Below are 46217 nucleotides of genomic sequence, written 5' to 3'. Positions count from 1 at the left end.
TACCCCGGATGACGGGGAAGGGCTGGCCAATCAGGTTAAGAACGCTGCCAGCCGCCGCCTTATCCCGCTGCACCCCAAGCTGATCGAGCTTGGATTTATCCGCTATGTGCAGGGTCTAGCCAATCAACAGGGCAGGGTGTTTCCCGAATTGAAGCCGGTAGGGGTCGGGCAAAAACTTACAGATAAGTGGGGGCAATGGTTCGGGCGGTATAAGCGCCAGATCGGTATCACCGACAGGACCAAGGTGTTTCACTCGTTCCGCCATACATGGAAAACCCATGCCGTTGACGCGGGCATTGCTGAGCGTGTCTGTCGGGAGTTCCAAGGCCATGAGGGTAAGGACGCCGCAGACAAATACGGGGCAGCGCCATCAATGGCAAAGCTCGTTGAAGCCATTGCATCCTACCGGGTGCCGGGGCTGATATTTCCACTGGCCCCGTAAGTCGATTTTCCGGCCCGTACAGAGGCGGCAGAGGTCGCCGGGTAGGCTGGTCCTATCCAGCGCCTCCGATGGTTCGCTATAGGCCTGCGGACCCGAGTAATTCCGATGGACGCTTGTCGAGTGCGGCGGCAATTTTGATGAGATTTAGGACCGACACGTTCCGCTCGCCGCGTTCGATTTTTCCCATATGGGAGCGGTCGATTTCGGCAGCGTCGGCAAGCGCCTCCTGTGAAAGTCCTACCGTCTTTCGGTGACAGCGAATAGCTTCGCCAAGTTGGGCAAGGCGACCTTCGTGATCCCGGTGTCCTGCAACGCGCTTCACCCACGATGCAATCTTGCCTTGACTATTTTAAGGCCACGGCATTTACGACCCTTTCGTCTATTGATGTGCCATCACCTTTCAACCGCGCAGCAAGGAGAGTGCAATGCTCCGATCTCCGAATAGCATCCGTGGCGTTTTGCACGGTTTCGTTCGACCTGTGGCGTCTATGGCGGTCATGGCAGCCATATGGGTTACGTCCTCCGCTTTAGCTCTGCCTGCGGATGCCGCTATGGTTCAAGAAAATGGCGACCCTGCCAGCGCGCGGGAGTTTCAAAGCGAGCCGATTGCAGAGGGGGTAGCGACTGAGCGCCTTGCACCGAAAGCGCCCATTGATCGCCGAACGTCATCGGAGCTTGTCGGGATGTCGCCTGCGGAGATTGAAGCGCAAATACCTGCATTGCCTACTAGGGAAGTTACTGCTCGGGACATTGCGCCTAAACCCACGGGGGCCAGCCTTATCATGGAAGGCCGCGTTGGGGTGGATATAACGCCCGGAAGCCAGATACCGGATGCCGATGACGCACGAGCTATGCAGGTCGAAGCTACTGAGCGGGAGGCAGTGGACGCGGCGGCTGAGGCTAAGCGGGCGGCGCAGCGGAATCACGCTGTAGAGTTGGCGCGGATCGTTTCGACTGCCGCTAGGAAGGCCGAGGCGGAATATCGTAGAGACAATCCTGGAGCTGACGAGGTCAAAGTATCAAGGGACATTTTTGCCTATGTGAAGCGCCCTCGCGGTTTCGCGAATTATGCGCAGCAGATGGTCGATATGTTCCTAGCTCAGCGCGAGACATTGACTTGGAGTAATGCACGGTTAGCTGAACAGGCGGGCGTGAATTTCCGCTTTGACGCTCCTGCAAGTCTGATGACCGAGCAATTAACGGCAAGCCAGAAAAGGAAGGTCGAGGCGACTCTCGGGCAATGGGGAATGTCGCTTGATCTTAGGAAGCATAATACGATCTCGAAGATCAAACTTGCCCTTCGCGCTCATTTCTCTGCCGAACAGAGCGAGAAGAAGTTTACCGGGACGGTCCATTTCACGGATGTTGAGGTGATCGTAAACGGCAAGCGGCGCGTCATCCAAAAAACCGACAAAGGACCGCGTATCCACGTCGGTAAGCAATGGATGAATGTTGATCGGTTGAAGTCCCTACTGTTGGAAATCTGATTTTCACTACATGTAATGTAGTAGCGCAAAGTGTACACCGGGCCAAATAGGCTGCCAAAAACGGTGCGTCAGTTGGACATGCGGGTCATCGCTTTGTGAAGGTTCGCGAGATGCCATTTTCCCCCGGCAGGGCTGGCAATTTCCCGGTCATTCAAAGCCGTCACCATCTGGCGCATGGTCATCCCTTCGCCCTTCAATTCCCGTAGCACCGGCAGGACCGGCTCTAGGCGTTCCACGGCCTCAGCCTTGTTCCGGGCAGCCTGCACCTTCCCATGCTTCCCTAGCACCTGTCCCCGGTCCTTTGCGGCGGCAAGGGCTGCCTTGGTCCGCTGTGAGATTAGCCCGGCCTCTAGCTCAGCAACGGCTGCCATCTGTGTGACAATGAAGCGGCCCATAGGCCCGGACACCTGAGGCATATCGGCAAAGGCAACATCTGCCCCGCTGTCGATCAGTGTAAGCAGGAAGCGAGTGTTACGGGCTAGCCGATCCAGCTTGGCCACGATCAACACAGCCCGCTCTTTCTTCGCCGCAGCCAGTGCAGCCACAAGCTCAGGGCGTCGGGCTAGCGCATTGCTGCCCTTGCCGGTTTCAACCTCAACATGTTCAGCGATAAGCTCAAGGCCATTGCTCGCTAGGTATCTGGCTACGGCATCCCGTTGCGCCTCAAGCCCTAGTCCGCTCTTGCCCTGTCGGTCGGTCGATACCCGTAGGTACGCGATAGCCTTGGTATGGCGATGATCGTTCATTGTCTGCCCTATCTGTTCATACGTCTACCCTCGTATACCCATGAACAGCGTAAGATGCAATACGGCAATGATCGGCCCGCGCAGCCCAGCCCCGGCCAGCCCACCCTACGGGGACAAACGCGCACAAATGGTCTGAGGTACCCCCGCGCGTGACAATATCATTTTCAGGCCGTGGCCGGGTTTGGCTTGGTTCCCCAAGTCGTTATGGCTTCGCCGAACTCGATATCTACCTTGACCTGATCGCCAGCGGTATGCGGCCCAAGAGAGCCATTGTTGAAAACTGATCCCGGATGACGGGCTATCAGCGTGAGGGAATGTACAAAATCTTTCGCGCCGTCTTCGGCAATCAATTCTGTCAAGCGCCGGTACTGATGCTCAAACATTCGGGTAGTGCAGCTTAGCTGTCTGGCGACGTCCGCTTGCGTCATAATGATGATGTCGATTTCGTCGAACAACGCTCTAAGTCGCCCTTTCAACGAGGGGTCTGTGGTCACTATCACCGGATTGAAGTCAATATTGCAGTTGTCGCCGGTACTGATAACGCCGCTGTTAGCACCACCCACTGTTACGTTCTTGGCCCTTATCTCGCCAAGTGTCGCCTGAGAGCCTTCCGAGATATCTACTAGGGACGAGTATCCATGCACGTTCTCAATATCCATACCCGACGATGTAGCGATGCCGCCTCCTGAAACCCGCAAAAGCGTCGGCTCTTGAACGACTGTACTTGTGGGCAGCCCATGAAAATGGTTCTCGACTATATTCATGGGGCCATCGCCCAGATTGTTATGGCCTTCGGTAGTCTGTGCTGTGCGTCCTTCGCTGGCGGTAACCTGCGGTGTGCGGGTTAGGTGATAGACGACAAAGGCAATAAGAATGGCGGCAATTGCCCACGGCAGGTATGGAGGCGGATCGGCCAATAGCTTGCCTAGCTTCCCTAAATCTGCCGGTAGGTCGGCTGCTGTATTCAAATGCCCATATGCGCCCCACAGGAACGCCAATAGGGAGCCTGCGCCGGAAAAGATTGTTGGCTTATTGAGCTTGGTCATGTTCGGTAAATAGCACGAGCAGGGGAAAGCGATAGTATCAATGTTCCCTCTGCGTTCTTCAATGCAAGACGCGCCGGGTTCGATGCCCAAACAGGGACCCACATCGACGGAAACCCTTGATTTGCCTAGTACAAAGGGCTAGTACAGCCGGGCTAGGCGTTTTAGGAAATCCCTTTATTTTCCAATACTTAGTGGTCCGCCCATCAAATCCTCTTCTGGGCACCATTTGTTCTTCCGGGGGCGTCCGAGAACGTCCCGAAAACGGGAGATTTCAGCCGTTTTTTGTGCTATAGCCGTCCGGTCAAATCCGGGCGGATACGGCACCAATCGGGAACAAAGTGGGTATATCCGAGGGTGCGATTCCGTCCTTTAGCGAGGACAGTATCTCCCATGGGCACCCTTTTTGCCACGACCGTCGCCAACGCCAAACCTCGAGATCGAGATTATAAGCTGTCCGATGGTCGTGGTCTCTATCTCCTTGTTCGCCCAAATGGCTCGAAGCTTTGGCGCTTCAATTATCGCTATCTCGAAAAGCACCGGACGCTTGCCTTCGGAGCATGGCCGGAGGTCGGCTTGGCCGACGCCCGATCGCGGCGGGACGAAGCGCGCCAGTTGATTGCCGCCGGTCTCGATCCGTCGCACGAGCGGAAAGTCCTGATGGCCAAGGCTCGTATCGCGGAGAACGACACCTTCAAGACCGTGGCGAAGGAATGGATCGCCAAAAACGAGCGCGAAGGCATGGCGGAGATCACGCTCAGCAAAATCCGATGGCTGCTCGACAAGGCGTATCCGAAGATCGGCGCCCGTCCGATCGCCAAGATCACCCCTCACGAAGTCCTCGTCGTCCTCCGGTCGGTCGAGGCGACCGGTCGCTATGAAAGCGCGCGCCGGATGTGCAGCGTCCTCGGGCGGGTGTTCCGCTATGCCGTTGCCACCACGCGCGCGGAACGGGATCCTACCGGCGACCTGCGCGGCGCGCTCATCGTGCCCAAGCCCAAGCATCTTGCCGCAATCACCACAGCGAACCGGGCCGGCGAACTGATGCGCGCGATCGAAGGCTATACCGGCCACGCGATTACCCTGTTCGGACTTCGGCTGTCGGCGCATTTGTTCGTTCGTCCAGGGGAACTGCGCCAGGCCGAATGGAGCGAGTTCGACTTCGACCGATCCGTCTGGAACATCCCCGCGGAGAAGATGAAGATGCGGCGCGCACACCGGGTGCCGCTCTCGAGCCAGGCGGTGGGGATATTCGAAGAGCTCTGGGACCTGACGGGTACAGGGCGCTATTGCTTCCCATCCTTCCGCACCGACCGGCGGCCGATGTCCGAAAACACGGTGAACGCCGCGTTGCGTGCGCTTGGCTTCGGGCAGGAGGAGATGACCGCCCATGGTTTCCGCGCCATGGCGGCGACGCTGCTGAACGAGAGCGGGCGGTTCCACCCGGATGCGATCGAGCGGCAATTGGCACATATGGAGAATGATGGTGTGCGGCGTGCCTATACGCGCGGCGAATATTGGGACGAACGGGTCGCAATGATGTAGTTCTGGTCGGATGAACTCGACCGCTTGCGTAGCGGCGCCAAGCTACTCAAGCCCAACTTTGGAGGGCGGCGCGCGGCTGGGGGGTGACCCAGGTCAATCGAGGCGTTTGGTATCGTAAACAACGATGTCGTTGGCCATCAGCTTGAGGTCCGAGAGACGCTCCGCGATCGCGGTTGGTGCGATCCTGGTTTCCAGCGATTGGTGATAGGCCCGCGCAAACTCGACCAGCTCCGCAAATTTGGGATCGATGTCTTCGGCTCCCTGCCAGGTGGCGATGAGGCTGGCGAGGCCATCAATCTTCCGCTTGCGCTCGATCTGGCGCTGCAGGAAGGTGATCCGGTTAGCCTTCAACGCGGGCCTGTCGTTCGCGCTCCTTCCTGAGCTTTCCCTGGTCGGCGAAGTCCTGTTTCCATTTTGCGTCCCGTTCGCGGCGCGCCTTCCGAGCCGTCGCAACGCGTTGTTGAGATTGTTTTCGCAGATCGGCTGTCGCCAATCGTGCAGGGCAGGGAAGAGATAGTGGCCGGGATTACTGAGCGTAACGAGCTCGCGAAGCAGTGCGAGGCTCTGCGACGATAGCGGCACGGCATGTGGCCGGCGCATTTTCGTCCTCGCCGCGGGAATGGTCCACACGGCATTGTCGAAGTCGATGTCACTCCATTCCGCCGCCCGCAGTTCGCCCGGGCGCAAGAAAACATGCGGGGCGAGTTGGAGTGCGATCCGCGTTTCGGGGCGCCCCGTGTAGCTTTGGATGGCGCGAAGCAGCTCGCCAACATGTCGCGGGTCGAGGATCGCGGCGCGGTGCGTTACTTTCGGAACGATCAATGCACCGCGAAGAACCTCGACATGGTTATGTTCGGCCCGGAGAGTCGCGATCGCGTATCGAAAGATGCGTCCGGCGAATCCGCGGGTGCGAACGGCGGTTTCGTGAAGGCCACGGCGTTCGATCAGCTTGAGCGCGATGAGCAGATCGTACGGCGATACACTGCCGACCGGCCTCGATCCGATGTGCGGATCGAGCAGATCCCGAAACCAGCGCAGCTTGGCAAGCGTGGCAGGCGCTTTGCCTTCGGCTTTCATCTTGTCGATATATTCATCGGCAATGGCGCGGAAGGTTGCCGCGGAGCCGACCATGGTCACGAGCTTGCTCCGTTTGGCGACAGCCGGATCAATTTCTCCCGCGATCTGGTCGCGGGCGTCGTGGCATTTCGCGCGGGCGGTGCGCAATCCGACTTGCGGAAACTTCCCGAGCGAGAGTCTTCGCTCGCGGCCGTACAGGCGGTATCTGAAGCGCCAAAGGCGCGAGCCATTGGGTTGGATCAGCAGGAAGAGCCCATTGCCGTCGTAGATCTTGTATGGTTTCGAGCGTGGGCGGAGCGACTGTATCTGCCGGAGGGTCAACATGGACGTTACCTCAAGTGTCAGTTGATGGTCGTCCGATGCTGCGCGCCTATGCGCGCGAGAGCAACAATGCTGCCGCCTGGCACCGCGAAAGCGCCGAAAAATCGTTTTATTTCAATGTGTTGGATGGTGCCGCTTACAGGACTCGAACCTGTGACCCCATCATTACGAATGATGTGCTCTACCAACTGAGCTAAAGCGGCAACGAGGGGCGCCACTAGCAGCGAGACCGGATGTTGACAAGCGCCCTCTGGCATTTGTTTTCGGCTCCCTGGGCGATGACTGTTTTGCCGGTCCGGTAAATTTCTGCGGCTGGCGGCAGGGGATTTCGGCGGGTCGGCGTCTATGATCCAATATCGCCTTGCCGCCGATCTGATTGGAGCCGGTCCCGATGACGCAATCCTTTACGCGCGAAGAATTCTACGACCTCGTCTGGTCGAAGCCGATGACGCACCTGGCGAAGGAGTTTCGGCTTTCCGACGTCGCGCTCCACAAGATCTGCAAGAAGCACGATATTCCCAAACCCCCGCTCGGCTGGTGGGCGAAAAAGCAGGCCGGAAAACCGGTGAGGCAGACGCCGTTACCACCCGCCGCCGAGGACAAGGAGACCAGGATCAGCATCACGGCTGGCGAATTGCGCGGGGAACCGGAGCTTATGGCCGTCGCGCGCGAAGAGGCCCGGATCGCGGCATCCAGCATCGACAGCGAAGCGGATGTACCGTCTCATCCGATCATCGAGCGGACGACCGCGAAGTTGCGGAAGGCGAAACCCGCTGCCGGCTCTATTCTGGTGTCGGTGGAAGGTGCCGGAGTCGTTCGCGCCCTGATCGGTCCCGAGTCCGTGGATCGCTTCGAGCAGGTGCTGAACCGTATCGTCGCCGCAGCGGCGACGCTGGGGATCAAATTCGAGCGCTGCGATAAGGGCGCGGTCTTCATGTGCGATGGGGAGGCGATCGGCTTTTCGGTTTCGGAACTCACGCGACGCGAGAAGCATGTGCTTACCGAGAAGGAGCAGGCGGAGTACGCTGCCTGGAAGAGCAAGCGGGACCGCTATTGGGCTCGGCGAAGCACGCCGCGGGGTTGGGATGACGACGATGATGTTGATCTATTTCCACCGCGCTTTCCCGAATGGGACTATCATCCTACCGGCCAGCTCTCGTTCGAGCTCGATCAACAGCATTTCTGGAATGCGAGCCCGCGCAAATCCTTCCGTGACGCCAAGGTTCAACGTCTCGAACTGATCGCGGGCGATATTGCGGTCGGGATTGCCGTCTATGGCGCGGCAATGAAAGCAGACCGCATTCGCCGGGAAGAAGATGCGCGACAATGCGAGGAGGAGAGACGGCAGCGCGAGCAGGCCGAGCGTGCAGAGCATGTCGAAAAACGCCGCTATGAAGCACTCGACAATATTCTCGATGAACTCGCTGCGCTCGAACGCCTGCGCAGCCTGGTCGGCGGCTTGCGTTCGGAACTCGCTTCGACAGCGGAAGGACGGGCCGAGGCGTTCCTTGCATTCGCGGAGAAGCGCCTGGCGATCCGCGAGGCAGCCTTCTCGGCGGATGGGCTACAGCGGCGCTTCGAAAAGAACAGGCTTTTCGGTGACGACGACGACCATGATTTTCGCCCGTCCCGATACTATTTTTGACGCGGCTGGCGCCCTGGTGGGCCGACGTCCGTGCCCGGCCGAATCAGGCGAGCTTTTGATGCAAGGCAGTCATTCGGGACTCGAACCACTGCACTGAATTTTATCTAGGCTCAGGACCTATTAAATAGCTTGCAGAGGTGGTGATTGGTTGATTCAGTGGTGGCGCGAGGAGGCGTTGTCATGAGTGATCTGATCTGGTTGTCGGAAGCGCAGATGCGCAGGATCGAGCCCTATGTTCCGCTTTCGCACGGGGTGCCTCGGGTCGATGATCGGCGGATTATCAGCGGCATCGTCTTCGTGATCCGCAATGGCTTGCGGTGGCGTGATGCGCCTGCGGCGTACGGGCCGCCAAAGACGATCTACAACCGGTTCATCCGCTGGAGCCGGATGGGCGTGTTCAACAAGATATTCGCGGCGCTGGCCGCCAAGGGCGGCAAGCCGGATCAGTTGATGATCGACGCGACCCATCTCAAGGCGCACCGGACGGCGGCCAGCCTGCTCAAAAAGGGGCTGTTCCCCGACGTATCGGTCGCACCAAGGGCGGCCTGAACTCCAAGCTCCATGCCGTCTGCGATGGCCAGGGCCGGCCACTGGTCATGCTGCTCAGCGAAGGGCAGATGAGCGACTACAAGGGCGCGGCGCTGATGATCGACGCCTTGCCCAAGGCCAAAGCGCTGTTGGCGGATCGGGGCTACGATGCCGACTGGTTCCGCGCCGCTCTGACCGAGCGCGGCATTGCTCCCTGCATCCCGTCAAAGGTCAACCGCAAGGTCCCGATCCCCCACGACACTGTGCTCTACCGCCAGCGCCACAGGATTGAGAACATGTTCGGAAAACTCAAGGACTGGCGTCGCATCCACACCCGTTACGACCGATGTGCACACACATTCATGTCAGCCATCTGCATCGCCGCAACCGTCATCTTCTGGCTCAATCAATGAGTCCTGAGCCTAGATTGCGCGACACGTTGAGATAGGCGGCGAACACCGGCTGCGACACATGCTCGCGCTCGCGGATCGCGCGGATTTCATCACCCGCCAGCGTCGGCACCGGGGCAAGGCACGCTTCGTCAAAGGTGCGCAAGGTCGCGCGCGACACCACGCCCGCGTCGTGCGCGTCGCTCATCATCTCATGGATCGCGCCCGCGGATCATTCGTCTCAAGACGGTGCTTCATCGCACCGGCCTTTCCCGCTCCACCCTCTACCGCAAGATCGCGGACGGGACATTTCCCGGGCAGGTGTCTATCAGCATCCACGGCGCCGGGTGGCATGAATCGGCCGTCATCGCTGGGTTGCTGACCCGGCGAACTACCGTGCCGATGACAGCGAAAGGGCCGCCCCATGAAGGCGCCTCGGGGGCTTCGCGGCTCGCTTCCTCACCGGCGATTGGTCGTAAGTGGCGGCCGCCCCCCGCGCTCACGAACCAAGGGAACGGTCGCGAAGGGCTTGATGTCGAAGGCCTCGTAGATCTCGCTCGGGAAATAGACGCGGCCCTGCGCAACGGTCATCCGGATGCCGTGCAGGGCGTCGAGGCTTCTCGACGGATCGCCAGTTACGAGAAAGAAGTCGGCGGACTTACCCGCCTCGATCGTTCCCCAGTTCTTCTCATGGCCGAGGTATCGCGCGCTTTCGATGGTGGCGCGTGCGAGCGCCTGCGCCGGGGTCATTCCCGCGCGCACGAACAGGTCGAGTTCGCGCCGGATGATAAACCCGTTGTTATCGTCGGCGCCCGGCAGGATCATGATCCCGCGACGGTTCATCTCGCGGGTGAGCTCGATCATCTTTTCGGCGGCGCCATCATAGGCCGCATCGTCCGCCGGGGTCTTGACCGGCATGATCGTGAAGCCGGGAAGCACCGAAATCATGCGGCCCGCCTTGAACTCCTTCGGAAAGTGGCTGAACCACCAGCCATCCTCGGGCTCGACCTCGCCCGTGCGATTGGTGAGGAGCCGGCGCATGATCGCGAGCGTCGGCTCGAACGCGATCTTGCGCGATTCCATCTGGTCCAGCGTGCGGCGCACCGCGGGGCTGCCGATGTCGAGTCCGAAGAAGCGCGACATGGCGGTGAGCCGAAGCGGCGTGCGCGTGTCTTCGCCGGGCTTCAGCACCCAGCCCAGCATCAGCTGGTTGGCGTGCGTGATCTCGTCATAGCCGCTCTCGATCATATGATCGGCGTCGGTAAAGGCCGGGATATGGCCCGCGACCCGGAGCCCGAGCCGGTGCGCCTCGTGCGCGATCGCCGGGACCCAGCTTGCGTCGAGCGAATTATAGATCTTGATCTGCCAATAGCCATGCGCGGCATACCACCGCACTGCCGCCAGCGCCTCGGCTTCGCTCTTCGCGACGATACCGCTGCCCTTCAGCGATACGGGACTGTCGCCCTCGATCATGCCGCTGAGAAGAAGGCGTGGGCCGGGCAAGCGGCCGCTCGCGATTTGCGGGAGGTAATGCGCGACATAGTCATTGTCCGAACCCATGTCGCGCGCGGTGGTGACGCCGCCAGCCAGCGAGAGCCACACCCCTTCGGGATAGGAAAGGCCCAGATGGAAATGGGTGTCGTGGAGTCCGGGGACGAGCGTTCCCCCTTCGCCCTCGATGATCGTCTCGTCCTTGCCCGAGGCATTGGCTGCGCCGATGGCTTTGATGACGCCATTCTCGAACAGGACCGAGGCAGGCGCTCCAAGATTGCCCGCGGCGGGGTCGAAAATGCGGATGTTGCGCACCCGAACCGGCCCCTTGAAATCGTGCAGGAGCTTCGCCTGGAGCGCGGCATGCGCCTCTTCCTCGCGCCGGGCCGTGGCCGCGCGGAGCGCCGCGGCGACGGGCAAGCGGTCCGCGAGAACGAGATCGCCGTCGCCGACCGCGACCAGCCTGCCGTCGGCGTCGAGACGTATCGTCTCACTCTTGCGGCCGGGCAGGCTGATTTCATAAGCGACCAGTCGGTAGCCGGCGACCGTCTCCTCGCCGATCCGCTTGAGTTCGGCGCGCCCTTCGGGCGTCGCCGGGAGCTTGTGGTCCGGCGACTTGAGGAGGAGCCGAGCATAGAGACCCAGCGCCCAGGGACTGGCTTCCTTGGGTGTGAAGAGCGTGGGGCCGGGGGCTGCGAGCGTTTTCGGGGCGTCGCTGCCTCCGATACGGATTGTCTCGCCATCGCGCTTCAGCGTCACCGTCTTGGCACTCGGCCCCGCGGACCCGATGCTGCCGAAATCCGACCTCGTGTCGATCCGCCAGTCGACAGGCCAGCCTTCCGCATCGCGTTCGAGCCTTTCGTGCGTCTCGGTGCCGCGGCCATTGTCTTTCGATTGCCAATCGATCTCAAGCACGCCGCCCGTATCGCGAACGACAAGGTCGCCGGCCTTGCCACCGCGTTCGGACAGCAGGACATAGGTCTCGGGATCGGCCGCCAGGGCAGGATCCGTCAGCACGAGCGCGGAGATAAGGGAAAGCACCGCCGTAACGCGAATCCGACGACCGTTCATGCATGGCCTCCCTTGTAGAATGCGGCGAGATCGGCGGTTGTGCGCGGCCGAAGCCCCATATCCTCGTAGACACCGTGGCCGGCGGGGTAGAGCGCGCTCGTGAAGCGATCCTTGGGTAGCGCCGCTTCGAGCCGGGCCTTGGAAGGCGCGAAAGGAACGATCAGGTCATAATAGCCGGTAACGAGGAAGACGCGCAGCGCGCGGTTCGCGCGCATCAGGTCGGCGAGGATCAGGTCGGTCCGTGGCTCGCGCACCGTGGCCTGATTCCAGCTGCGGGAAATCTCCATTGGGTCACGCGCATAGGATCCGGCGGCCGGGTAGTGGAGTTCGGTGCGGATGAGCGCCTCGATCGAGGCGGTCCGGTCGAAGCCGCTGTCGCGAGTGAGCACCGACGCGGTTTCGCCTGGCTGGGGGGCGGGACGGGTCTGGCGCCCGTCGCTGACCTCGAGCAGGAGGCCGCGGCTCGCAAGCAGGCCGGTGGCATATTGCTCGAGCGGCAGCACAAGGTTCGCTTCGGCAATGCGCGCAGCCGGGAGGCCGATATAGTCGGATATCCTTGCGGCAACCGCGTCGCGTTCCGCTCCGCCGAGCGCCTTGCCCTTGTCGAGCGCGGCCTGATAGGGGCCGTCGGCATAGCGAATGGCGTCGGCCACGACCTTGTCGGCCGTGTCCGCGCGATAAGCGCCAAGGCCGTGGTGATGAGCGACGGCGGCCATGGAAGGGATCATCGCGGCCGGGCTGTAGCTCTCGTCCCAATTATAGTCGCCGCCGAGCGGTGCCAGGGTCGGCGCGACGAGCGTGATGCCCGCGAGGCCGATCTTGCGCTCGGCGAGATTGCGCGCAACCTGTCCCGCCCGCGTCCCGCCATAGCTCTCGCCAACGATATAGACGGGCGCGTCGGGACGGCCATGCCGCGTCAGCCAGTCGATGATGAAGTCGGCGAATGCGCGGCCATCCTCCTCGACACCCCAATATTCGGGTTTGGTCGAGGTATCGCCCATCCGGCTGAATCCGGTGCCGGGCGCGTCGATGAAGACGAGGTCGCTGACATCGATAATGCTGTGCTCATTGTCGACGAACCGGTAGCCCGGCGCGGCGGGCGTCGTATCGGTGATCCGGGGCGAAAGATGCTCGCGCAGATGCCAGGTCGATCCGCCGGGGCCCCCGTTCCACAGAAAGGTAACGGGCCGCCGCTTGCTGCTCCCGCGCGCCATATAGGATACCGCGAAGATCGTGACCCTTGGGACGCCGGCCGCGTTGCGCATGATCGTCTCGCCGGTCTCCGACACCCATTCCACCCGCTTGCCGCGCACCTTAAGAGCGCCGGCTGCTCGCCCATAGGGTGGCGGCGCGGGAGGAGCCGCGAGAGCAGGGCAGGCGAGAGCGCCCACGCCCGCCATCGCGGCGCCGAGGAGCAAGCGGCGGGAGATCGCGGATTGATTGAGGTTCGTCATGGACGCGCATCCCATGGCTGTGAGGGGGCGGGCGGCGCGCTTGCCCTCGACCTGATCTGGCGTCCGAAGGGCGCCTTGATCGCGATGCCGATCGCGCCTGGGATCGCGATCGCAAACACGGCGCCGGCAAAATAGCCCGTGCCTCGGGGAGCTTCGTTCGATTCCGTCATTGTTCCCGCTTTCGCTTGTGCAATTGCTTTCCTCCTACCGGCAAATATCCGCCATTGCTTGCCGCGTGCCCGCGCCGTGCGGCATAGATTATGCGAATTGCCGCCCAGGATAGCCGCTGCCGAATAGAATATTCGGCAAAGCGGAGAGCCTTGCTCGCGAAATTCAGGATGGCCGCCCGGCTGCGGATAGAAATTGCTCGAATTGGCAGGTTGACGCGAAATCGACCCGCATTTTTCGGGCATCTTCTGCGAATGCGACTAATTTTTCCCGCGCCAATCGATAATTTCTTCCTTGCTTCCCTGTGGTTCGCCCGGGGCGGGAGTGCGAGGCGCGCGAGGACGCGAAATCCGGGAGGGTGGAATGAAGACGTTTTTGCTGGCGGCGGCAGTCTGCATGGCGGGACTGCCCGGAACCGGCTACGCCAAGGCGCAGCCGGCGCCATCCGACGCCGGCGTTTTTGCCGCTGCCACGGCGATCCAGCCCAAGGTCGTCGCCTGGCGCCGCGACATCCATCAACATCCCGAACTGTCCAATCAGGAGGTCCGCACCGCGAAGCTGGTCGCCGATCATCTCCGCCGCCTCGGCTTTGAAGTCCGCGCCGGGGTCGCGAAGAACGGCGTTATCGGCGTCCTGCGCGGCGGCAGGCCCGGCCGCACGATTGCCCTGCGCGCCGACATGGACGCGCTTCCGGTCGCCGAGAAAAATGATCTGCCCTTCGCGTCCAAGGCGACCGCACAGTGGAACGGCGAGACCGTTCCGGTCATGCACGCCTGCGGTCATGACGCCCATGTCGCGATGCTGATGGGTGCCGCCGAGGTGCTCGCATCGATGAAGGCCGGCCTCACCGGCACCGTGGTGTTCGTGTTTCAGCCTGCCGAAGAAGGCGCGCTGGGCGTTGAAACCTGGGGCGCTGCGCAGATGCTCAAGGAGAATGCCTTCGCTTCGCCGAAGCCCGACGCCTTTTTCGGCATCCATGTCGTGCCCGGAAAGGCCGGCTCGCTGAATTGGCGGTCGGGTCCATTCATGGCCGGCGCCGACAGCTGGGAACTTGCGGTGAGGGGGCATCAGACCCACGGCGGCCTCCCTTGGCTCGGGATCGATGCCGCCTCGGTCGCGGCGGATATCGTGACGAGCTTCAACCAGCTCGCCGCGCGCCAGATGGAAGTCTCGAAAGCACCGACCGTCCTGTCGGTCGGCCAGATCAAACTCGGGGTGCGCCACAACATCATCCCCGGTCAGTTCGACATGAGCGGCACGCTGCGCACCTTCGACCCCGAAATGCGCAAGTTCGTCCTCGCGCGCATGGAAGCGGCGATAAAGTCGATGGAAGTGAAATATGGGGTGCAATCGACCTTCAAGCTCATTCTGAGCCTGCCGGTGACGACAAACAGCGCGGCCCTGTCAATGCAGCTGGCGCCGACGCTCGAGCGGGCAGCGCCGGGCCTCGCGCGCGGCGACGCCGATTTCGTCATGGGCTCGGAGGATTTTGCCGAATATGAAAAAGTCGCCCCGATCTTCTTCGCCCACCTCGGTATTGGGGAGTCCGCCCCGAACCATTCGCCGGCCTTTATCCTGGATGAAACGGCGCTGGAGGTCGGGGTTCGGGCCCAAGTGTTTACCGTTCTGGATTTCCTGAACGGTCCCGCGATCAAGGTGAATTGATATGGCATTGCCGCGCAGTCCCCGTAATGCGAAGCTTCCGCTTCTCGCCTCCGTCGCTTTTACGTTCCTGTCGCCACCCGCCGCCGTCGCGCAGGAGCCGCCGCGTCCGGTCGACACATCGGCGTTCGGCAAGATCGGCGCGGCCTGCGCCGAGCTTCGCTACGCCGACTTCTCGACGATTGAGGACGCGATGACTCAGGTCACCAGTGCCCGCCCGGTTGCGGGCGCAGACGGCACCCCGGACTATTGCGAGGTCGAGGGCTATATCTGGCGCGCGACCCGGTTCCGGCTTCGTTTCCCGCTCGAAAACTGGAACCGGAAAATGGTGGTGCAGGGCGGCGGAGGCCAGACCGGCGATCTTCCCAATGATCCGCAGGCCAGGAGCGGGCGTGCGGCGCCGCTTCGCAAAGGCTATGCCGTCGTCAACCAGAATGGCGGCCATTTCTCGACCCTCACCGACACCAAATGGTCCTATTTCAACGAGCCGGCGATGATCGATTTCGGGATGCGCACGCCCTATGTCGTGAGCGTCGCGAGCAAGGCGATCCTCGCCCATGTCTTCGGCGAAAAGCCGCGGCGCGCCTATTTCGAGGGCTGTTCCAACGGCGGGCGCGAGGCGATGATGATGGCGCAGCGCTTCCCCTGGGAGTTCGACGGCGTGATCGCCGGTGCCCCGTCGATCGATGTGCGCGGGCTGACGATCAATCTGTTCCACGGCGCCGCCCTGCTGCGCGACCAGAGCCGCGCGGGCTTTGATCTCGCCGCAGCGCAGACCCTCCATAAGGGCGCGATCGGCCAGTGCGACAAGCTCGACGGCAAGCTCGATGGCCTCATCGGCGATCCGCGCGTCTGCAAGGTCGATTTCAGACCCCTCATGTGCAAAGGCGAGGCATCGACCTCCTGCCTGACCGAGCGACAGGCGGACATCGCCCGCCAGATGTACGCGGGGCCGCGCAACGCTGCCGGACAGCCTTTCACGGCACGTAGCGCCTATCCGGGGTCGGAGCTTTCCTGGATCAGCTTCATCACGCCGCGCTGGACGATCGATTATGGCAATGAACTCATGCGCGCAGCGCTCTATCCGCCGCCGCCGCCCGGGTGGATCCCGGATCCCGCCCGGCTCGAAGATTATGCGAAGCGGATGGGTGTGATCGAGGGCCTGACCGCGCCGACAAATCCCGACCTCACACAGTTCAACGCCGCGGGCGGCAAGATGATCGCCTATTATGGCTGGACCGATGCGTTCGGCGGCGCGGATGCGATCATGAACTATTATGAAGCCGCCGAGCGCGTCGGCGGCGGCGAGGAGGCCACCCAGGACTATTTTCGCCTCTTCATGATGCCCGGCATGGATCATTGCGGCGGCGGCGAAGGCGCCTTCGTCTATGACTATCTTGGCGAGCTCGATAAATGGGTGGAAAGCGGGAAGGCTCCCGCCAGTCTCACCGGCTTCCATCCGGGACCCGAGGGCAAGCCGCAGTTCAGTGCGACGGTCGTGCCCTATCGTTCGAAAAGACAATAGCAGCAGATGGCGAAGCTCTCAGGTTCAAGGACAGGCAGAATGATCTTGGTTTGGAAAGCTCACCGCGGTGCGGGCTCGGCGTTCAGGCTTGCGGCACTGGCTGTGACGATGAGCGCGCTGGCGATAACCGGCGCCGCGGCTGCCCCGACGGCAAAGGAGGCGGACGCCAGCCCCGCCCTGACCATGCCGAAGCCGGCTCCCGATGTCGTCACCCGGATTTCGGAGCGTCCGCTGCGCGTCGAGGACGTGGCCTCCGCGAAACGGTTCGTGTCGCAGCACGCGACGCATATCCGCGGCAAGGACATAAAATATCGGGCGGTCGCGGGCGAGACCTACATCACCAATCTCTACGGCGAACCGACGGCCAGCATCTTCTCCTTTTCCTATCTGGTCGATGCGCCGGCCAGCCGCGACCGGCCGGTGATGTTCGTCTTCAACGGCGGTCCCGGCTCATCCTCCTTCTGGCTTCACATGGGTGTTGTCGGGCCGCGCCGCGTCGTTCTCGACCGCGAGATAAACCCCAGCAACCTTCCGCCTTTCGGCTATCAGGACAATGATCTGAGCCCGCTCGACGTGGCGGATCTCGTGTTCGTCGACCCGGTGGGTACGGGCTTCAGTCACGCGGTCGGAAATGCCAAGGCAAGCGACTTCTACGGCGTAGAGGAAGATGCCGACGCCAATGCGCGTTTCATCGAGGCGTGGCTCACCGAACATGGCCGGTGGAATTCGAAAAAATTCCTCATGGGGGAGAGCTATGGCGGCACCCGCGCCGCGGTCATGCCCCGCGCCCTCATGGGCGGACCTTTTTTTGGCGGCACGCTGCGCGGAATCACGATCGACGGGATTGTGATGGTGTCGCCGTCGCTCTCGCCGACACTCGCGCCCGATACGAGCGCGATGGCCACCGCGCTGGACTTGCCCACCCTCGCGGTCACCGCATGGTATCACGGCCGGGTCGCGCGCGACGGGCGCTCCGCCGGGCAATTTTATGAAGATGTGAAGCGTTTCGGCGCCACCGATTATAAGGACGCGCTCGAGCGCCTCGCCAAGGGGCAGCTTTCTGCCGCCGGAAAGTCGGCGGTCGCGGCGCGGCTCGCGGCGCTCACCGGCGTGGCCGCCGATGAATGGGAGCGGCGCGATCTTCGGCTTCCGGTTGGCGAGTTTCGAAAGCTTCTGCTGGGGAAGCAGGGACTCGAAGCGGGGGCTTATGACAGCCGCTATACGATGCCGCTCGCCAACAGCGGGCGCGATCCGGTTGCGGACGATCCGGCGATGGGCAAATATTCCCCTGGCTTCGTCGCGGCCTTCCATCAGATGTTACGCAACGAGCTCGGGGTTTCGATGCCCATTCCCTACAATTTCATCACTTGGGCCGACGTGAACTTCGGATGGCGCTGGAACCGGCCCGCCGGCGGCCCCGATGCGACGCCCGTGCGCGATCTTGCAATGGCGATGCGACGCACCGAAGGAATGCGGCTGATGGTTGCGAGCGGCCTCTATGATTTCGTGACGACGCCAGCTGATGCAGAGCATGATCTCGCGGGCGGGAATCTGCCTCGCGATCGTGTTTTCCTGCGAAACTATGAATCTGGTCACATGCTCTATCTCGGCGACACCGCGGAGGCTTTCGCAAACGATGTGCGCGCCCTGATCGAGAATAAGCTGCGCTGACCGGGCAAGGCAGGGAATTTAGAGCGCCAGGCGTCCCCGAATTGGGATTGCGGTCGATTGTTTGAACTCGAGCAGGGTGACGGTCGAGACGATGTCGCGGACGCCGGGCAGCTTCAGGATCGTCTTGAAAACGAATTTTTGATATTCTTCCAGAGAGCCCGAGATGACCTTGATGAGGACGTCGCGCTCACCGAAGATCGTGTGGCACTCGAGGATTTCGGGCGTGATCTCGATCTTGCGGATGAACTCGGCACGCTGATCGTCGCCCAGCGAATCCATCTTCAGCGTCGCGAAGACGAGGACGCTGTCGCCGAATTTCTTGCGATCAAGGATTGCGACCTGGCGCTTCACATATCCTTCTTCGCGAAGCCGCTGAAGCCGCCGCCAGCAGGGCGACTGCGAAAGGCCGACCTTCTCGGCAAGTTCGGTCGTGGAGAGGCTCGCGTCCTTCTGAATCTGCTCCAGGATGCGAATGTCAAATGCGGTGAGTGCTTCGGTCATGGCCCGCCTCGAAAAATGACATTTTTATGGCCATTGCGGCTTTTTGCAACATAAATTTGACGATCTTTGGATGAGAGGAAGCGGTTTTATACCTAAATCAGCTGCTCCAACGCGGATACATTCCAGCACAGTCATCGGCGGCCAGGCAACGGGCGGCGAATAGCTTGCGCTGCGATCCGCAGATTGGCGGTGAAATTATGCGCGCGATGCGGCCATATTTGGAATTTCGCATAAAGATCGCGAAAATACCCGCTAATCTTTGCCACAATGTCCGCACTTCGACGGCGGGCCGGGTCCATGCTGGAGAGGGCGATCCCGAGATGACGGTTCCATATTATGCGGCGCATCAGGTCGAGGCGCTGCTGGATTTTCCCGGCGGCATTCAGGCCATGCGCGAGGCCATGGCATCGCTGTCGGCAGGAGGGCCGCAGCCGCTCCGGCAAATCTTTCCGCTCGGGGACGAGCGCCTGTTTGCGGTGATGCCAGGGAGCCTCGAGGCCCAATCGCTGTTCGGCGCCAAGGTCATCAGTTTCTTTCCGCAGCCCGGAGAGGCCGGCCGCTGGCGGCATCGCGGTATGGTGCTCTGTTTCGATGGCGAAACGGGTGAGCCGGTGTGCCTTGCCGATGCCGAGGCGGTCACGACGATCCGCACGGCCTGCGCCTCGGCGGCGGCGACCGACGCGCTTGCCCGCGCCGATGCCGATGTCCTTGCTGTCTTCGGCACCGGGACGCAGGCGGCATCTCACATTCGGGCGCTCGCGCATGTCCGCCCTTTCCGCAAGATGATCATCTGGGGGCGTTCGGAGGAGCGCGCCGCCGCGATGGCCGCGCGCTTCGAAGCCGAACTCGGTGTCGCTGTCACGGGTACGGCAGACGGCCAAGGCGCTGCCGGCGAAGCGCAGGTGATTTGCACCACGAGCAGCTCCGCCGAACCGATCCTCCTGCACGAATGGATTCGGCCGGGAACCCATGTCAATCTCGTGGGATCGAGCTTCCTCGGCCCGGTCGAGGTCGATTCCGCGCTGGTCGCCGCGGGCCGCTATTTCGCCGACTATCGTCCGTCCGTCCTCGCGCAGGCGGCGGAATTTGCCGTCGCGCGTGACGCAGGGCTCATTACCGACGAGCATGTCGTCGGCGAAATCGGCGATGTTTTCGCGGGTCGCGTCGCGGGCCGCGAGGACGAGGACCAGCTCACCATCTATAAATCGCTCGGGCACGTCGTGCAGGATCTGGCCGCCGCCCTCTATGTCCACCGCCGTTCCAGCATCGGGAGCTGAATTGCATGAACTCCATTTCGCTTCGTCTCGTCCTGGCCGCGCTGGCGGCCGCGGCCAGCCCGACGGCGATCGCGGCCCCGGTCGAGCAACTGACCGTCGTCTCAAATGGCGAGAAGGTCGGCTCGGTGGTCGCCACGACGGACGGCAACCATGTGACGGTCGATTTCGGAATCGACAATAATGGCCGCGGCGCCAAGCACCGGCAGGAAATCGACCTTGGCACCACGGGCGTTCCCACGCAGATCACCGTCAACGGAACCTCGCTGATGGGCGGTCCGGTTGCCGAGGAATATCGCTGGAGTGCCGGGAAGGCGACCTGGACCAGCCAGGCCGACCGGGGTAGCGCCAGGCGCCCGGATCCCGCTGTATACATCGTGAACGACGACAACCCATATATGCTCGGCATCTACGCGCGGGCCGCTCTTGCTTCGGCTGGCGGCTCGGTCGACGTGCTGCCCGCCGGCCGGGTCACGATCGCGAAGCTTCGCGATCTCAAAATATCGGGCAAGGACGGCGCGGCCGTCGACGTCTCGGTCTACCGGCTCCAGGGCGTTCAGCTCAATCCGAGCTACCTCGTGCTCGACGGCGACAAACGCCTCTTCGCAGCCTTCGGCGCGGGCGATGTCGGGACGACGATTCGCGAGGGATTCGAGAAAGACGTGCCGACGCTCGGCAAGCTCTACACCGAGCTCGAAACCGAACGGATGGGCGACCTTCAGGCGAAACTTGCCCACCGCTTCACCGATCCGGTCCGCATCACCAATGTTCGCATCTTCGATCCCCGCACGGGGCAGCTCTCGCCACTGTCCCATGTCGTCGTGATGCGCAACCGGATCACGCAGATCATGCCGGCGCAGGGCGCGCCGGCGGCGGCCGGCGAGGTGCTGATCGACGGTGAGGGGGGCACCCTCTATCCGGGCCTTCACGACATGCACGGCCATGCGACTCTCGAGTCGGGTCTCATGTATCTCGCCGCCGGGGTCACCAGTGTGCGCGACATGGGCAACGACAATCGCTTCATGCAGGCACTGCTGCCGATGATCGACACGGGCAAGGTCGCCTGGCCGCGCATCATTCCCTCGGGCTTTATCGAAGGCCGCAGTCCCTTCTCGGCGCGCTACGGCTTCATTCCGGAAACGATCGATGACGCATTGAAGGCGGTTCGCTGGTATGCCGACCGCGACTATGCCGAGATCAAGCTCTACAACAGCTTCAATCCCGACTGGGTGAAGCCGGTCGCTGCGGAGGCGCATCGCCTCGGACTTCGCGTCTCGGGGCACGTCCCCGCGTTCGATACGCCCGATCGCGTCGTCGAGGACGGCTACGACGCCATCGCCCATATCAACCAGCTGATGCTCGGCTGGATCCTCGAGCCGGGCGAGGATACCCGCACCGCCCTGCGCCTCACCGCCATGTCGCGCGCCGGAAAGCTGGATCTGGCCTCGCCGCGTGTCCAGAAGACCGTCGAGCTGATGAAGCGCCACGGCACCGCGCTCGACACGACCGCGGTTATCCTCGAACAGCTCATGCTGAGCCGCGCGGGCGAAGAGCCGGCCCTCTCCAAGGATTATCTCTCGCATCTGCCGATCGGCTATCAGCGCTTCCGCAAGCGCAGCTACGTTCAGCTCGGCGGCGCGGAGAGCGACGCGGATTACCAGGCGAGCTTCGCGAAAATCCTCGATACAGTCGCGATGATGCACAAATCGGGAATCCGCCTGCTCCCGGGAACCGACGACGGCACGGGCTTCACCGTCTTGCGCGAGCTTGAGCTTTACGTGAAGGCAGGCCTCACGCCGGCCGAAACGCTTCATCTCGCAACCTATGGCGCCGAAGAATATCTGGGACGAACCCATCAGCTTGGGACGATCGAGCGTGGCAAGCTAGCCGACTTCGTGCTCGTAGCGGGAGACCCGACGCGCGACATCACCGCGATCAAGCGGCCGCGCATGGTCGTCAAGGATGGCATGGTCTATTTCCCTTCGGAAATTTACACCGCACTTAACATCAAGCCCTTCACCGAGGCGCCGACAGTCAGAAAGCCGGTGACCCCCGTCGCGATTGAGGCCGCCGGCGATCCCGTCGGCTTTGGCTACACCCACATTCCCCATGCGGATTGATCGTGCAGCGCGAACGTGCGTCCGCATCGTCACTGACTGAAATCGGAATCTCGACATGACCGAACAAAATGGTAGCGCCCGCCTTCGAAAGGACGTCGGCCTCCTCGGCGTCGTGACCTTGGGGGCGGGGACGGCGATCGGCGTATCGATCTTCTCGATCCTGCAACCGACCGCCCAGGTCGCGGGTTCGGGCCTGCTTCTCGCGATCCTGATCGCGGCGCTGCCGATGCTGCTGTTCGCGGTGTCCTATTCCTATCTGGGTTCGGTCTACCCGGTGTCGGGCGCCTCCTATGAATGGCCGAGCCGCTTCCTCCATCCGCTGGTCGGCTATCTTATCGCCTGGATGCGCATCGTCGCCAATGTGGGCGCAACCGTGATCCTGGCGCAGGTGCTCGTCAGCTATCTCGGCATGATCTATCCATTGCCGCTCAAGCCGACGATGGCCGCGCTCATCACGATCGTCTTTGCGATCAATTACCTCGGCGTCGGGGTCGCCGCGAAGGCCCAGTCCTTCCTGATGATCATGCTCATCGTCGTGCTCGGCATTTTCGTCGTTACCGGTACTCCGCAGGTCGACATCGCCAATATCGGCGATCCTCTCGGTCATGGCATCCTGCCGATACTTGCAGTCGTGCCGCTGATGATCAGCCTGTTCCTCGGCATCGAATCCGCGGTCGAAATCGGCGAGGAAATCCGCAATCCCGAACGCAATATCCCGCTCGGCATCGCGCTCGCCTGCCTGCTGTCGGCGATCGTCTACGGTCTCGTCGCCTTCACCGCTCTCGGCCTTGCGGGTCCGGAAGCCCTCGCGGCCAGCGACGCTCCGCTGCTCACAGCCGCCAAGATCGCAATCGGGGATCTCGCAATTCCGCTAATCGTCGGTGCCGCCGCCTTTTCGATTTTCAAGTCGATCAACGCCGTCACGCTCATCTTCTCGCGCAGCCTCTTCGCGATGGGGCGCACCGGCGTCCTTCCGTCGGCACTCGCCGTGATCGATCCGAGGCGCGGCACCCCCACCCGCGCTCTTTTTGTCGCTTATTGCTTCGCGATGGCGGGACTGTTCCTGCCTTCGAGCCTCGTCTTCCTGCTGCTCGCGGTCAATGTCCCGACGATGCTGAAATATCTCGCTTGTTCGCTGTGCGCGGTAAAGGTCGCTCAGGATCCCAAGCTGCATGCCAAGTCGAATCTGCGCATTCCGGCCCGCCGCGTGATCGCCATCTCCTACGGCGGGGTCGTATGCGCGGCGGCGATCACCATCTTCGGGATCGAGGCAGACTTCCGGCCCTATCTTCTCGTCGGCGGATGGATGATCCTGGGGCTCATCTACTGGCTCATCCGTACGCGCCTCTCGCGCAGCCCCGCTCAATGATGAGCGAGGCTGCGGGAAAAATTATGCGCGATGCGCCGGAATCAGCTGCACTTCGCATAATTTGCACCGTCGCCATCCTCTAAAGCTCGGTTCCTGACAAGGATCATTGAATGACGCTGCCGGATCGCGATTGGAAACGAAATAAAAGCTACTCCCAGTGGGTGCGCGACGCACTTGCGCGCGCGCGTGGTAGCGGCGCCGCCGTGTCGACGCTGTTCGACAGCTCGGTGCCCGAGCCTCGTGACTTGCTGCGCGATCTGATCGTCGATGCCGTCGAGCCGGGCTTCAGCGATCATTTCAAAAGTGCCTTCGGTGACGGCAATCCCGACGTCCTGCGGATGCTCGGCGAAAGCTATGGCATCGCCGCCGACCGGGTTCTGTCGACGAGCGGGGCGACCAGCGGTCTCTCGCTCGTTTATCGCGCCGTGGCCCGGCCGGACGACGAGATATTGTTCGAGGCACCTGGGTTTGACCTGTTCGCGGATCTCGCGATCAGCCAAGGGCTCCGCGCTACGCCATTCGCACGCCGGGGAGAGCGGTTCGCGCCCGACCTCGAAGAGATCGAGGGGCTGATCGGCCCGAAGACGCGGCTGATCGTCATTTCGAATCTGCATAATCCCTCGGGCATGGAAATTCCCCACGCGACGATGCTCGAACTCGCGACCTTGGCCGAACGCAAGCAGATCCATGTCGTGGTTGACGAAGTCTATGGCGATTATGCCGACCCGTCGGTGCGTCCGATGGCCGCGGTGAATATTTCGCCGTGGTTCATCAGCGTTTCGAGCCTGACCAAGATATACGGTCTGGCGATCCTGCGCTGCGGCTGGATCGCTGGCAGCGCGGAGGTTGTTGGCGCCTGCCGCGCGCTGAACGCCCGCGTCGAATTCAGCGTCTCGACCCTGACCCACGCGCTCGGAGCTCATGTGCTCGCGAAGCGCAGCCGGTTCGATGCCTATTCCGCGGCCGTGATCGCCGAGACCCGCCCGGTGTTCGATCATTGGGTTGACGACCTACGGGAGGAGGGGCTGATCGCAGGCGAACTCCCCGACTATGGTTGTATCTGCTTCCCGCGTCTCCCGGCGATCGCGGACACGGAGGCGTTCAGCGAATGGCTATGCGGGCGCAGCGGCGTCCTCGTCGCCCCCGGCGAGTGCTTCGGCGCTCCTGGACATATCCGGATCGGCTTCGCGCAGCCGATGGCAACGCTTCAGCGCAGTCTCGATGCGCTCGCCGACGGAATTCGGGAATATTCGCGCTCGATGCCGAGCGGGGCAATTTTGCGGGCAACGCGCTGAAGGCAGAATTTTTATGCCGAACCGGCCGGGAATGGCCGGCATTCGCATAAATATGGCTCTTCGATGAGCCTAAACCGACAAGTGCCTCACAAACGGGGTGTTGAGCAGGAGGGCATATCTTCGACCCATAAATGGGCGGTGGCTGTGCAATTACCTTCAATGACCGGTCCTTTGGAACCGCCGGTCAGGGGCTGGGGACTAGGGAGACAGTAATGCGGAATGATTTGTACAAGCGGTTTGCGATCTCGACGGCGCTCTGCGCGCTGATGGCATCGGGCACGGCGGCGGCGCAGGAAGCGGATACCGCTGCTCCGGCGAATGACACCGAAATCGTCGTAACCGCGCAGAAGCGCTCGGAACGTCTGCTCGATGTTCCCGTCGCCATTTCGGCGGTGAGCTCGGAGACGCTGACGACGCAGGCCTTCAATCGCATCTCGGACTATTTCGACCGCGTGCCGGGCCTCCAATATTCGGGCCAGCGCGTGTCCTCGCTCTCGCTTCGCGGCGTGACCACGGGCGGCGCGAACAGCCCGACACTCGCGATCCTTGTCGACGACGTCCAGTTCGGCGGCACCACCGGCGGCGGCCAGCCGCCGATCCCGGATTTCGACGCCAGTGCGGTCAGCCGCATCGAGGTGCTTCGCGGCCCGCAGGGCACGCTCTATGGAGCGTCGAGCCTCGGCGGCCTGATCAAATATGTTCTGAAGGAACCCGACACCCGCGATTTCTCGGGGCGCATCGAACTCGCCGGCACGAGCATCGACGGCGGCAGCGAAGGCTGGGCCGCGCGCGGCTCGATCAACATCCCGATCACCGATCGGCTCGCGGTGCTCGGCAGCGGCTTCTACCGTGACGACGCCCGGTTCCTCGACAATATCAATCCCGCAGCGCTCAAGTCGAAGAATGTCAACGAGCGCGAGGCCTGGGGCTTCCGCGGTGCGGTGCTCTTCGAGCCAACGGACAATCTGAAATTCCTCTTCTCGGCGCTGAACCAGACCGTCGACGCCATCAACAGCGATCTTGCGGTTACATCCGGTGGCGTCCGCCTCACCAGCTCGACGAATTTCACGCCGCTGTTCGGCGACCTGACCCTGAATTCGCTCGACTCATACAACCATTCCAAATTTCAACTCTATTCGGCGCGCGGCGAATGGGACATGGGCGGCGCTACGCTGACCTCGGTCAGTGCGTGGAGCCGCGCCGACAACGTCATCTCGAGCGACGTTACGGGAGTGTTCCTCAACCTGTTCCGCCTGCCGTTCTCCTACGGCCCGACCGTGGCGCCGGCCGATGCGACCGTGGTCATCGACAACGCGGACTACACACATAAATTCTCGGAGGAACTTCGCCTCGCGGGCGAAGGCGACACGTTCGACTGGCTGATCGGCGGCTTCTACACGATCGAACATGTCGGCACCGACCAGACGCTGCGTCTTAACAGCGCCAGCGGCTCGCAGATCGCGGTGCCTTACGCCGGCCTTGGCCCGTCGAGCTACCGCGAAAAGTCGATTTTCGCGGACCTCACTTACCATGTCACCGACAAGTTCGACATTCAGGTGGGCGGGCGTTACGCCTCGAACAAGCAGAAGTCGTCGCTCGTCTTCAACAACGACGCGCCGGCGATCCCGCTTTTTGGCCCCAACGGGATCCAGTCGCAGGACTCGAAGGACAATGCCTTCACCTGGCTGATTTCGCCGAGCTACAAAATCGGCCCGGACATGATGATCTATGCGCGCGCCGCGACCGGTTACCGTCCGGGTGGTCCGAACATCGAACAGACGGGGCCGCAAAGCTTTGGTCCGGACCGCGTCACCAACTATGAGCTTGGTTTCAAGGGCCGGGTCGTTCCGGGTGTCCTCACGATCGATACCTCGATCTTCCAGATCGACTGGAAGAATATCCAGCTCCAGGGCACGGCCCCGTCCCAACTGACCTTCCGCACCAACGGCGGGAAGGCCCGCAGCCGCGGTATCGAATTTTCGGCTACCGTGACGCCGTGGGAGGGGATGACCATCGCCGGCAATATGGCGATCACCGACGCCGAACTCACCGAGGCGCTCCCTGCCATCGAGAACGGATTGCGTGCCGCGGACGGGGCCGCGCTGCCCTACACCAGCAAGTTCAACGCGAACCTGTCGGTGGACCAGACGTTTGAGCTCGCATCGAACCTTGAGGGTTCGGTCGGCGCGAGCTTCACGCGCGTCGGCGACCGTCCGGGCGCATTCCTGTCGGTCAACGGCACGGGTCCGCGTCTCGAACTTCCGGGCTATTCGGTGTTCGATCTGCGCGCCGGGCTGACGCTGGACGAAGTCTGGTCGGCGACCGCTTTCATCCGCAACCTCGGCGATCGGCGAGGGATCACGCTCGCGGACGATCGCAACGGTACCAACATCACGACCGCGCTCTACATTCAGCCTCGGACCTTCGGTCTGACGCTGGCGCGCAGCTTCTAATCCGCTGGAGGCGAGCGGCAGCGCTTTCCCGGGCTGCCGTTCGCTTCGGCGGTTTCACGAGGACCCGCAATGGAAGGGTTTTGGATATGAAGTTGCGTTTGCTCGCCACGACGATGATTGCCGCCGCGCTGCTGGCGCCCCAGCTTGGCCGGGCCGAGCCGGCCCCGGTGACCGAAACGGCTCGGGAAGTCCCTTTCCAGCCGGCGGTTACGCGGCACCAGGGCAAGTTCGGCGGGGTGAACATCCGGTATACCGCCACGGTCGAGGCCGTTCCGGTCCGCACCGAGCCGGAAGGCAGCAGCGCCGACGTTGTTGGATTTTCCTACACACGCGACGATGTCAAATTGCCGAACCGGCCCGTCATGTTCCTGTTCAATGGCGGCCCGATCACCCCCTCGCCCTATCTGCACATCGGAGGTCTCGGCCCCAAGCGCATTGCCTTTCCCGATGATGTGAAGGCCGATCCTTCCACGTTCAAGCTCGTCGACAACGCATATTCGCCGCTCGACAGCGTCGATCTCGTATTCGTCGATCCGGCGGGTACGGGCTTCAGCCGCGTTTCGGGAGGCACCGAGGAAGCCGCCTTTTTTTCGAACAAGACCGATGCCAGGCAATTTTCGGCCTATATTCGGGCCTGGCTGAAAAAGAACGGCCGCGAAGGTGCGCCCGTCTATATCCTCGGCGAGAGTTATGGCACGCATCGCGCGGCCGCGATCGCCGACGAATTGTCGCAGGGGGCATCGCCTCTGCCGCTTGCCGGGATATTCCTGTACGGTCAGGCGGTAAATGTGATCGAATGGCCCCAGCGCCCGGCGAATATCACCAGCTATGTCGCTTCGCTGCCGACCATCGCCGCGATCGGCTGGTATCACCGGAAGGTCGATCGCCGCGGCCTGTCGCTGGAAGCCTTCACGGCCGAAGCGGCGAAATACGCCAAGGGAGAGTATCTCACCGCGCTTTACCGCGGCAGCGACCTTCCCGACGCGGAGCGCCGCATCGTGGCGGCGCGGCTTGAGGCCTTCAGCGGAATTCCTGCCCATTGGTATCTCGAGAATGGGCTGAAAATCACCAAGGAGCGCTACCGGGTCGAGCTGTTCAAGAACGAGAAGCTCGTATTGGGGCGCTCGGATGCACGTTATGCTGCGCCGATCACCGACAAGGGCGGCGCGGTCGATCCGTCGGACGTTCTGCCTGACGCGATCGCGAAATTCTTCCAGACCTATATGCGCGACACGCTCAAGGTGACCCGCACGGAAACCTATCGCTACGATTCTCCCGTTCCGGGCATCGACGCCTGGAGCTGGGGGACTCCCAACCTCGGGCCGTTCGGCGACTTTCCCTATTATGAGGGCATCTCGAAGGTGATGCGGCTGAACCCGGGCTTCAAGCTGATGATCGGAAACGGCTATTACGACACGCAGACGACGCTTGGCGGCGCGGAGTTGCTCGCGACCCAGTCGGGCTGGGATCCCGCTCGCGTCTCGCTCCGCTTCTACGATGGCGGCCATATGGGCTATTCGGTCGATGCGACCGCGCGCAAGATCGGCGAGGATATACGCGCCTTCGTGCGATAGGAGACGGACCGCGCGCCGGCTCCTTTTCGCCAGCGCGCGATCTGCTTAATCATAATATGGCGTCGATGCGCCGGGCGAGGTGGAGGTCGCGATCCGAGACGCCGTTCGCGTCATGGGTCGTCAGCCAGATGTCGAGCCGGTTGTAGACATTACTCCACTCGGGGTGGTGATCCGCCTTCTCGGCCTCGATGCCGATGCGGACCATGAGGCCCATCGCTTCACCGAAATCCTCGAGAACAAGGCTCCGAAACAGCGCGCGGCGCTTGGCGTCGTAGCGCCAGGCGGGAAGGTTCTGCAGCGCCGCTTCGAGCGCGTTGGGCGCGAGTGCGCGGGCAGGGGAGGGCTCACCCATTGTTTGTTACCGGAACGAGCGCGCCATTGATCGCGCGCGCGCTGCTTCCGGCAAGAAAGGCGATGACGTCGGCGATTGCATCGGGGCTGGTCCAGTCGGCGGGATCGGCGTCGGGCATGTCGGCCCGGTTACGCGCTGTGTCGATGATCGCCGGTGCCACCGCGTTGACGCGAATCTTCCGGCCCTTCAGCTCCTCTGAAAGCGCCTCGACGATCCGCGCGACACCCGCCTTCGCCGCCCCGTAAGGCGCCATTCCGGCTCGCGCGGGCTGCGCCCCGGCTGCGCCCACGCACACGATCGACCCGCCGGCGCAAATATGCGGCGTTGCGGCGTGGATCGCGTTGAGCGTCGTGCCGATGTTGACGGCATGCAGCGCGGACCAGTCTTCGAGGGTCGAGTCCATGACCGGGATCCAGTTGAAGCCGCCGACGAGATGGACGAGCGCGCCGATCTTGCCATGTGTCGCCACCTGGTCGGCAATCGCAGCGCGTGCCCGATGCGGGTCGCCGAGGTCGACGCCGATCGTCCGGACGGTCGGCACGCCGTCGACGGGACCTTCCGCTTGGTCGATCGCGGTAATGCTATGGCCAAGGCGCGCGAAGGCCGCAACGACCGCACGGCCGAGCTCGCCGGCCGCGCCGGTTATGATGACATGCATGGATTTTCCTTGATCAGCGGAGCGGTGACTGCCTGCCGTGCTGGGCGGGGTTGCTCATACCGCCGGCACGACCACCGCGTTGCACAGGCCGAGGCCGATCGGCACGAAGCCGGGCGCCGAGGCGGCGGCTTTCAGGATGATCTCGTCGCCGTCTTCCACGAAGCAGCGTTCCTCGCCGTTCGGCAGGACGATCGGTGCCTTCCCGCCTTCGGATATCTCGAGGAGGCTGCCGAAGCCCGAGCGATCGGGCGCCGAGATGGTTCCTGTCCCGAGGAGATCGCCGGGCGAGAGGTTGCAGCCGTTCGATGCATGATGCGTGAGGATCTGGCCCACGGTCCAGTACATGTTCGTCGCCGGTCCGGTACTGAGCCGAAAGGGCGCATCGCCGGTTTCGCGCATCTTCGCGGTAGAGAGATAGACCTCGAGCGTGATGGCGAAGGCGCCGTGCGCCTGGTCCGCATCGTCGAGCAAATAGGGAAGCGGAGCCGGGTCGCCCGCGGGCCGCGCCGGCTGCGCGACGCGGAAGGGGGCGAGCGCTTCGGCGGTCACGATCCAGGGTGAGATCGTCGAATGGAAATTCTTGGCAAGAAAGGGACCCAGCGGCTGATATTCCCATGCCTGGAAATCGCGCGCCGACCAGTCGTTCAGCAGGCAAAGGCCGGCGAAATGTTTCGCGGCGTTGGCGATTTCGACCGTTTCGCCGAGCGCGTTGCCCGCGCCTACCCAGACGCCGAGTTCGAGTTCATAGTCGAGGCGCGCGGTTGGTTCGTAGGATGGGGTCTCCCGGTCGGGCAGCTTGCGCTGGCCCTTGGGCCGGCGAACCGCGACGCCGCTCGCACGGATCGACGAGGCGCGGCCGTGATAGCCGATGGGCACATATTTATAATTTGGCAGGAGCGGATTGTCGGGGCGGAACTGCCGGCCGACATTGTTCGCATGGTGGATGCCGACATAGAAGTCCGTGTAATCGCCGATGCGCGCGGGAACATGCAACTCGCAGTCGCGTGCGGCGAACAGCTTGTTCTCCACGACATTTCGGAAATCGGCGTCCGACAACAGCTCGCTGATCCGTCGCCGCAGGCCTCGCTTTTGCGCGGCCGGCAGGCCGAGAAGCGCATTGAGAGCCGGTTCGCGGCAGGCGTCGGCGACGATGCCGCCGAGCAGCCCCGCATGGGCGCAAGCGCGAAGGTCCAGGATATGGTCGCCGATCGCGGTGCCGATGCGCGCCTCGCGTCCGGCCGGCGCGAAAAGACCGAGCGGAAGATTCTGGACCGGAAAGGCCTCATGGCCATTCGCGCTCGCTACCCAGCTCTTGCGCGCCGGATCGTGCGTCTCGTCGGTCGTCCACCAGTTCATTGCGCCGAAGCCATTGCGGCCAGCGGTTTGGAAGCTCGTGCAGTCATTCTATCCCTCTTGGCGACGGTTCAAAGATGCGGCGCCAGCGCGGCGACGAAGGCAGGGACGGTCTCGCGCGTCAGGCCCGCGATGTTGATGCGTCCATTTCCGGCCATGTAGATGCCGTGGCTCTCGCGAAGGTCGACGACCGCCTCGGGCGTGATCGGCAGCATCGCGAACATGCCGCGCTGCCCGGCGATGGGCGCGAGCGCGGGGTGCGCCGCGCCGAGCGCCGCGCGTAGCGCATTGATGCGCGAGCGCATCGCATCGAGTTCGGCCTCCCATTCGGCGCGAAGCGCGCTATTTTCGAGGATCACGCGCACCACGGCGGCACCATGATCGGGCGGCATCGACCAGATGCTGCGCGCGAGCGAAAGCATATTGGCGCGCGCGCGCTCGGTGATCGGCGCGCTCGCGGCCTGGACCCACAGCGCACCGACGCGTTCGCGGTAGAGGCCGAAATTCTTGTCACAGCTATAGGCGAGGATCGCCGTCGGAAGCCGGTCGAAGATCATGCGCGTCGTCGCGGCATCTTCCTCGAGCCCGTCGCCGAGCCCCTGGTAGGCGAGGTCGATGAAGGGAAGCAGCCCCCGCGCGTCGCATAGCGCCGCGATCGACGCCCATTGTGCAGCGGTCAGGCCCGCGCCGGTCGGATTGTGACAGCAGCCATGGAGCAGGAGAATATCGCCGGGGCGGGCCTCGCCAAGGTCGGTCATCATCGCGTCGAAGTCGATGGATGCGCTCGCCGGATCGAAAAAGCGATGCGTCCGGGTCGCAAGGCCGGCCTCGGCGAAGATCGGCCCGTGATTGGGCCAGGTCGGCGTGCCGATCCAGACCACCGCCTCGCTATTGGCGCGGGCGAGCAGTTCGGCGCCGAGGCGTAGCGCGCCGGTGCCGCCGGGCGTCTGCACACCGGTGATGCGCTCGCTGCTGGCTAGCGCGCCGAACACGGTCCGGCCGAGAAGCTCGGTATAGCCGGTGTCGCCCTCGGCGCCGAGATAGGATTTGCTGTGCTGCGTCTCGAAGAGGAGCGCTTCCGCCGCCTTGACCGCGCGCATGACCGGCGTGCGGCCGGCATCGTCGCGAAAGACGCCGACGCCGACGTCGATCTTGCCGGGGCGCGTGTCGGCGCGATGGAGAGCGATGAGGCCGAGCAGCGCGTCGGCGGGCTGGGCGGCGAGCAGGGAAAGCGGAAGCGGCGCCTCGATTGCGGTTTCGAGAATATCGCTCATGCTGCAAGCTCCTTTGCCCGGGCGTAAGCCTGCGTGCCGCGCGTGAAGACCCGGTCTTCCGGAAGGATGGTCTCGACCTCGAGGTCGCTCTCGGTTTCGAGCTCGCGGTAGAGCGGCGCGAAGTCGGTCTCGACGGTCTGCTTCAGCAGATCCTCGAAGCTGTCGATCACGAAGTAGGTCTGCTGATAATCGTCGATGCGATATTTGGTGCGCATCAGCCGCTTGAGGTCGAAGCCGATCCGGTTCGGCGACGCATCGTCGAGCGCGAAGACCGACTCGCTGTAGGATGAGACGATGCCGGCACCGTAAAGTTTGAGCTCGTTCTTCTGCCGGATAAGGCCGAACTCGACCGTGTACCAATAGAGCCGCGCGAGGTGGTCGATCGCACCCATGCCGTCGGCGCGCAGGCCGCCCTCGCCATAGGCCTGCATATAGTCGGCGAACACGGGGTTCGCGAGCAGCGGTACATGGCCGAAGACATCGTGGAAGATGTCGGGCTCCTGCAGATAGTCGATCTGCTCGGGCGTGCGGATGAAACGCCCTGCCACAAAGCGGCGATTGGCGAGATGCTCGAAGAAGAGGCGGTCGGGCACCAGCCCCGGAACGGCGACGACCTGCCAGCCCGTCGCCTTCATCAGGCGCTCGTTAAGTTCGTCGAAATCGGGAATCCCGGGCTTGGTCATCCGCAATATGTCGAGGCCGTCGAGAAACTCGGGCGCGACCCGGCCGGGAAGCATCTTGGCCTGCCGCTCGAAGAGATCGTCCCACATCGCATGTTCCGCGGGCGTGTAGGCGCCCCACTCCTGCGGAATGGTCCAGTCTTCGGCCGCACCTTCGGGGCGGATGAGTGTATCTTGTGCCATGCAACATATTTTGCACATTTTCGGTGAAAAATAGTTTCAATCTTCCGAAGAAACGGCCAATCCGCGAAATGGATCAGTCAATATATCGGAAGGATTGAAACGGATGCGTCAATTGGACGAGATCGACCGCCGAATCATCGCCGCGCTGCAGCAGGACGGCGCGATCACGCACACCGAACTGGCCGACCGCGTCGGCGCGTCGAGTGCTTCCTGCTGGCGCCGGATCAAGGTGCTCGAAAATGCCGGAATCTTGATGGCGACCGTGCGGCTCGTCGATCCCGCAAAGATCGGTCGCGGGGTGAACGTTCTGTGCAATATTCGAATGCACAGCCATGCGCGCGATGCGCGCGCCGCCTTCGAGAGTTTTGTGCAGACCCGCCCCGAAATCATCGAATGCTTCTCGATGTCGGGCGAGTGGGATTATCTGCTCCGCATCGCTGTCGCCGACGTCGCCGACTATAACGAGTTTCTGATGGATATATTGCTGTCGCACGCTTCGGTGGCGGGCGCGGCATCGCACTTCGCACTTTCGCTCACAAAATATACGACCGCGCTGCCGGTATAAGTGCGATTACCGGGGGAAAGCGCCCCTTGTGTCGTTTAATGCCGAAAAGAGGCCGGTCGATGCGGCCTTCCCGGTAAAGTCTCACGGCGCGCGACGAAGTCTGCCGTCAGACGCATGCGGATTGCATCGATTGGCCGGATTGCACCCAAGTCGATGTGGGCCCAGGCGAGCTCCAGTTTCTGCGGATTTGTGTGTTGCGCGCGACATCGGGCAAACTAATAGTGGCACGAGTTACTTAAAGCCCATCTCGGAAGATTACCCCGCCAAATGTTCGACGCCATCGATCCATCCTCATCCGATGGCCCCACCGAAAGAGCTTCCGGTCAGATCGACCGGTCGCTTGCATGCTTCCTGCTGCTCGCGAAGTTCCTGGGCGTCCCGGCCGATGCGGGTCAGATCGCGCACGACCGCGGAAGGGGCGACGAGCCCTTTCAGCTGGAAGACCTGGCCCGCATTGCCAAACGGATCGGCTTGACGGCCCGCGTCCGTCAGGTGGCGCTACCCGACATAGCGAAATTGCCGCTGCCGGCTTTGGCGGAAACCGCCGATGGCGATGCGGTCATCCTGCTCAAGGTCGAAGATGCCAGCCTGAACCCGCGTTACCTGGTCCAGCGCGGCGACGCCGAACGACCCGAAATATGGAGCCACTCCGAGGCGACCGAGCGTCTGTCGGGACGCGTGCTCCTGATGACGAGCCGCGAGAAGATGGTCGGCGATACGCGGCCCTTCGACATCGCCTGGTTCATTCCCGCGCTCGTGCGTTATCGTGGACCGCTCCGCGACGTCCTGATCGCGTCCTTCTTTCTCCAGCTGATGGGACTGGTTTCTCCGATCTTCTTCCAGCTGGTGATCGACAAGGTGCTCGTGCATCAGTCGATGACGACGCTCGACGTACTGGCATTCGGCCTTGCTGCGGTGCTCCTTTTCGAAACCTTGATGTCTGGCCTGCGCAACTGGCTTTTCGCGCACACGGCCAACCGCGTCGACAGCGAGCTGTCGGCGCGCATGTTCCGTCATCTCCTCAACCTGCCGCTCTCTTATTTCGAGGCGCGACGCGTTGGCGACAGCATCGCACGCGTGCGCGAGCTCGAGAGTATCCGCGAATTCCTGACCTCGAACGCGGTGACGGTCGTGATCGATCTGTTTTTCACCATCGTTTTCTTCGCGGTCATGTATCTTTACTCGCCGCTGCTGACGCTGATCGTGCTGCTGTCGATACCCTGCTATATATTGATCTCGGTGCTGATCTCGCCGGGGTTACGCACGAAGCTCGAGGAAAAATTCCAGCGCGGCGCCGAAAACCAGTCTTTCCTTGTCGAGAGCGTGACGGGTATCGGCACGCTGAAAGCCATGGCGGTCGAACCGCAGATGCGCGACCGCTGGGAAAAGCTGTTCGCGGGCTATACGAACACCGGCTTCGACGTCGCGAAGCTCGCCAATTGGGGCAGCCACCTGATCCAGCTCGTGTCGAAGCTGACGACGGTCGCGATCCTCTATTTCGGAGCCAAGGCGGTGATTGCGGGCGACCTGACCGTCGGTTCGCTCGTCGCCTTCAACATGTTGTCGGGGCGTGTCGCCGCGCCGATCCTACGCCTGTCGCAGCTGTGGCAGGATTTCCAGCAGGTGCGCATTTCGGTCGAGCGGCTGGGCGATGTGCTCAATTCGCCCGCCGAGCCCGAATATAACCCGAACCGTGCCAGCCTGCCCCCGATCAACGGCGCGATCCGTTTCGACAAGGTGCGTTTTCGCTATCGCGCCGACGCGCCCGAGGCATTGCGCGGGGTCAGTCTCGACGTCGCGGCGGGCGAAATGCTCGGCATCGTCGGCCCGTCGGGCTCGGGCAAGTCGACGCTCACCAAGCTCGTCCAGCGTCTCTACGTCCCCGAACAGGGGCGCGTGCTCGTCGACGGGGTCGACCTCGCGCTGGTCGATCCGCCATGGCTGCGGCGGCAGGTCGGCGTGGTGCTGCAGGAGAATATCCTCTTCAACCGCACGGTGCGCGAGAATATCGCGCTCGGCGATCCGACGCGGCCGATGGATGCGGTGATCGAGGCGGCAAAGCTCGCGGGCGCACATGAGTTCATCCTCGAGCTCAACCACGGCTATGATACGGTGATCGACGAACGCGGCGGCAATCTGTCGGGCGGGCAGCGCCAGCGCATGGCGATCGCCCGCGCGCTGATCAACGATCCGCGCATCCTGATCCTCGACGAGGCGACCTCGGCGCTCGATGCCGAGAGCGAGGAGATCATCCAGCATAATCTTGCGCGCATCGCCACGGGGCGGACGGTCATCATCATCGCGCACCGCCTGTCCGCCGTGCGCCAGTGCCACCGTATCATCACCGTCGAGGCGGGCGAGGTTACCGAGACGGGAACCCATTCCGAACTGCTCCGCGCGGGCGGGCGCTATGCACAGCTCCACGCCAAGCAGATGGGCACCGCTGCATGAGCTGGCGCGAACGCCTGTCGCAGCGCTTTCCGAATATGGCTCGGCACGGGGCGATCCTGCGCGAAAGCTGGCGCCGCCAGGACGAGGCCGACCGGCTGGCGCGGCCCCGCAGCGACCATGAATTCATGCCCGCGGCGCTCGAGATCATGGAAAAGCCGCCGAGCCCGGGGCTGCGCTGGCTGATGCTGTCGCTATGCGGGCTGCTGGTCGTCGCGCTCGTCTGGTCGGTCATCGGGCGGGTCGATGTCGTCGCGACCGCGAGCGGCAAGGTGGTGCCTGTGGGCAACGTCAAGCTAATCCAGCCGATCGAGATCGGCTATGTGCGCGCGATTCATGTGAAGAATGGGCAGCATGTCGAGGCGGGACAACTGCTTGTCGAGCTCGATCCCACGCTTGCGGGCGCCGAGGCCGAACAGGCGAGCAAGGGACTGCTGGGCGCCGAGGTCGACGCCGCGCGCAACGCCGCGCTGCTCGGGCATCTCGGCGGCCGCGCCGCGCGCTTCACGGCGCCTGCGGGCACGTCATCCGAGATCGCCTCGACGCAGTCGCAATATGTCCGTTCGGCGATCGCCGAATATGAGGGCGAACGCGCGAGCCTGATGCAACAGCGCGCCGAAAATGCCGCCGAACTGGCGAGTGTCGGCGCCGAGATCGCCAAGCTCGAACAGACGCTGCCGATCGTCGACCAGCAGCTCGCGGCACGGCGCGAGCTGTCGGACAAGGGTTATTTCTCAAAGATCCGGCTGCTCGAATATGAGCAGCTGAAGATCGAGCATGTTCAGAATATCGCGGTGCAAAAGGCGAATGCGGCGCGTGCCCGCGCGACGATCGCCAATATCGACGCGCAGCTTGCGCGCCTGCGCGGCAGCTTCGGTAAAACGGCAGCCACCGAACTTGCCGAAAGCCAGCAGCAATCCAGCCTCGCGCGCGAGGAGGTGACCAAGTCGGAACGCCGGCAGGCATTCATGCAGCTCCGCGCCCCGGTATCGGGGACGGTCCAGCAGCTTGCCATCTCGACCGTCGGCGGGGTCGTGCAGCCCGCGCAGACGCTGATGATCGTCGTGCCCGACGATGCCACCCCGGTGGTCGAGGCGCGTATCCTCAACAAGGACATCGGCTTCGTCCGCGAAGGCCAGCCGGTTCGGGTGAAGCTCGAGGCCTATCCGTTCACCGATTATGGCATTGTGCCGGGCGTCGTCGAAAGCATCAGCCGCGACGCGGTCGATACGAGCGAGCCTGGCGCCGCGGAGGAACGCGACCGCAACGGCCGCGTCGTCCAGCCGGGCCTGATCTATACGACACGTATCCGCCTGCTGAAGCGCAGCATCCGCGTCGCCGGGCGCGACCAACCGATCGGGCCGGGACTTGCCGTGCAGGCCGAGATCAAAACCAGCGAGCGGCGGATCATCGAGTTTCTGCTGTCGCCCATCGCGCAGGCACTCGATGAGGCGGGTCGAGAGCGGTGAGGCGAGTCGGCCTGTCGTTCGGTGCCCCGGGCGAGAGGCGTCAGAGCAAGGTTCAGAATGGGTCAGAAACCATAGCCGCTCCGTGCACGCCAAGCCATTTCTGCCTCGCAATTGTACGGAAACGCCAAAAGCGCCGAACTGGATTGTTTTTCAGTTGAGTTTTCGAAAAATGTTGCAATCGTTCAATGCATTACCGGGAGGGGCGCATTGACAGAATGTCCAGAATCGATGGTGCTGAGGACGTTGAGCGGTACGCGTTGGGCGGGTTTGTCCAGCATATCGCTGACGGGGCCGGTTGGCCGGGGCAGCGGTGAGGCAACGGCGCGCAGTCGCGCAATTGCTGCGCCTGTCATTTTAGTATCTCGAAAAATTCCGGCCATCAGTATGGAGTTCGATAGATGAGCCGCGATCTTTTTTTGCCTGTTCTCGCGTTGGATGCCTTAGCCGAAGTCAAGGTTGAAGACGGTCGTGATAACTTCAACGGGAAAATGATGATTGCGCGGCGAAATTTTTGTTTGATGCTAGCCGGCGGCGGAATGGCAAGCCTGTTATCTGCGTGTAGCCCGAGCGGTAAAGAGCGTCGCTATAAGATGACCGTAGAGGTGGAAACCCCTGTCGGCCTACGGGTGGGAAGTGCCGTGCGCGGTGTTGTTCCCGTCGATCACGGTAGCCCCGGCATCATTCCCTTAGAGAGAGGCCAAGCATCGTTGACTTTCAGAGGGGAGGCGGTTGCGGTCGATCTGCCTGAAAATCAGACTCTATTTGCGCTACTGAGCGGTAACGATGGTGACCCAGACTATGCAAAGCAACTTCCGGGTCGTGCGCTCGGCTCTCGCCTGCTGGGGGAGGAAGAAACTCCCATGCAATGGCGGCGGAGCGCTGAGATCTGGCCGAGCCCAATTAAGACAGTGGGCCTTCAGAATACGGACCCGAGACCGATTCTAGTCCATTTCAAAAATCCAGCAGACCCGACAAGCGCGGAGGCGGTTCATTTCGATAATCTTCCTGGCGTATTTGGACCAGGATATCGACTTCGCCGCATATCAATATCGCTGTCGAGCGATGAGATTACAACGGGGATCGAAAAAAGACTTCCGTGGCTTCCAAAATACTATGGAAGAAAATTCGATGGTGAAAGATTTAATAGTGGTCGATCTTTAGCTAACATGCTCAGTTCAGGATCTTTCAGCGCAAATAATGGATTGAGTCCTTTTGAGAGGCAAGATTGATGGGGTGAAGGATGGCCTCAGCGATGCCAGGGTCGGAACGCTCAGACCGCGTGATAAACCGTACAAGGCGATCGAGCGCCGGCCTGCCCCGTTGGATCGGAAATGGCGACCGCGTCCCGTTAGTGCATTCGCGCCGCTGCAGATTCGGTTTTGGCGCGTAATGTTTTCATGATATTTTGGCGCTGCTGTTTCTGGTCACCTTTGGGGAAGGGGATTGAGATGCTTGGTCCGTTCAAAACGGCGGCAATATTGGGGATCGGGATTTCGCTGACGAGCTTTGCGCCGCCGCCGACTTTCGCGGCGGCTGCCCTCGACGCGCTCGACCCGAGCCGTCTTGCGACGCTGCTCTGCGGAGGCAGGCGCGCCGGTTCGTCCTTGGCCCAGAATCTCCTGGTCGCGGCGGCGTTTGCGGCGCCGGCGAGCGAGGGCAGGCCGATACCGCTCTTTGCGGACCTCGCCGCCTCGCCGTTTCCGGTCTCGACCGACCAGGATCAGGCCCGGCGCTATTTTAGCCAGGGGCTGCTCCTGACCTATGGCTTCAACCATGCGGGCGCGGTGCGTTCCTTTCGCGAGGCGCAGCGGCTCGACCGCGATTGCGCGATGTGCTGGTGGGGCGAGGCCGTCGCGCTCGGTCCGAACATCAATGCGCCGATGGACGAGCGCGACCGTGAGGCGGCGCTCAATGCGATGGACCGCGCGATGGCGCTGCGAAGCACCGCAACGCCGATGGAGCGCGCGCTGATCGAGGCCGTCGCGAAGCGATATTCGCGCGACCCGGGAAGCGACCGCGCCGCGCTCGATGCCAGCTACGCCGATGCGATGCTCGATGTCGCGCGCCGGTTTCCGGGGGATGACGATGTGGCGGTGCTCACCGCCGAGGCGGTGATGGGCACGAGCCCGTGGAATTATTGGGAGGCCGACAAGAAGACATCGGTCGGCCGGAGCGGCGAGGCGGTGCGGCTTGTCGAGACGGTGCTGAAGCGCAATCCCGGCCATGTCCAGGCGAACCATCTCTATATCCATCTGGTGGAAGCGAGCGACCCGCAGCGTGCCGAGGCGGCCGCCGACCGGCTGGCGAGCCCGTCGGCGCCGAGCGCCGCGCATCTCGTCCACATGCCCGGGCATATCTATCAGCTGCGCGGCCGCCACGCCGATTCGATCCGCGTCAACATCGCCGCCGCGCGCGCGGACGAGGAGTTCATCCGCAGCGCGGGCGACAACGGGCTCGTGCGCTATGGCTATTATCCGCACAATATCCACTTCATCGTGACGTCGGCGCAAATGGCGGGCGATATGGGCACCGCCATTCGCGAGGCGCAGCGGCTCCGCACCGTACTCGATCCCAAAACCTCGGCGCAAATCGCGTGGATCCAGTCGATCGATGCCGCGCCCTATTTTGCGATGGCACAATTCGCCGGTCCGAACGCCATATTGGCGATGCCCGCGCCCGACCCGAGCCTCGCCTATCCGACCGCGATGCGGCATTTCGCCCGCAGTATCGCCTATGCCGGACTTCGCAACCGCAAGGCATTCGATCGCGAACTGGCGGCGATGACCCGGATACGGACGTCGGATGCGATGAAGGCGATGATCGAACAGGGCGTGCCGGCGGGGGATTTGGTCTCGCTGGCCGAGCTGGTGGCGCGCGGCCGGTTCGCAAGCGCGCAGGGCCGCACCGACGAAGCGATCGGCTTCTACCGTCAGGCGATCGCGATCGAGGCCCGCATTCCCTATCAGGAGCCGCCCTATTGGTATTATCCGGTGAAGCAGTCGCTGGGCGCGGCGCTGTTCCGGGCGCGGCGCTATGGCGAGGCGAGCGAGGCCTTCCGCGCCGCGCTGGCGCAGACGCCGAACAACGGCTGGGCGCTTTACGGGCTTGGCCGCAGCGAGGCCGCGCAGGGGAACCGGCTGGAGGCCGCGGCCGCCGACAAGGCCTTGTCGAAGGCATGGATCGGCGACAAGGCTTGGCTCCGCATGGATCGATTATAGGTCGGCGCCGGTAAATGCGGGGACGGCCCGCTGCCTAATCCTGACCCAGCGGCAGTTCGGTCGTCGCCTTGATTTCGGACAGCGCCACCGTCGAATTGATTTCCTGTATCCCCGGCAATTTGCTCAGCTGGTCGAAGAAGAAGCGTTCATAGGCGTCGATGTCCTTCGCGACGATCCGCAGCATGAAATCGGTCGTGCCCATCAGCACATAGGCGTCGAGCACCTCGGGGAACCCCCGGATCGCGGCGCTGAATTCGTCGAGGTTGGCGCGGCCGTGGGCGTTGAGCTTGACCTGTGCGAACACATGCGCGTTGAGCCCGACCTTGCGCCGGTCGATGATCGCGACGCGCTTCTTGATGAAGCCCTCGCGTTCGAGCCGGTCGATGCGGCGCCAGCATGGCGACACCGACAGCCCGACGCGCTCGGCGATCTCGGCCGTCGTTTGATTCGCGTCGCGCTGCAATTCGCGGAGAATCTTTATCTCGAATGGATCAGGATCGGTCATTTTTTCCGTATATGACAATTTTTTGGATCATAACATGCAAAAACAGACGTGGACGGCCGATAATCGATCAAGAATGCCCAAGGCGGAAATGCGACAAGGCACGCTCAATCAAAGGAGTATGTTTCATGGTCGTCCGCCTTGCCCGTCTGGCCCCGCCGCTCGAATGCGTGCGGCTCTATGATCTCGAAGCGGGGCTCGACGGTTTCATTGCGATCCACTCGACCGCATTGGGGCCGGGGGCGGGGGGGTGCCGCCTGTGGTCCTACCCCGACATGAAGCACGCGCTGGGCGATGCCGTGCGGCTTGCCGAAGGCATGAGCTACAAGAATGCGCTCGCCGGGCTGCCGCTCGGCGGCGCGAAGGCGGTGCTGCGGCGTCCAGAAGGCGAGTTCGACCGCGTGGCCCTGTTCCGCGCCTTCGGCCGCGCGGTCGAAAATCTGGGCGGGATGTACGTCACCGCCGAGGATGTCGGCACATCGGTCGAGGACATGCAGGAGGTCGCCTCGGTCTCGCGCCATGTCGCCGGGCTGCCCGCGGTCGCCGGGCGCGCAGGCGGCGACCCGTCGCCGTGGACCGCCAGGGGCGTGTTCGAATCGATGCAGGTCGCGGCCGAGTTCGCGCTGGGGCGCGATCTGGCCGGGCTGACGGTGGCGGTGCAGGGCACGGGCAACGTCGGCGCCGACCTGTGCCGCCGCCTCGCCGACGCGGGTGCGCGGCTGGTGATCGCCGACGTCAATCCGGCGCGCCGCGACCGGTTGCAGGCGGTGCATGGCGCCGAGGTCGTCGACGTGTCCGAGATCGCGTCGGTCGAGGCCGACATCTTCGCGCCCTGCGCGCTCGGCGGCGCGCTCGATCGCGAAACGGTCGCCAGGCTGAAGGCGAAGCTCGTCTGCGGCGCCGCGAACAACCAGCTTGCGACCCCCGACGTCGCCGCAATGCTGCTCGAGCGCGGCATCGCCTATGCGCCCGACTATGTCGTCAACGCCGGCGGGATCATCAACGTGGCGGCCGAATATCTGGGCGAGGACGAAAGCGACGTGAAGCTTCGCGTCGCCGAGATCGCGCCGCGCGTCGGTGCGCTGTTGGAGCGTGCAGCGCGCGAAGGCCGCTCGCCCGCGCTGGTCGCCGACGAAATGGCCGAAGAGGTGATCGCGGGCGCGCAGCGCGAGGCCGCCTGATGCATCGCTTCCGGGTCGACGCGATCCTCGATCCGCAATCGCTGCCGCGCGTCGCCAATTATTTCGCGCAGCGGTCGATCGTGCCGAGCGCGATGGCGATGCAGGTTCTGCCGACGCATATGCGGATCGAAGTGACGGTCGCGGGGCTTCCGACCGGACAGGCGGCGATCATCGCGGCGAAGCTGGGCGAAGTTGTCGCCGTTACGGGGTCGGAACTGGAAGAGTTTGTCGCCGCACCGGCCTGACGGTCCATGACGGCCCGTAGCGAAGGGAGCCAAGCTCAGCTACGGGCCGCAACAGTATCTCTACTGCTTTGGTAGAGTGACATCGGGGCGATGGCTTGGCTAGACAGGGTGCGTTCGAAACAGCGCAGCAACCACTCGATTCATCGCCCGAAATGCCACCGCAGCAAAAGACCAGAACCGGACTCATCATCCGCCATGTTCCGCACGAAGGGATCGCCGGATATCGCGAGCCGATCGAGGCCGCGGGATATGCGCTGGCGCGTATCGATGTCGCCGACCCGGATTTCGGTGCGGTCGACCTCGGCGAGCCCGACCTGCTCATCATGATGGGCGGACCGATGGGGGTTTACGAGCAGGACGCGCATCCGTGGATCGCCTGTCAGCTCCGGCGGCTGGCACGCCGGCTCGACACGGGGCGGCCGACGCTCGGCGTGTGCTTCGGCGCGCAGATGATCGCCGCGGCGATGGGCGCGCGCGTGTATCCGGGGCCGGCGAAGGAGGTCGGGTTCCACCCGCTGAGCCTTGTCGACACGGCCTCGCCGCTGCGACATCTGGCTGATGTGCCCGTGCTCCATTGGCACGGCGACACCTTCGACCTTCCCGATGATGTCGAATTGCTGGCGTCGACGCCCGCCTATCCGCATCAGGCATTCCGCCGCGGCAACAACATATTGGCGCTGCAGTTTCACGGCGAAATGGGGCTCGATCCGCGGTTCGACGAATGGCTGCGCCAATGGCCCGATGCGCTGGCCGAAACCGGCGGGAGCGTCGAGGGCATGCGCGATCTGCACAGCCGGCATGGTCCACCCGCCGTTGTCGCGGGGCGCGCGATGATCGCCGAATGGCTCGCCGGGCTGACGGACTGAACGGCGTTCGCCGACCTTCAAGATTTTCTTTCGCGATGGCGAGGCGGCGGCGGCTTGCCTCGCCCGCGGACGCGTGCGAGGGGCACCGGCGAGCAGTCGGAGACGAAGACGATGCAGTTCGACGTGGTGATAGTGGGCGCGGGTCATGGCGGGGCGCAGGTGGCGATCATGCTGCGCACGCAGAAATTTGCAGGGACCATCGCGATCATCGGCGACGAGCCCGAGCTTCCCTACGAACGCCCGCCGCTGTCGAAAGAATATTTCGCGGGCGAGAAGGAATTCGAACGCATCCAGCTGCGTCCCGCCAAATATTGGGATGAGCGCGAAGTCACGATGCTGCTCGGCCAGCGCGTCGCGCGCGTCGATCCGGCCGCCCACACCGTCACCACCGATGGCGGCGAGACGATCGGCTATGGCAAGCTCGTCTGGGCGACCGGCGGCCAACCGCGCATGTTGCCGGTCCCGGGCGGCGACCTTCCCGGCGTGCAGGGCGTGCGCACGCGCGCCGATGCCGATGCGATGAAGGCTGCATCCGAGACCGCGCGCCAGATCGTCGTCATTGGCGGCGGCTATATCGGCCTCGAAGCCGCGGCGGTGCTCAACAAGGCGGGCAAGAAAGTCGTGCTCCTCGAAGCACTCGACCGCGTGCTCGCGCGCGTCGCGGGCGAAGACCTGTCGCGTTTCTACGAGAAGGAGCACCGCGACCACGGCGTCGACCTCAGGCTCGGCGTCTGCGTCGATGCGATCGAAGGCGATACCCGCGTCACCGGCGTCCGCCTGTCCGGCGGCGAGGTCATCCCCGCCGATCTCGTCATCGTCGGCATCGGCATCGTGCCCGCGGTCGAACCTTTGATCGCCGCGGGTGCGGACTGTGCCAACGGCGTGCGCGTCGACCGCCTCTGCAAGACGAGCCTGCCCGACATTTATGCGATCGGCGACTGCGCGGCGCATGCGAACGACTTCGCCGAGGGCGCCGAAATCCGGCTTGAATCGGTGCAGAACGCCAATGACCAGGCGAATGTCGTCGCGAAGGGCATCGTCGGCGACGAAGCGCCTTACCATGCGATCCCCTGGTTCTGGTCGAACCAGTACGACCTCAAGCTCCAGACCGCGGGGCTGTCAACCGGGCACGACCAAGCGGTACTGCGCGGCGATCCCGCGAACCGCAGCTTCTCGGTCGTCTACCTCAAGGCGGGCCGGGTGATCGCGATCGACTGCGTCAACAGGGCCAAGGATTATGTTCAGGGCCGGATGATCGTGACTGCGGGGCTTCGGGCGACGGCCGAACAGCTCGCCGACACCGAAACCCCGTTGAAGGCGCTGCTGCCCGCCTGACCGCTACCAGCGGATCGTTACACCCACTGTGCCGCCGTAGCGCCGGCTGCGCGGGCCGTCGGCGTCGAAGCCATAGTCGCCCTTCACATGCACCGCGACGCTTGTCCCGATGCGCGCGATAACCCCGGCGCCAACCTCGGCCTCGGTCCGGCCCAGGTCGGTTCGGATCGGGTCGGTGCCGAAACGCGTCGTCTGGTCGCCCGACAGGCCGTGCCACAGGCTGGCGTGGAGATAGGGCTGGAAGTCGCCATATTCGCCCTGCAAGCGCAGGCCGACGCGCCCGGTGAGCGAATCGCCCGCGGCGAAATCGATCGCCGAGAAGGCATCCGCCTGATCGTCGATCTTGATCCGCTGCCACACGATCTGCGCCTGCGGCTCGAGCGTCCAGCGGCCCGAGAGCGCTAGCGGATAGCCGGCTTCGAGCGACGCGGCCCAACCCTTGCCATCGACGTCGATCGCCTCGCCGCTACTCGCGGCAGCATTGCCGTCGAACCAGCTGTGCATGACGACCGCGTCGACATACCAGCCGCTTGTCCCGACCAGGGTCGCATAGCCCGCCAGGCTCGTCGCTTTGACGTCGATCTGGCCGACCGTCAGGTCGTTCCAGCCGATCGCGCTGCCGCGGACGGTGCCGTCGGTCGACGACCGCCCGACGAAGGCGCCAAGGCGGATGTTGGTTCCGCCCTCTTCGCCCCAGCCGGCGAAATCCTGGCCGATCTGGAAGCCGGAGAGGTCGCCGTCGAGCGAGGGGGCGACGTCGCCGTCCCATTTGATATCGCTATCCTCGGCGAAGACGCGGCCCCATGTCGACGGGAGCGTCCCGCCACCGCGCAGCAGCGCCTGTTCGCCGCGGCGTTCGTGGAAGGTGCCGAGCGTCGCGGCAGCAAGAAGATGCGCGGCCGGCACCGCCGCGACAAAGGCGGGCACTTCGGGCCGATAGAGCGGCACGGCTTCGCCGGGCTCGGCGACGGCCGGGGTCGCGCCCGGCGTCGGCGGCGGGGCTTCGACCTCGGGATCGGGCGAGGGGAGCGGTGCCG

36 protein-coding genes, 1 tRNA gene and 3 pseudogenes are annotated in these 46217 nt (G+C 63.3%); 24 read left to right on the top strand and 16 right to left on the bottom strand.

All coding sequences use genetic code 11. From position 1 onward, the window contains the following. Nucleotides 1-442 (top strand): annotated as a pseudogene (locus tag VJ811_RS17015) (hypothetical protein); the annotation flags it as partial. A 76-nt stretch (nt 443-518) separates the two neighbouring features. Here the strand turns inward: VJ811_RS17015 and VJ811_RS17010 are convergent. Further along, entirely contained in the window at nt 519-764 is a 246-nt protein-coding gene (locus tag VJ811_RS17010) for a helix-turn-helix transcriptional regulator (protein ID WP_324074563.1), read from the bottom strand. A 229-nt stretch (nt 765-993) separates the two neighbouring features. On the opposite strand from VJ811_RS17010, the gene VJ811_RS17005 reads away from it, so the two are divergent. After that, complete coding sequence (locus tag VJ811_RS17005) at nt 994-1929, top strand: hypothetical protein (protein WP_324074562.1); 936 nt, start codon at nt 994-996, stop codon at nt 1927-1929. A 68-nt stretch (nt 1930-1997) separates the two neighbouring features. Here VJ811_RS17005 and VJ811_RS17000 read toward each other — a convergent pair whose 3' ends face one another. Both VJ811_RS17000 and VJ811_RS16995 read right to left on the bottom strand, forming a co-directional pair. Continuing rightward, complete coding sequence (locus VJ811_RS17000) at nt 1998-2675, bottom strand: recombinase family protein (protein ID WP_324074560.1); 678 nt, start codon at nt 2673-2675, stop codon at nt 1998-2000. Between the two features lie 164 nt (nt 2676-2839). Further along, the gene (locus VJ811_RS16995; RefSeq protein ID WP_324074559.1) at nt 2840-3721 is read right to left on the bottom strand and encodes a hypothetical protein; all 882 of its coding nucleotides are present in this window, start codon (nt 3719-3721) and stop codon (nt 2840-2842) included. A gap of 390 nt (nt 3722-4111) precedes the next feature. Between VJ811_RS16995 and VJ811_RS16990 the strand changes: the two are divergent. Beyond that, nucleotides 4112-5350 (top strand): annotated as a pseudogene (locus VJ811_RS16990) (tyrosine-type recombinase/integrase). A gap of 6 nt (nt 5351-5356) precedes the next feature. Here VJ811_RS16990 and VJ811_RS16985 read toward each other — a convergent pair. Next, a complete protein-coding gene (locus VJ811_RS16985) occupies nt 5357-6664 on the bottom strand; it encodes a tyrosine-type recombinase/integrase (protein WP_324074557.1) in 1308 nt (435 codons plus the stop codon). Nucleotides 6665-6788: 124 nt separating this feature from the next. Beyond that, a tRNA-Thr gene (locus VJ811_RS16980) sits at nt 6789-6864 on the bottom strand. A gap of 188 nt (nt 6865-7052) precedes the next feature. Here VJ811_RS16980 and VJ811_RS16975 point away from each other — a divergent pair. Continuing rightward, nucleotides 7053-8306 carry a hypothetical protein gene (locus VJ811_RS16975; RefSeq protein ID WP_324074554.1) on the top strand — a complete coding sequence of 418 codons (1254 nt, stop codon included), beginning with the start codon at nt 7053-7055 and terminating at the stop codon, nt 8304-8306. Between the two features lie 180 nt (nt 8307-8486). Beyond that, a protein-coding gene (locus tag VJ811_RS16970) for an IS5 family transposase (protein ID WP_324074553.1) occupies nt 8487-9247 on the top strand; the annotation gives its coding sequence in 2 pieces (ribosomal slippage) (nt 8487-8820 and nt 8820-9247; 762 coding nt in all). Here VJ811_RS16970 and VJ811_RS16965 read toward each other — a convergent pair. Continuing rightward, the gene (locus tag VJ811_RS16965; protein ID WP_324074552.1) at nt 9237-9434 is read right to left on the bottom strand and encodes a hypothetical protein; all 198 of its coding nucleotides are present in this window, start codon (nt 9432-9434) and stop codon (nt 9237-9239) included. The two genes, VJ811_RS16970 and VJ811_RS16965, sit on opposite strands and share 11 nt — an antisense overlap. A gap of 20 nt (nt 9435-9454) precedes the next feature. On the opposite strand from VJ811_RS16965, the pseudogene VJ811_RS16960 reads away from it, so the two are divergent. After that, nucleotides 9455-9651: pseudogene (locus VJ811_RS16960) on the top strand (helix-turn-helix transcriptional regulator). Nucleotides 9652-9682: 31 nt separating this feature from the next. Here VJ811_RS16960 and VJ811_RS16955 read toward each other — a convergent pair. Further along, a complete protein-coding gene (locus VJ811_RS16955; protein ID WP_324074550.1) occupies nt 9683-11785 on the bottom strand; it encodes an amidohydrolase family protein in 2103 nt (700 codons plus the stop codon). Next, complete coding sequence (locus VJ811_RS16950; protein WP_324074548.1) at nt 11782-13239, bottom strand: S10 family serine carboxypeptidase-like protein; 1458 nt, start codon at nt 13237-13239, stop codon at nt 11782-11784. The genes VJ811_RS16955 and VJ811_RS16950 overlap by 4 nt, the downstream gene beginning before the upstream one ends. A 531-nt stretch (nt 13240-13770) precedes the next feature. Here VJ811_RS16950 and VJ811_RS16945 point away from each other — a divergent pair. From VJ811_RS16945 to VJ811_RS16935, 3 genes are read left to right on the top strand one after another with little or no spacing between them, the layout of a single operon-like run. Continuing rightward, nucleotides 13771-15072 (top strand): amidohydrolase, encoded by a 1302-nt coding sequence (locus tag VJ811_RS16945; protein ID WP_324074546.1) that lies wholly within the window; start codon nt 13771-13773, stop codon nt 15070-15072. Between the two features lies 1 nt (nt 15073). Beyond that, a complete protein-coding gene (locus VJ811_RS16940; protein WP_324074544.1) occupies nt 15074-16594 on the top strand; it encodes a tannase/feruloyl esterase family alpha/beta hydrolase in 1521 nt (506 codons plus the stop codon). A gap of 39 nt (nt 16595-16633) precedes the next feature. Then, on the top strand, nt 16634-18265 hold the full coding sequence (locus VJ811_RS16935) for a S10 family peptidase (protein ID WP_324074542.1): 1632 nt from the start codon (nt 16634-16636) through the stop codon (nt 18263-18265). Between the two features lie 18 nt (nt 18266-18283). Here VJ811_RS16935 and VJ811_RS16930 read toward each other — a convergent pair whose 3' ends face one another. Continuing rightward, nucleotides 18284-18766 carry an Lrp/AsnC family transcriptional regulator gene (locus VJ811_RS16930; protein ID WP_324074540.1) on the bottom strand — a complete coding sequence of 161 codons (483 nt, stop codon included), beginning with the start codon at nt 18764-18766 and terminating at the stop codon, nt 18284-18286. Between the two features lie 320 nt (nt 18767-19086). On the opposite strand from VJ811_RS16930, the gene VJ811_RS16925 reads away from it, so the two are divergent. The 6 genes from VJ811_RS16925 (at nt 19087) to VJ811_RS16900 (ending at nt 28851) form a co-directional block, all read left to right on the top strand. After that, a complete protein-coding gene (locus tag VJ811_RS16925) occupies nt 19087-20043 on the top strand; it encodes an ornithine cyclodeaminase family protein (protein WP_324074538.1) in 957 nt (318 codons plus the stop codon). A 5-nt stretch (nt 20044-20048) separates the two neighbouring features. Beyond that, nucleotides 20049-22160 carry an amidohydrolase family protein gene (locus tag VJ811_RS16920; protein ID WP_324074535.1) on the top strand — a complete coding sequence of 704 codons (2112 nt, stop codon included), beginning with the start codon at nt 20049-20051 and terminating at the stop codon, nt 22158-22160. Between the two features lie 55 nt (nt 22161-22215). Beyond that, the gene (locus VJ811_RS16915; RefSeq protein ID WP_324074533.1) at nt 22216-23529 is read left to right on the top strand and encodes an APC family permease; all 1314 of its coding nucleotides are present in this window, start codon (nt 22216-22218) and stop codon (nt 23527-23529) included. 161 nt (nt 23530-23690) lie between these two features. Continuing rightward, nucleotides 23691-24824: a pyridoxal phosphate-dependent aminotransferase gene (locus VJ811_RS16910; RefSeq protein WP_324074531.1), complete on the top strand. Its 1134-nt coding sequence runs from the start codon at nt 23691-23693 to the stop codon at nt 24822-24824. Between the two features lie 212 nt (nt 24825-25036). Continuing rightward, entirely contained in the window at nt 25037-27277 is a 2241-nt protein-coding gene (locus VJ811_RS16905; RefSeq protein WP_324074527.1) for a TonB-dependent receptor, read from the top strand. A gap of 86 nt (nt 27278-27363) precedes the next feature. Then, nucleotides 27364-28851, top strand: coding sequence for a S10 family peptidase (locus VJ811_RS16900; protein WP_324074525.1), 1488 nt, complete (start codon nt 27364-27366; stop codon nt 28849-28851). Nucleotides 28852-28900: 49 nt separating this feature from the next. Here VJ811_RS16900 and VJ811_RS16895 read toward each other — a convergent pair whose 3' ends face one another. The 5 genes from VJ811_RS16895 to phhA all read right to left on the bottom strand — a co-directional run bounded on the left by VJ811_RS16895 (nt 28901) and on the right by phhA (nt 33351). Further along, a complete protein-coding gene (locus VJ811_RS16895) occupies nt 28901-29203 on the bottom strand; it encodes a 4a-hydroxytetrahydrobiopterin dehydratase (protein WP_324074523.1) in 303 nt (100 codons plus the stop codon). Continuing rightward, complete coding sequence (locus VJ811_RS16890) at nt 29196-29861, bottom strand: SDR family oxidoreductase (protein WP_324074522.1); 666 nt, start codon at nt 29859-29861, stop codon at nt 29196-29198. The genes VJ811_RS16895 and VJ811_RS16890 overlap by 8 nt, the downstream gene beginning before the upstream one ends. Nucleotides 29862-29915: 54 nt before the next feature. Further along, nucleotides 29916-31217 carry a fumarylacetoacetase gene (gene fahA, locus VJ811_RS16885; protein WP_324074520.1) on the bottom strand — a complete coding sequence of 434 codons (1302 nt, stop codon included), beginning with the start codon at nt 31215-31217 and terminating at the stop codon, nt 29916-29918. A gap of 68 nt (nt 31218-31285) precedes the next feature. Then, on the bottom strand, nt 31286-32488 hold the full coding sequence (locus tag VJ811_RS16880; RefSeq protein ID WP_324074518.1) for an amino acid aminotransferase: 1203 nt from the start codon (nt 32486-32488) through the stop codon (nt 31286-31288). Continuing rightward, nucleotides 32485-33351, bottom strand: coding sequence for a phenylalanine 4-monooxygenase (phhA, locus tag VJ811_RS16875; protein WP_324074516.1), 867 nt, complete (start codon nt 33349-33351; stop codon nt 32485-32487). The genes VJ811_RS16880 and phhA overlap by 4 nt, the downstream gene beginning before the upstream one ends. Before the next feature lie 94 nt (nt 33352-33445). On the opposite strand from phhA, the gene VJ811_RS16870 reads away from it, so the two are divergent. The 5 genes from VJ811_RS16870 (at nt 33446) to VJ811_RS16850 (ending at nt 41051) form a co-directional block, all read left to right on the top strand. After that, nucleotides 33446-33916, top strand: coding sequence for an Lrp/AsnC family transcriptional regulator (locus tag VJ811_RS16870; protein ID WP_414711968.1), 471 nt, complete (start codon nt 33446-33448; stop codon nt 33914-33916). Between the two features lie 267 nt (nt 33917-34183). Beyond that, nucleotides 34184-36367 carry a type I secretion system permease/ATPase gene (locus tag VJ811_RS16865; protein ID WP_324074512.1) on the top strand — a complete coding sequence of 728 codons (2184 nt, stop codon included), beginning with the start codon at nt 34184-34186 and terminating at the stop codon, nt 36365-36367. Continuing rightward, a complete protein-coding gene (locus VJ811_RS16860) occupies nt 36364-37833 on the top strand; it encodes an HlyD family type I secretion periplasmic adaptor subunit (protein ID WP_324074509.1) in 1470 nt (489 codons plus the stop codon). Before VJ811_RS16865 ends, VJ811_RS16860 begins: the two co-directional genes overlap by 4 nt. A gap of 398 nt (nt 37834-38231) precedes the next feature. Next, nucleotides 38232-39062, top strand: a complete 831-nt coding sequence (locus VJ811_RS16855; protein WP_324074507.1) for a hypothetical protein — start codon at nt 38232-38234, stop codon at nt 39060-39062. 219 nt (nt 39063-39281) lie between these two features. After that, nucleotides 39282-41051 carry a hypothetical protein gene (locus VJ811_RS16850; RefSeq protein WP_324074505.1) on the top strand — a complete coding sequence of 590 codons (1770 nt, stop codon included), beginning with the start codon at nt 39282-39284 and terminating at the stop codon, nt 41049-41051. A gap of 34 nt (nt 41052-41085) precedes the next feature. Here the strand turns inward: VJ811_RS16850 and VJ811_RS16845 are convergent, their stop codons facing one another. Continuing rightward, entirely contained in the window at nt 41086-41556 is a 471-nt protein-coding gene (locus tag VJ811_RS16845) for an Lrp/AsnC family transcriptional regulator (protein ID WP_324074502.1), read from the bottom strand. A gap of 125 nt (nt 41557-41681) precedes the next feature. On the opposite strand from VJ811_RS16845, the gene VJ811_RS16840 reads away from it, so the two are divergent. The 4 genes from VJ811_RS16840 to VJ811_RS16825 all read left to right on the top strand — a co-directional run bounded on the left by VJ811_RS16840 (nt 41682) and on the right by VJ811_RS16825 (nt 45180). Beyond that, a complete protein-coding gene (locus VJ811_RS16840; RefSeq protein ID WP_324074501.1) occupies nt 41682-42734 on the top strand; it encodes a Leu/Phe/Val dehydrogenase in 1053 nt (350 codons plus the stop codon). Next, nucleotides 42734-42979 carry a hypothetical protein gene (locus VJ811_RS16835; protein ID WP_324074499.1) on the top strand — a complete coding sequence of 82 codons (246 nt, stop codon included), beginning with the start codon at nt 42734-42736 and terminating at the stop codon, nt 42977-42979. Before VJ811_RS16840 ends, VJ811_RS16835 begins: the two co-directional genes overlap by 1 nt. 152 nt (nt 42980-43131) lie before the next feature. Next, entirely contained in the window at nt 43132-43845 is a 714-nt protein-coding gene (locus VJ811_RS16830; protein WP_324074565.1) for a glutamine amidotransferase, read from the top strand. Nucleotides 43846-43956: 111 nt separating this feature from the next. Then, nucleotides 43957-45180, top strand: a complete 1224-nt coding sequence (locus tag VJ811_RS16825) for an NAD(P)/FAD-dependent oxidoreductase (RefSeq protein WP_324074564.1) — start codon at nt 43957-43959, stop codon at nt 45178-45180. Between the two features lie 3 nt (nt 45181-45183). Here VJ811_RS16825 and VJ811_RS16820 read toward each other — a convergent pair. Beyond that, nucleotides 45184-46217, bottom strand: a 1034-nt coding sequence (locus VJ811_RS16820; RefSeq protein ID WP_324074497.1) for an autotransporter outer membrane beta-barrel domain-containing protein, incomplete at its 5' end; no start/stop codon positions are given.

It is taken from the genome of Sphingopyxis sp., from assembly GCF_035250425.1.
Lineage (GTDB): Bacteria > Pseudomonadota > Alphaproteobacteria > Sphingomonadales > Sphingomonadaceae > Sphingopyxis.
This window is presented reverse-complemented; position numbering and strand designations above follow the sequence as displayed.

Coding starts and splice junctions, on each gene's coding strand:
- VJ811_RS16905 (WP_324074527.1), top strand. CDS start 25,037: ATGCGGAATGATTTGTACAAGCGGTTTGCGATCTCGACGGCGCTCTGC.
- VJ811_RS16830 (WP_324074565.1), top strand. CDS start 43,132: ATGCCACCGCAGCAAAAGACCAGAACCGGACTCATCATCCGCCATGTT.
- VJ811_RS16855 (WP_324074507.1), top strand. CDS start 38,232: ATGAGCCGCGATCTTTTTTTGCCTGTTCTCGCGTTGGATGCCTTAGCC.
- fahA (WP_324074520.1), bottom strand. CDS start 31,217: ATGAACTGGTGGACGACCGACGAGACGCACGATCCGGCGCGCAAGAGC.
- VJ811_RS16900 (WP_324074525.1), top strand. CDS start 27,364: ATGAAGTTGCGTTTGCTCGCCACGACGATGATTGCCGCCGCGCTGCTG.
- VJ811_RS16925 (WP_324074538.1), top strand. CDS start 19,087: ATGACGGTTCCATATTATGCGGCGCATCAGGTCGAGGCGCTGCTGGAT.
- VJ811_RS17005 (WP_324074562.1), top strand. CDS start 994: ATGGTTCAAGAAAATGGCGACCCTGCCAGCGCGCGGGAGTTTCAAAGC.
- VJ811_RS16935 (WP_324074542.1), top strand. CDS start 16,634: ATGATCTTGGTTTGGAAAGCTCACCGCGGTGCGGGCTCGGCGTTCAGG.
- VJ811_RS16955 (WP_324074550.1), bottom strand. CDS start 11,785: ATGAACGGTCGTCGGATTCGCGTTACGGCGGTGCTTTCCCTTATCTCC.
- VJ811_RS16860 (WP_324074509.1), top strand. CDS start 36,364: ATGAGCTGGCGCGAACGCCTGTCGCAGCGCTTTCCGAATATGGCTCGG.
- VJ811_RS16895 (WP_324074523.1), bottom strand. CDS start 29,203: ATGGGTGAGCCCTCCCCTGCCCGCGCACTCGCGCCCAACGCGCTCGAA.
- VJ811_RS16930 (WP_324074540.1), bottom strand. CDS start 18,766: ATGACCGAAGCACTCACCGCATTTGACATTCGCATCCTGGAGCAGATT.
- VJ811_RS16940 (WP_324074544.1), top strand. CDS start 15,074: ATGGCATTGCCGCGCAGTCCCCGTAATGCGAAGCTTCCGCTTCTCGCC.
- VJ811_RS16975 (WP_324074554.1), top strand. CDS start 7,053: ATGACGCAATCCTTTACGCGCGAAGAATTCTACGACCTCGTCTGGTCG.
- VJ811_RS16965 (WP_324074552.1), bottom strand. CDS start 9,434: ATGATGAGCGACGCGCACGACGCGGGCGTGGTGTCGCGCGCGACCTTG.
- VJ811_RS16995 (WP_324074559.1), bottom strand. CDS start 3,721: ATGACCAAGCTCAATAAGCCAACAATCTTTTCCGGCGCAGGCTCCCTA.
- VJ811_RS16920 (WP_324074535.1), top strand. CDS start 20,049: ATGAACTCCATTTCGCTTCGTCTCGTCCTGGCCGCGCTGGCGGCCGCG.
- VJ811_RS16865 (WP_324074512.1), top strand. CDS start 34,184: ATGTTCGACGCCATCGATCCATCCTCATCCGATGGCCCCACCGAAAGA.
- VJ811_RS16985 (WP_324074557.1), bottom strand. CDS start 6,664: ATGTTGACCCTCCGGCAGATACAGTCGCTCCGCCCACGCTCGAAACCA.
- VJ811_RS17000 (WP_324074560.1), bottom strand. CDS start 2,675: ATGAACGATCATCGCCATACCAAGGCTATCGCGTACCTACGGGTATCG.
- VJ811_RS16890 (WP_324074522.1), bottom strand. CDS start 29,861: ATGCATGTCATCATAACCGGCGCGGCCGGCGAGCTCGGCCGTGCGGTC.
- VJ811_RS16825 (WP_324074564.1), top strand. CDS start 43,957: ATGCAGTTCGACGTGGTGATAGTGGGCGCGGGTCATGGCGGGGCGCAG.
- VJ811_RS16845 (WP_324074502.1), bottom strand. CDS start 41,556: ATGACCGATCCTGATCCATTCGAGATAAAGATTCTCCGCGAATTGCAG.
- VJ811_RS16945 (WP_324074546.1), top strand. CDS start 13,771: ATGAAGACGTTTTTGCTGGCGGCGGCAGTCTGCATGGCGGGACTGCCC.
- VJ811_RS16950 (WP_324074548.1), bottom strand. CDS start 13,239: ATGACGAACCTCAATCAATCCGCGATCTCCCGCCGCTTGCTCCTCGGC.
- VJ811_RS16835 (WP_324074499.1), top strand. CDS start 42,734: ATGCATCGCTTCCGGGTCGACGCGATCCTCGATCCGCAATCGCTGCCG.
- phhA (WP_324074516.1), bottom strand. CDS start 33,351: ATGGCACAAGATACACTCATCCGCCCCGAAGGTGCGGCCGAAGACTGG.
- VJ811_RS16850 (WP_324074505.1), top strand. CDS start 39,282: ATGCTTGGTCCGTTCAAAACGGCGGCAATATTGGGGATCGGGATTTCG.
- VJ811_RS16840 (WP_324074501.1), top strand. CDS start 41,682: ATGGTCGTCCGCCTTGCCCGTCTGGCCCCGCCGCTCGAATGCGTGCGG.
- VJ811_RS16880 (WP_324074518.1), bottom strand. CDS start 32,488: ATGAGCGATATTCTCGAAACCGCAATCGAGGCGCCGCTTCCGCTTTCC.
- VJ811_RS16915 (WP_324074533.1), top strand. CDS start 22,216: ATGACCGAACAAAATGGTAGCGCCCGCCTTCGAAAGGACGTCGGCCTC.